General features: G+C 72.2%; 46 protein-coding genes, 1 pseudogene and 1 riboswitch (2 of these 48 cut by a window edge). Of the genes and pseudogenes, 35 read left to right on the top strand and 12 right to left on the bottom strand.

What is annotated here, in order from left to right; genetic code table 11:
• Positions 1-583: the 5' portion of an NlpC/P60 family protein gene (locus ACH4TL_RS24745; RefSeq protein ID WP_398319408.1), read on the bottom strand. Its footprint begins 467 nt before the window's first position; 583 of the gene's 1050 nt are visible here — the first part of the coding sequence; its start codon is at positions 581-583; its stop codon lies beyond the left edge, outside the window.
• Positions 584-832: 249 nt separating this feature from the next.
• Between ACH4TL_RS24745 and ACH4TL_RS24740 the strand changes: the two genes are divergently transcribed.
• Both ACH4TL_RS24740 and ACH4TL_RS24735 read left to right on the top strand, forming a co-directional pair.
• Entirely contained in the window at positions 833-1186 is a 354-nt protein-coding gene (locus ACH4TL_RS24740) for a hypothetical protein (RefSeq protein WP_398319411.1), read from the top strand.
• Positions 1187-1341: 155 nt separating this feature from the next.
• A complete protein-coding gene (locus tag ACH4TL_RS24735; protein ID WP_398319414.1) occupies positions 1342-2067 on the top strand; it encodes a L,D-transpeptidase family protein in 726 nt (241 codons plus the stop codon).
• Between the two features lie 55 nt (positions 2068-2122).
• On the opposite strand, the gene ACH4TL_RS24730 is transcribed toward ACH4TL_RS24735, so the two are convergent.
• On the bottom strand, positions 2123-3313 hold the full coding sequence (locus tag ACH4TL_RS24730) for an NlpC/P60 family protein (protein WP_398319417.1): 1191 nt from the start codon (positions 3311-3313) through the stop codon (positions 2123-2125).
• Between the two features lie 7 nt (positions 3314-3320).
• Positions 3321-3514, bottom strand: a riboswitch (cyclic di-AMP (ydaO/yuaA leader).
• Between the two features lie 168 nt (positions 3515-3682).
• On the opposite strand from ACH4TL_RS24730, the gene pcrA reads away from it, so the two are divergent.
• Positions 3683-6205, top strand: a complete 2523-nt coding sequence (gene pcrA, locus ACH4TL_RS24725; RefSeq protein WP_398319420.1) for a DNA helicase PcrA — start codon at positions 3683-3685, stop codon at positions 6203-6205.
• Positions 6206-6237: 32 nt separating this feature from the next.
• Here pcrA and ACH4TL_RS24720 read toward each other — a convergent pair whose 3' ends face one another.
• Both ACH4TL_RS24720 and ACH4TL_RS24715 read right to left on the bottom strand, forming a co-directional pair.
• Positions 6238-7911 (bottom strand): M23 family metallopeptidase, encoded by a 1674-nt coding sequence (locus tag ACH4TL_RS24720; RefSeq protein ID WP_398319423.1) that lies wholly within the window; start codon positions 7909-7911, stop codon positions 6238-6240.
• A gap of 184 nt (positions 7912-8095) precedes the next feature.
• Entirely contained in the window at positions 8096-8842 is a 747-nt protein-coding gene (locus ACH4TL_RS24715; RefSeq protein WP_398319720.1) for an esterase/lipase family protein, read from the bottom strand.
• Between the two features lie 344 nt (positions 8843-9186).
• On the opposite strand from ACH4TL_RS24715, the gene ACH4TL_RS24710 reads away from it, so the two are divergent.
• Positions 9187-9597: a cobalamin B12-binding domain-containing protein gene (locus ACH4TL_RS24710; RefSeq protein ID WP_398319426.1), complete on the top strand. Its 411-nt coding sequence runs from the start codon at positions 9187-9189 to the stop codon at positions 9595-9597.
• Positions 9598-10051: 454 nt separating this feature from the next.
• Here the strand turns inward: ACH4TL_RS24710 and ACH4TL_RS24705 are convergent, their stop codons facing one another.
• Both ACH4TL_RS24705 and ACH4TL_RS24700 read right to left on the bottom strand, forming a co-directional pair.
• Entirely contained in the window at positions 10052-11701 is a 1650-nt protein-coding gene (locus ACH4TL_RS24705) for a DUF5691 domain-containing protein (protein WP_398319429.1), read from the bottom strand.
• The gene (locus ACH4TL_RS24700) at positions 11698-13314 is read right to left on the bottom strand and encodes an SWIM zinc finger family protein (RefSeq protein WP_398319432.1); all 1617 of its coding nucleotides are present in this window, start codon (positions 13312-13314) and stop codon (positions 11698-11700) included. Before ACH4TL_RS24700 ends, ACH4TL_RS24705 begins: the two co-directional genes overlap by 4 nt.
• A gap of 148 nt (positions 13315-13462) precedes the next feature.
• Between ACH4TL_RS24700 and ACH4TL_RS24695 the strand changes: the two genes are divergently transcribed.
• The 8 genes from ACH4TL_RS24695 (at position 13463) to ACH4TL_RS24660 (ending at position 25315) form a co-directional block, all read left to right on the top strand.
• Positions 13463-14596 (top strand): AAA family ATPase, encoded by a 1134-nt coding sequence (locus ACH4TL_RS24695; RefSeq protein WP_398319723.1) that lies wholly within the window; start codon positions 13463-13465, stop codon positions 14594-14596.
• A 20-nt stretch (positions 14597-14616) separates the two neighbouring features.
• Positions 14617-17040, top strand: a complete 2424-nt coding sequence (locus tag ACH4TL_RS24690) for a DUF5682 family protein (RefSeq protein ID WP_398319726.1) — start codon at positions 14617-14619, stop codon at positions 17038-17040.
• Positions 17037-18242 (top strand): VWA domain-containing protein, encoded by a 1206-nt coding sequence (locus ACH4TL_RS24685; RefSeq protein ID WP_398319435.1) that lies wholly within the window; start codon positions 17037-17039, stop codon positions 18240-18242. Before ACH4TL_RS24690 ends, ACH4TL_RS24685 begins: the two co-directional genes overlap by 4 nt.
• Positions 18243-18407: 165 nt before the next feature.
• Positions 18408-19295, top strand: coding sequence for a hypothetical protein (locus ACH4TL_RS24680; protein WP_398319438.1), 888 nt, complete (start codon positions 18408-18410; stop codon positions 19293-19295).
• Between the two features lie 99 nt (positions 19296-19394).
• Positions 19395-20888: a hypothetical protein gene (locus ACH4TL_RS24675; RefSeq protein ID WP_398425334.1), complete on the top strand. Its 1494-nt coding sequence runs from the start codon at positions 19395-19397 to the stop codon at positions 20886-20888.
• 332 nt (positions 20889-21220) lie between these two features.
• On the top strand, positions 21221-22393 hold the full coding sequence (gene sucC / locus ACH4TL_RS24670; protein ID WP_398319444.1) for an ADP-forming succinate--CoA ligase subunit beta: 1173 nt from the start codon (positions 21221-21223) through the stop codon (positions 22391-22393).
• A gap of 21 nt (positions 22394-22414) precedes the next feature.
• Positions 22415-23299: a succinate--CoA ligase subunit alpha gene (sucD, locus tag ACH4TL_RS24665; RefSeq protein WP_398319447.1), complete on the top strand. Its 885-nt coding sequence runs from the start codon at positions 22415-22417 to the stop codon at positions 23297-23299.
• A gap of 216 nt (positions 23300-23515) precedes the next feature.
• On the top strand, positions 23516-25315 hold the full coding sequence (locus tag ACH4TL_RS24660; RefSeq protein WP_398319450.1) for a DUF6350 family protein: 1800 nt from the start codon (positions 23516-23518) through the stop codon (positions 25313-25315).
• 114 nt (positions 25316-25429) lie between these two features.
• Here ACH4TL_RS24660 and ACH4TL_RS24655 read toward each other — a convergent pair whose 3' ends face one another.
• Positions 25430-26359 (bottom strand): hypothetical protein, encoded by a 930-nt coding sequence (locus ACH4TL_RS24655; protein WP_398319453.1) that lies wholly within the window; start codon positions 26357-26359, stop codon positions 25430-25432.
• Between the two features lie 353 nt (positions 26360-26712).
• Between ACH4TL_RS24655 and purN the strand changes: the two genes are divergently transcribed.
• From purN to ACH4TL_RS24580, 15 genes are all read left to right on the top strand, one after another.
• The gene (gene purN, locus ACH4TL_RS24650; RefSeq protein WP_398319456.1) at positions 26713-27360 is read left to right on the top strand and encodes a phosphoribosylglycinamide formyltransferase; all 648 of its coding nucleotides are present in this window, start codon (positions 26713-26715) and stop codon (positions 27358-27360) included.
• The gene (gene purH / locus ACH4TL_RS24645; RefSeq protein WP_398319459.1) at positions 27357-28946 is read left to right on the top strand and encodes a bifunctional phosphoribosylaminoimidazolecarboxamide formyltransferase/IMP cyclohydrolase; all 1590 of its coding nucleotides are present in this window, start codon (positions 27357-27359) and stop codon (positions 28944-28946) included. The genes purN and purH overlap by 4 nt, the downstream gene beginning before the upstream one ends.
• Before the next feature lie 124 nt (positions 28947-29070).
• A complete protein-coding gene (locus ACH4TL_RS24640; protein WP_398319462.1) occupies positions 29071-29958 on the top strand; it encodes a bifunctional methylenetetrahydrofolate dehydrogenase/methenyltetrahydrofolate cyclohydrolase in 888 nt (295 codons plus the stop codon).
• On the top strand, positions 29948-30505 hold the full coding sequence (locus tag ACH4TL_RS24635; RefSeq protein ID WP_398319465.1) for a DUF3017 domain-containing protein: 558 nt from the start codon (positions 29948-29950) through the stop codon (positions 30503-30505). Before ACH4TL_RS24640 ends, ACH4TL_RS24635 begins: the two co-directional genes overlap by 11 nt.
• A 424-nt stretch (positions 30506-30929) precedes the next feature.
• A complete protein-coding gene (locus ACH4TL_RS24630; protein ID WP_398319468.1) occupies positions 30930-32129 on the top strand; it encodes a helix-turn-helix domain-containing protein in 1200 nt (399 codons plus the stop codon).
• A gap of 238 nt (positions 32130-32367) precedes the next feature.
• Positions 32368-33357 carry a malate dehydrogenase gene (locus ACH4TL_RS24625; protein ID WP_398319472.1) on the top strand — a complete coding sequence of 330 codons (990 nt, stop codon included), beginning with the start codon at positions 32368-32370 and terminating at the stop codon, positions 33355-33357.
• Positions 33358-33528: 171 nt separating this feature from the next.
• The gene (locus ACH4TL_RS24620) at positions 33529-35241 is read left to right on the top strand and encodes a hypothetical protein (protein WP_398319475.1); all 1713 of its coding nucleotides are present in this window, start codon (positions 33529-33531) and stop codon (positions 35239-35241) included.
• The gene (locus tag ACH4TL_RS24615; protein ID WP_398319478.1) at positions 35228-35647 is read left to right on the top strand and encodes a hypothetical protein; all 420 of its coding nucleotides are present in this window, start codon (positions 35228-35230) and stop codon (positions 35645-35647) included. Before ACH4TL_RS24620 ends, ACH4TL_RS24615 begins: the two co-directional genes overlap by 14 nt.
• Position 35648: 1 nt before the next feature.
• A complete protein-coding gene (locus tag ACH4TL_RS24610) occupies positions 35649-36440 on the top strand; it encodes a hypothetical protein (RefSeq protein ID WP_398319481.1) in 792 nt (263 codons plus the stop codon).
• 93 nt (positions 36441-36533) lie between these two features.
• Positions 36534-37490, top strand: coding sequence for a serine/arginine repetitive matrix protein 2 (locus tag ACH4TL_RS24605; RefSeq protein ID WP_398319484.1), 957 nt, complete (start codon positions 36534-36536; stop codon positions 37488-37490).
• Between the two features lie 171 nt (positions 37491-37661).
• Positions 37662-39164, top strand: a complete 1503-nt coding sequence (locus ACH4TL_RS24600; RefSeq protein WP_398319487.1) for an aldehyde dehydrogenase family protein — start codon at positions 37662-37664, stop codon at positions 39162-39164.
• 202 nt (positions 39165-39366) lie between these two features.
• Positions 39367-40953 carry a GMC family oxidoreductase gene (locus ACH4TL_RS24595; protein WP_398319490.1) on the top strand — a complete coding sequence of 529 codons (1587 nt, stop codon included), beginning with the start codon at positions 39367-39369 and terminating at the stop codon, positions 40951-40953.
• Positions 40953-42053 carry a glycine betaine/L-proline ABC transporter ATP-binding protein gene (locus tag ACH4TL_RS24590; RefSeq protein WP_398319493.1) on the top strand — a complete coding sequence of 367 codons (1101 nt, stop codon included), beginning with the start codon at positions 40953-40955 and terminating at the stop codon, positions 42051-42053. Before ACH4TL_RS24595 ends, ACH4TL_RS24590 begins: the two co-directional genes overlap by 1 nt.
• Before the next feature lie 49 nt (positions 42054-42102).
• A complete protein-coding gene (locus tag ACH4TL_RS24585; protein WP_398319496.1) occupies positions 42103-44124 on the top strand; it encodes an ABC transporter permease in 2022 nt (673 codons plus the stop codon).
• 1 nt (position 44125) lies between these two features.
• On the top strand, positions 44126-45115 hold the full coding sequence (locus ACH4TL_RS24580; RefSeq protein WP_398319499.1) for an ABC transporter substrate-binding protein: 990 nt from the start codon (positions 44126-44128) through the stop codon (positions 45113-45115).
• 64 nt (positions 45116-45179) lie between these two features.
• On the opposite strand, the gene ACH4TL_RS24575 is transcribed toward ACH4TL_RS24580, so the two are convergent.
• Both ACH4TL_RS24575 and ACH4TL_RS24570 read right to left on the bottom strand, forming a co-directional pair.
• Positions 45180-45962, bottom strand: a complete 783-nt coding sequence (locus ACH4TL_RS24575) for an isocitrate lyase/phosphoenolpyruvate mutase family protein (protein ID WP_398319502.1) — start codon at positions 45960-45962, stop codon at positions 45180-45182.
• Positions 45963-46019: 57 nt separating this feature from the next.
• Entirely contained in the window at positions 46020-46457 is a 438-nt protein-coding gene (locus ACH4TL_RS24570) for a carboxymuconolactone decarboxylase family protein (RefSeq protein ID WP_398319505.1), read from the bottom strand.
• Between the two features lie 47 nt (positions 46458-46504).
• Here ACH4TL_RS24570 and ACH4TL_RS24565 point away from each other — a divergent pair, with 47 nt between their 5' ends.
• The 3 genes from ACH4TL_RS24565 (at position 46505) to ACH4TL_RS24555 (ending at position 49621) form a co-directional block, all read left to right on the top strand.
• Entirely contained in the window at positions 46505-47950 is a 1446-nt protein-coding gene (locus ACH4TL_RS24565; protein ID WP_398319508.1) for a PLP-dependent aminotransferase family protein, read from the top strand.
• A 99-nt stretch (positions 47951-48049) separates the two neighbouring features.
• Positions 48050-48400 (top strand): hypothetical protein, encoded by a 351-nt coding sequence (locus ACH4TL_RS24560; protein ID WP_398319511.1) that lies wholly within the window; start codon positions 48050-48052, stop codon positions 48398-48400.
• A gap of 15 nt (positions 48401-48415) precedes the next feature.
• The gene (locus ACH4TL_RS24555; RefSeq protein WP_398319515.1) at positions 48416-49621 is read left to right on the top strand and encodes a glutathionylspermidine synthase family protein; all 1206 of its coding nucleotides are present in this window, start codon (positions 48416-48418) and stop codon (positions 49619-49621) included.
• 44 nt (positions 49622-49665) lie between these two features.
• Here the strand turns inward: ACH4TL_RS24555 and rocD are convergent, their stop codons facing one another.
• Complete coding sequence (rocD, locus tag ACH4TL_RS24550) at positions 49666-50892, bottom strand: ornithine--oxo-acid transaminase (RefSeq protein WP_398319518.1); 1227 nt, start codon at positions 50890-50892, stop codon at positions 49666-49668.
• A gap of 498 nt (positions 50893-51390) precedes the next feature.
• Positions 51391-51948, bottom strand: a pseudogene (locus tag ACH4TL_RS24545) (RNA polymerase sigma factor); the annotation flags it as partial.
• Positions 51949-52138: 190 nt separating this feature from the next.
• On the opposite strand from ACH4TL_RS24545, the gene trpS reads away from it, so the two are divergent.
• The 3 genes from trpS (at position 52139) to ACH4TL_RS24530 (ending at position 55092) form a co-directional block, all read left to right on the top strand.
• The gene (gene trpS, locus ACH4TL_RS24540) at positions 52139-53152 is read left to right on the top strand and encodes a tryptophan--tRNA ligase (RefSeq protein ID WP_398319521.1); all 1014 of its coding nucleotides are present in this window, start codon (positions 52139-52141) and stop codon (positions 53150-53152) included.
• Positions 53153-53365: 213 nt separating this feature from the next.
• Positions 53366-53977: a 2'-5' RNA ligase family protein gene (locus tag ACH4TL_RS24535; protein WP_398319524.1), complete on the top strand. Its 612-nt coding sequence runs from the start codon at positions 53366-53368 to the stop codon at positions 53975-53977.
• Between the two features lie 140 nt (positions 53978-54117).
• Positions 54118-55092, top strand: coding sequence for a YihY/virulence factor BrkB family protein (locus ACH4TL_RS24530; RefSeq protein WP_398319527.1), 975 nt, complete (start codon positions 54118-54120; stop codon positions 55090-55092).
• Position 55093: 1 nt separating this feature from the next.
• Here ACH4TL_RS24530 and ACH4TL_RS24525 read toward each other — a convergent pair whose 3' ends face one another.
• Positions 55094-56440, bottom strand: coding sequence for a D-alanyl-D-alanine carboxypeptidase family protein (locus ACH4TL_RS24525; RefSeq protein ID WP_398319530.1), 1347 nt, complete (start codon positions 56438-56440; stop codon positions 55094-55096).
• Positions 56441-56450: 10 nt separating this feature from the next.
• Here ACH4TL_RS24525 and ACH4TL_RS24520 point away from each other — a divergent pair, with 10 nt between their 5' ends.
• Both ACH4TL_RS24520 and ACH4TL_RS24515 read left to right on the top strand, forming a co-directional pair.
• Positions 56451-56702, top strand: coding sequence for an SCO4848 family membrane protein (locus ACH4TL_RS24520; protein WP_055547269.1), 252 nt, complete (start codon positions 56451-56453; stop codon positions 56700-56702).
• Positions 56703-56762: 60 nt separating this feature from the next.
• Positions 56763-56905, top strand: the start of a protein-coding gene (locus ACH4TL_RS24515) for a metallophosphoesterase (RefSeq protein ID WP_398319533.1). 1138 nt of this gene lie beyond the right edge of the window; only the first 143 of its 1281 coding nucleotides appear in the window; the start codon lies at positions 56763-56765; the stop codon falls past the right edge of the window.

Genomic DNA, 56905 nt, shown 5'->3' with positions numbered 1-56905 from the left:
GCTTCTCCTGGACGGCCTGTTTATGGCGCGCCGCGGCCGCCTGCGCGGCGCGCAGCGCACGGAGCCGGTCGGCCGCCTCGCCCCGGACGCGGCGCAGCGACCGCTCCTCGCGGGTGATGCGCGCGATCGTCACGGCCTGGCGGTCGCCCGCGCGGTCGGCGAGCGCGGCGCGCTGGAGGTACTGGGCGGGGGAGGAGGACAGGGCCAGCTGAAGCGTGGGGGCGACGGTGCCGGAGCGGTACTGGGCGGTGGCGAACGCGCCGAGGGCGTTGCGCGCCGTGTTGAGGCGGGCGGTGCGGCGGCTCGCCTCGTCGCGTAACCGGTGGAGCGACCGCTGCGCCGTGGCGGCTGCGGCCCGGGCGCCGTCGTACTTCTCGGTGGCCTCCTCCGCCTCCCGCTGGTACGCGTCGACCTTCGCCTTCACCTGGGCGGGCGTCAGACGGGGCTCGGCGTGCCCGATGCCCGGGAGGGCGGTCGCTGAGGCGGCGCCCGCGAGGGCGAGGGTCGCGGCGGTGCGGATGGTGGTGCTGGTGAGCGACGGGCGGTGCCGCTGCTTCGGCTTCGTGGGGGGCTGCGGCGCCACTGCGGCGTCTCACCTTCCGTTTCGGTGCGGGGACAGATGCGGGTCGTGCGTTCTGGAGGGGAAGCTAGGCGGGGCCGCGGCGCGGCGCGCTGAGATGACCGGAGCTGGACGGTTTCGTCTCACCGGTGGCGCCTGCTGATCGCGGGGGCGGCGTGGGGTGGGCGGGATCGGGGCGGCTGTGACCGATGTGCTGATCGGGGCGCACCCGGGTGACTGGCGGTGATATGTGCGGCGCTAGTCTCCGATGCCATGGACGTACTCATCAATGTGTTCGTCGGCCTGCACATCGTCGGCATCGCCGCCCTGCTGGGAGGCTTCCTCTCCCAGCTCACGGCGGTACGCGGGGACGGCGCGCGGATGACGCCGGGGATGCTGCACGGAGCGCTGACCATGCTGGTCACGGGCGCCGCACTGGTCGGGCTGAACCAGGCGGACGATCAGACCGTCAACACGGTCAAGATCGGCGTCAAGCTGGCGCTGCTGGTCGTGATCCTGGGCCTGGTGTATGTGAAGCGGGACGAGGAGAAGGTGGAGCCCGCGGTGTTCGGCGCGGTCGGCGCGCTGACCACGGTGAACATCTTCATCGCCGTGCTCTGGACCTGATCCGGGACCTGATCCCGGATCTCCCTCTGCCCCGTTCCGGTGGGCCAACCCGGGGGCGCGAAGGGGCGGAATGGGGGAAATCGCACCTGTAAGCGCAACCCGACGCACTCTTCGACTGTCTTACCCGAGAAGGGCAAGCCCGGAGGGAGCGCGCAATGGGGGTAACGGCAGGGTTCGGGGCGTGGCGGGCATGGCGCCGCCGCACGGCGGTCGCCTTGGGTGTGGCGGGCATGGTGGTGCCGCTGTCGGTCGCGTTCGGTGCGGCACCGGCGCAGGCGGCGACCTCGTGCACGGCGAGCACCGGTCCGTATCAGAAGCAGGTCGAGAAGTTCCTCGGCCGTCCCGTCGACGGTCGGCAGTCCTCGGGGGACTGCCGCGCGACGCAGAGATTCCAGATCAACCACGGCATAAGCCCGACGATCGGCTACGCGGGCCCCGTCACCTGGGGCATCATGAAGCTGATCAACGCGCAGAAGGCGGCGGGGCACAACCCCAACGCGGCGCGCAAGTGCCCCACCAACAAGGGCCGCATCGCCTGCGTCGACCTCACCCGGCAGCTCAGCTGGGTGCAGGACGGTTCGCGGCTGGTGTTCGGGCCGGTGCCGGTGCGCAGCGGGCGGGACAAGTACGAGACCCGCACCGGGCTGAAGAAGATCTACTGGCGGGACATCGACCACTGGTCGACGATCTACGACGTGGCCATGCCGTACAGCCAGTTCTTCGACGGCGGGCAGGCGTTCCACTCCATCGCGGGAAGCGTATGGTCGCCGCCCGGCTCCCACGGCTGCGTCAACATGCGGTCCGGTGACGCGAAGAAGTACTGGAGCCTGTTGCGGAACGGCGACGACGTGTACGTGTACGGGCGTAAGCCGGGCACGTGATGGGGGAGCGGCGGCGGCTGCCCGCGTATCGGGCAGCCGCCACCGCTCACCGCGGCTAGGCGGGCCGCACGCTCCCGTAGATCGGCATCTCGGTGATCGGCGCCTTCTTCACCACGTCCCCCGGCTTCGGCGCGTGGATCATCATCCCGTTGCCGATGTAGAGGCCGACGTGGCTGATGTCGTCGTAGAAGAAGACGAGGTCGCCGGGCTTGAGGTCGGAGGTCGAGACGCGCGTACCGGCCTTCACCTGGTCCCATGTGGTGCGCGGCAGCGCGACACCGGCGGCCTTCCAGGCGGCCTGGGTGAGCCCTGAGCAGTCATAGGAGTTGGGGCCGGTGGCGCCCCACACGTACGGCTTGCCCAGCTGGGACTCCGCGAAGTCGATCGCCTTGGCGGCCTTGGTGCTGCTCGTGGAGGTGGACGAGCCGGAGCTGCTTTCGGAGCTGCTTCCGGAACCGGAAGAGGAGTTTCCGCTCGACTGCTGCTCCTGTTCCTGCTGCTTCTGCCGGGCCGCCGCCTCCCGCTGCTTCTCGGCCAGCTCGGCCGCCTTGCGCCGCGCCTCCTCGGCCTTCTTCTTCTCGATCGCCGCCAGCCGCGCCTTCTCCTTGGCGGTCAGGTTCGCCAGCAGCCGGCGGGCCTGCGCGAGCTTGTCCTGGACGGACTTCTTCTTGGTCTTCAGCTCCCGCTGGGTCTCGTTCAGCGACTCCAGGCTCTTGGCCGCCTCGCCGCGCTCCTTGGCGACCTTCGCCGCCTGCGTCTGGAAGTCGTCGACGGCCTTCTTCTGAGAACCGGCCATCCGGTTCATCAGATGGGACTGGTCGAAGAGGTCCTGCGGATCGTTGGAGAACAGCAGGGTCGCGGCGCTCGAGGTCACGCCGCCGTCGCGATACTGGGCCGCGGCGTAGGTGCCGAGCGTGCGGCGGGCCTCGTTCAGCTTCTCGGTGTTCTCGGCGACATCGTCCAGCAGCCGGTTGACCTTGGTGCGCTGCTGCGCGGCGCGCTCCTTGGCGGCGTTGTAGTGCTGGGTGGCGGATTCCGCCTGGTGGTAGAGGGTGTCCACCTTCTCCTTTACCGCCTCGATCGACTGCGTGGTGCCGGGCTTCGGGTCGCCCGGGGCGGCGTTCGCGGTCTGGGAGAGGAGGGTGACGGAGGCGAGGGCGGCGGTGGTGAATCCGACGGCGGTGCGGCGCCCGGTGGACGAGGCGGCGGTGGGTATTCGGGTCCGCGGCTTGCGGTGCGACGCCAAGGGAGGCGACTCCTTCCGTGGACCGCCTACCGGGTTAGCTGTCGGGTTCGGGCGGTTCGGAAGGTTGCCCTACGGCCTCTGCGGACGGACGGCGCGTCGTGACGTCGTACCTGCCGCTCGGGCCGATTCACCCCGGTGTTGCGTTCTGGGTCCCCGGCTCCGGGCGCCTTGCGACGTGGCCGGACTCGGCGGAGGCCGCCCGGGCCGACGCGGTTCGCCGACGGGTCTGCGGGCTGCCTGAGGGAGGACGGTAGCCAACTCGTGGGGCTCCTGTGAAGGCTGGTGGTCGTTTTGCCCGAAACCGTTTCGTGACATCCATGCGCAGTCCATGCGTAGGCTGTCAGTGGGGCCGCCTAAACTCGGTGAGCGATGAGCAGCCTCTTTGACGACAGCTTCCTGGCGGATCTCGGGGCCCCTGACGAGGAGCCCCCGCCGCCCGAGGATTCCGCACACCCGGGCCCGGCGGGCGGTTCAGGCGGCGAGGACGTGCCGCACCACCTCTTCAGCGAGTGGGGTCTCCCCGGGGCCGCCAGGCCCGAGGGGAACTTTGACGCACCGGTGCCGACCGGCGGCCCCAGAGAGGCGTACTACCGGGACGGTGCGGCCCGCCCCGTCCTCGACCCGGCGGCGCTGCTGGAGGGGCTGAACGAGCAGCAGCGGGCCGCCGTGGAGCACACCGGCTCGCCGCTGCTGATCGTCGCGGGGGCCGGGTCCGGCAAGACCCGGGTGCTCACCCACCGCATCGCCTATCTGCTCGGCACCCGCCATGTGCACCCCGGTCAGATCCTCGCCATCACCTTCACCAACAAGGCGGCGGGGGAGATGAAGGAGCGGGTCGAGGAGCTGGTCGGCCCGCGGGCGAACGCCATGTGGGTGATGACCTTCCACAGCGCGTGCGTCCGCATCCTGCGCCGCGAGTCGAAGAAGCTGGGCTTCACCTCATCGTTCTCGATCTACGACGCCGCCGACTCGAAGCGGCTGATGGCGCTGGTGTGCCGGGATCTCGACCTCGACCCGAAGAAGTTCCCGCCGAAGTCGTTCAGCGCCAAGATCTCCAACCTGAAGAACGAGCTGATCGACGAGGAGACCTTCGCCGGTCAGGCGGCGGACGGGTTCGAGAAGACGCTCGCCGAGGCGTACGCGATGTACCAGTCGAGGCTGCGCGAGGCCAACGCCCTCGACTTCGACGACATCATCATGACCACGGTCAATCTGCTCCAGGCGTTCCCGGACGTCGCCGAGCACTACCGCCGCCGCTTCCGGCACGTCCTGGTCGACGAGTACCAGGACACCAACCACGCTCAGTACACGCTGGTGCGCGAGCTGGTGGGCCCGGGCACGGACGAGGTGCCGGCCGGGGAGCTGTGCGTCGTGGGCGACGCCGACCAGTCGATCTACGCGTTCCGGGGTGCCACGATCCGTAACATCCTCCAGTTCGAGGAGGACTATCCGGACGCGCGCACGATCCTGCTGGAGCAGAACTACCGCTCCACCCAGACCATCCTGAGCGCCGCCAACGCCGTCATCGAGCGCAACGAGAACCGCCGCCCGAAGAACCTGTGGACCGAGGCGGGCACGGGCGCCACCATCACCGGCTACGTCGCCGACACCGAGCACGACGAGGCCCAGTTCGTCGCCGACGAGATCGACCGGCTGACGGACGCCGGGGACGCCCGGGCCGGGGACGTCGCGGTCTTCTACCGCACCAACGCCCAGTCCCGTGTCTTCGAAGAGATCTTCATCCGGGTCGGGCTGCCGTACAAGGTCGTCGGCGGAGTCCGCTTCTACGAGCGCAAGGAGGTCCGCGACGTCCTCGCGTACCTGCGCGTGCTGGCCAACCCCGAGGACGCCGTACCGCTGCGCCGCATCATGAACGTGCCCAAGCGCGGCATCGGTGACCGCGCCGAAGCGATGATCGACGCGCTCGCGTCGCGCGAGAAGATCACCTTCCCGCAGGCGCTGCGCCGCGTAGACGAGGCGTACGGCATGGCGGCCCGCTCGGCGAACGCGGTCAAGCGGTTCAACGCGCTCATGGAGGAGCTGCGCACCATCGTGGAGTCGGGCGCGGGCCCGGCGACCGTCCTGGAGGCCGTGCTGGAGCGCACCGGCTATCTCGCCGAGCTCCAGGCGTCCACCGATCCGCAGGACGAGACGCGCATCGAGAACCTCCAGGAGCTGGCCTCCGTGGCCCTGGAGTTCGAGCAGGACCGGGGCGAGGAGAACCCCGGCACGCTCGCGGACTTCCTGGAGCAGGTCGCGCTCGTCGCCGACTCCGACCAGATTCCGGATGAGGACGAGGAAGGGGCCGGGGTCATCACCCTGATGACGCTGCACACGGCCAAGGGGCTGGAGTTCCCGGTGGTCTTCCTCAGCGGCATGGAGGACGGGGTCTTCCCGCACATGCGCGCGCTCGGCCAGACCAAGGAACTGGAGGAGGAGCGCCGGCTGGCGTACGTCGGGATCACGCGCGCCCGCGAGCGGCTGTATCTGTCGCGGTCGACGATGCGCAGCGCCTGGGGCACGCCCTCGTACAACCCGCCGTCGCGCTTCCTGGAGGAGATCCCCGACCAGTACGTGCAGTGGCGGCGTACCGGGCCCGCGACCCCGTCGGCGTCGATGGGCGCCATGACGGGCTCGGGGGGCGGGCTGTCGTCGTCGCGTTCACGCTCCGGGGCTGCCGCGTCCTCCGCGTCCGGTTTCGCGACGCGGCGGGCGAAGGACCGCCCGGTGGTCTCGCTGGCCATCGGGGACCGGGTGACGCACGACTCGTTCGGGCTCGGCACCGTGGTGGCGGTGAAGGGCACCGGGGACAACGCGGAGGCGACGATCGACTTCGGCGGCGAGAAGCCGAAGCGGCTTCTGCTGCGGTACGCGCCGGTCGAAAAGCTCTGACCTGGTTGTCGTGTGGGTGAGGTGAGGGCCGGTCAGTTGGGGTCGAGGCCGTGGCTGCGCAGCCACGGCTGCGGGTCCACGGCCGCCCCGCCGCCCGGGTGCACCTCGAAGTGCAGATGCGGGCCGGTGGAGTTGCCGGAGTTCCCCGAGTAGGCCATGACGTCCCCGGCCTTGACCGTCCCGGAGCGGATCTTGGTGCTGCTGAGGTGGCAGTACCAGGTCTCCGTACCGTCGGGAGCGGTCAATATGACCATGTTGCCGAAGGCGTCGTTCCACTGCGTCCGCACGGTGCCGTCGGTCGCGGCCATGACGGGCGTGCCCTCGCTGACCGGGAAGTCGATCCCGCTGTGCAGCGACATCCAGTTGAGGCCCGCCTGACCGAACGTGGCGCTCAGCCCGTGCTGCTTCACCGGAAGCACGAACTTCGGCCGCATCGCCTCCTTGCGCGCCGCCTCGGCGGCCTTGCGCTTCTTCTCGGCCTCCTGGCGCTCCTTGAGGTCGATCCGCTCCTGGGTACGGCTGGCGCGCTCCCGGAAGTCGTTGACGCCGTCGTCGACCCCGGCGAGCCGGGTGTCCATCTCGCTGTTGGCGACGGATGCCTTGACGGGCTGCACGTCGGGGGCCGCCTGCGTGGTCGTGTCGTCCTTCTTGTCGTTGGACATGCCGCTCACGGAGGCGGCGGCCACGGCGGTCACGCCGAGCGCGCAGACGGAGGGGACGGCGACGGTGAGGAGGGCGGAACGCTTGGGGCGGGCGGGCGCGCTACGGCGGCGGGCGCGGCCGCCGGAGCGGCCGACGGCGGCGGTGGCGGCGACGGGGGCGGGCGGCGGCGTGATGTCGGCGACGGGCTCGGACTCGGGACTGGGTTCCGGCTCGGGTACGGACTCGAAGACGGCGGTCTGGTCGAAGGCCGCGGTCCCGTCGTCGTACGGAAGGCCCTCGTGCTGTGACTCGTCGTACGGCGACTCGTACTGCGCCTCGTCGTACTGCTGCGCCTCGTCGACCGTCGCGTAGGCGGAGGTGTCCCAGAACTGGGTCTGCCCGGTGTCGACCCCGGAGGTGTCGTACGCGGCCTGCTGACTGATGACCTCGTACTGCCCCGAGACGTCGTACGCACCGGTGTCGAAGTGGCCCGTATCGACCTGTCCGGTATCGAACTGCCCGGTGGTGTCGTAGTTGTCGTACGTCTCGTATGTGTCATACGTCTCGTACGAGCCCGTGTCCCACTGCTGCTGCTCGTGCTGCTGCTGGTGGTCCCACTGCTGCTGCTGGGAGTGCGTCTGGGTGTCCCAGGAGCCCGTGTCCCAGGCACCCGCGTCCCACTGGCCGCCGGTTTCGTCCTGCCGCTGGGAGGGAACGTCGGTAGGGAGTTGATAGCCCGAGGCGGCCCACATCGCGGTGGTGTCGTAGGCGCCGGTGTCGTACGTGGCGCCACCGCCCCACTGGGTCGCGTCGTACTGGCCGCTGTGCCCGCCGTGCGGGTCGCCCTGGCCGCCGTCCCCGTAGCTGCCCGGGAGGGAGCCGAAGAGGGGGTCGGCCTCACCGTAGGCGGCCCCGAGGTCGTCGAAGCTGCCGGTGGAGTAGCCGTCGTACCCGGCGTAACCGTGCGCTGTGTCCTGCTGCTGGCCGTAGACCTCGTCATGGGAATACGAGGCGTCGGGAGCAGGGACGGCCGGGGTTGCCCCCGACGGGTGACGGTCGTTCACCACCAACTTCTCTTTCGCCTCGGCTGCAGGAGAATTAGCGGCGACTGTACCCGGCGGTACGCGGGAGCGACAATCTTCAGCAAGTTTTGGGCAGCACGGGAAAGGGCATTTGGACCTCTTTCGGTTGACTGTGCGCCCGGTCTTGGCCCGCCGTTCGACGGTTGTTCGTCAATTTTCGGCCGTATCAGGCGACCGAGAACGCGCCCGAAGTGTCCGTCCGCGCCGCATTGGCGGCGTCCAGGGCCTCCCGGATCCCCGCGGCGACGGCCGAGTGGACCGGTAGAGCGAGATGTCCCACACCGCTGACCCGGATGTTGCGAAAGATCAGATCTGGATGGTCTATGCGGGCGACTTCCGCCGGGATCATCAACTGATCCACATCACTCCAGAAAGAAACGAAACGCGTACGGCATTCGGGGGCAGGCTGCCTCAACTCCGTTATCACCTCGGAGTCCGGGCGCATCTGACGCACGAGCGGATGTGCGGACAACAAGGGCGCGATGCGGGTGCCGGAGTGCGGGGTGCCCAGCGTGACCAGGGAGTGCACCCGCACGTCGCCGCCCAGTCGCTGCACGTAGTAGCGCGCGATCAGTCCGCCGAGGCTGTGCCCCACGATGTCCACCTGACGGTGGCCGGTGCGCGCGAGGACGTCCTCGACATGGCGCGCGAGCAGTGCGGCGGCGGTGCGGAGGTCGCAGGTCAGGGGGGAGTAGTTGAGGGCCTCGACATGCTGCCTTCCGTGCCGGAGGAGGGAACGGCGCAGCAGTACGAAGACGGAACGGTTGTCGATGAAGCCGTGGAGCAGCAGCACGGGGCGTTGCCCCTGGAGGTCGGGCGGCGGCGCGGCGGGCGGGCGCTCCTGCCGGAGGCCGGTGGGGTAGAGGAGGAGATGCCCGGCGAGGATCGCCAGATCCAGCGCCAACGCCCGCATCCGGCTGCTCTGCTTGAGGCCCACGGCGACCGCCCCCTTGTGCGCGTGCGTTGCGGGCAGCCGTGGCCATGACCGGGTCCGTGGCTGTGGCGTAACGGACCGCGCCGTCGCACCGCGACGCCATGCCCATGCCATGCCGCCGTCCATACGGCTGCCGGGCGGCACTACGCGGTGCGACGGTCCCCGCTGCGGCTCCCCTTGGTGGTCGACCCGAGGTCGAACGTGTCCCGGGTGTGATTTCCCCCTCGCTGCGCTTCACGAAACTGCCGGGTAGGGGATGCTTGCGGGAAGCTGGGGATAACGTTCGTTCACGCGGATGCGCGCGCTAGGGCTTGGAGGCTGCGATGGGTGTGACCGGTCCGATCCGTGTGGTGGTGGCCAAACCGGGCCTCGACGGCCACGACCGCGGCGCGAAGGTCATCGCGCGGGCGCTGCGCGATGCGGGCATGGAGGTCATCTACACCGGCCTCCACCAGACCCCCGAGCAGATCGTCGACACCGCGATCCAGGAGGACGCCGACGCGATCGGCCTCTCGATCCTCTCCGGTGCCCATATGACCCTCTTCGCCAAGGTGCTGGAGCTGCTGCGGGAGCGCGAGGCGGAGGACATCAAGGTCTTCGGCGGCGGCATCATCCCCGAGGCGGACATCCCCCCGCTGAAGGAACAAGGCGTAGCCGAGATCTTCACCCCCGGCGCGACGACGACGTCGATCGTCGACTGGGTCCGCCAAAACGTCCGCCACGTCCCCGCCTAGCCCACGAAGCCTTCCGGAGCATGCCCCGCGTCTGGTCGACCCCCGGCCGGGTTCCGGGGCCGAGCCCGGCAGCCCGCCCCAGGAGCAGGACTAGGAGCCGGGGCTGTGCCCTGTCCCCTCGCCCCCGGCGGACGCATGCCGGGGCCCGGGGCCGAGTCCGCTCCGCCGGTGTTGCCGCCCGCGGCGCAGGGCCACCCGATCCCTGCGGTCGGTCGGCCCGCATGCCGAGTCTCCGTGCCCGCCTGCCATGGCCGGGGTTGCGGGTCCCCGGACGGGTTCCGGGCGGCCCGGCGGGTCCGCCACCGGGCGTCGGGGGCGACGCCCACAGCCCTCGCCACCCGGCGGACGTATGCCGGGGTCCGGGGCGGAGCCCCGGTTTCGGGAAGGGGCGGGGTAGGGGAATCAGCCGCCGCCAGCCCCCCGGGCGGACGCGTGCCGGGGCCGGGGCGGGGAATCAGCCCTCCGCCAGCTCCCTCCGGATCGCCGCCCGCAGCCTCAACGTCCCCACCAACCGCTGAAACGCCTCCGACCAGTACCCCCCGGCCCCCGGCGCCGCACCCTCCGGCTCGTCCGGCAGCGCCGTCAGCACCTCCAGGCGGTCCGCCTGGGCCGGGTCGAGGCAGCGCTCGGCCAGGCCCATGATCCCGCTGAAGCTCCACGGGTAGCTGCCCGCGTCCCGCGCGATGTCCAGCGCGTCCACGACCGCCCCGCCCAGTGGCTCGGCCCACGGCACCGCGCACACCCCCAGCAGCCGGAACGCATCGGACAGCCCATGGGACGCGATGAAGTCGGCGACCCACTGCGCCCGTTCCTCTGCCGGGAGGGCGGACAGCAGCTTCGCGGGGTCCCGCCAAGCCGCCGCCGCGGGCTCACCCGCGGCGGTGGGCGGCGCGCCGGGGGAGCCGAGGAGCGCGCGGGACCACTCCGCGCTCCGCTGCCGCACGGCCGCCCGGCACCAGGCGGCGTGCAGGTCCCCCTTCCAGCCGTCCGCGACCGGCAGGGTCACGATCCGGTCCGCGTCCAGCCCCCCGAACCACTCGGACCAGCAGGCCAGCGGCGTGGCCTCCACCAGCTGGCTGAGCCACCACGACCGCTCGCCGCGGCCGGACGGCGGCTTGGGCACGACGCCGTCGCGCTGCATCCCGCTGTCGCACTGCGTGGGCGCCTCGATGGTGATCTGTCCGGTGGCCGGGGACAGGGAGACGCAGGCGGCGGACCGCTCCGCCATCCGTGCCGCGTACGCGGAGTGGGGGAGCGCGGCCAGCAGTTCGGCGGCCGTCGCCCGGACGTTGCGACTGCGGTCGGACAGCGCCTGCTCGAGGAAGGGCTCGTCGGAGGGCGCGAGATCGTCGCGGAGCGAGTCCAGGAACATCAGCCGGTCCTCGGCGCGCTCGGTGGACCAGGTGCCGTTGAGCAGGGCCAGCCCGGCGGCCGGATCGCGATGACGGGTCCTGGCCAGCAGCGAGACCCGTTCGGCGAACAGCCCCTCCTCCCACTGCCGCCGCATGTCGCCCGCGTCGGCATCGCTCGCGGCGCCGCCGTCGCCCGCCTCCGACGCGGGCGCCGTGCCCCGCCCGGGCGGCCCGCCCCGCAGGGCGAACCTCCAGTCCGGGTTGAGCCGGGCGAGCCACAGCGCCCGGGGCCCGCCGAGGGTGAGCGCCTCGGGCCGCAGATCGGTACGGGCGCGGGCCGCGTCGAGCAGTGTCGGCAGCAGCGCGTCGGGCGCGCGGTAGCCGTACTGGTTGGCGAGGGCGAGCCACTGGGGCAACAGCTCGGCCAGGTCGGGCGCGGAACGCGGCCCGCTGCGCCCGGGGGCCGAGCGGTCGGCGAGCAGCACCGCCAGCCGATCGCGGGCGGCGGGCGGGAGCGCCGGGCGCGGGTCTTCGGGCGCGGGCGCCGGACCCGGCCGGGCGGCGGCGGGGCGCAGCCCGGCCCGCCGCCGGACGGTGCTGAGCGCGGCGGCGTCCAGCAGGGCGGACGGCGCGTCCTGACCGGGGCGCACGGCGGCGGGCGGGGTGCGGCGCTCGGTGCCGAGCAGGGCGGCGGCGACGAGGCCGTCCCACGACACGGATGCGGGTGCGGGTGCGGTGCTGGTCCTGGTCAACGCGTGCCTCCGTACGGAGTCGGGCCGATGCCCATGGCGAGCGGGACGGGTTCCGGATCCCAGGTGGTGAGGGGCGTCATGCCGCGGGGTCCGCACTCGCCGAAGACGGTGACGGGGCGGCCGCCCGATATCGCCGCGAGCTGCCACAGGTTCGTACGGCCGAGGCATCTCGGGTCGACGGGAAGCGCGGTCCCGGACGCCTCGTCCGCCAGCTGCCATCCGTCGTCGCCGTTGCCCGGGATGGGCGTGACGCCGGAGAGCACGACGGGCCAGCCCTCCAGCCAGGGATCGTCGCTCAGCGCCGCGCCATAGGCGGCGAGCGCCGCGCCGATGCCACCCCCCTCGGGCACCCCGGCCCCCGCCCCGGCACTTCCAGTGCCTGTGGTGTCCACGGCCGCGGAGGCCATGGGGGCCGCCGGGGGCCAGCCGGGCGGGAGTGGGGGTGTGGCGGGCGGATAGCGCGTGCCCAGGGCGGCTCGGAGCGGGCGCGCGCCCGGGTAGTAGGTGAGGTCCGCATCGAGCACCAGCCCGGGCGGCAGGGTCAGCTCGGGGGCCCGGCCCGCCGCGCCGAAGGACAGCAGCAATGCCATCCGGCCGGTGGCCCGGCCGCGGAGCCAGATCCGCCGGGTGGTGAGCTTGCCGTCGCTGCTGTCGTCGCGGCCGAGCACGAGCCACTGGTCCCGGACCGGCCGCCCCTGCGCGAGCAGTTCGGCCACCGGCGTCGTGACGCCGACCCGCGAGCGCGTGGTGGCGGCCAGCTCCTCCGGCAGGCTGTCGAGGTGGAGGAAGCCTTGGTTGAGGAGGTGCGCCAGGGCGCATTCCTCCAGCAGGCGCTCCGGCCAGCCGGGGCCGGAGGACGGGATCGCGCCCAGCTCCCGCACCCGCGCCTCCAGGCCGGGGGCCTGGGCGTCGACCATGCGGGCGGCCGTCTCGTCCCACGCCCCGTATCCGGCCTGGTCGGCCGTGGCCACGCCGTCGCGCAGCAGGTCCGCCAGCCGCTGCTCCAGCTCGGTGGCGCCCGCCGCGATGCGCTGGGCGCGCCGCTCGGCGCGGCGGCGGGCGGCACCCGGATCGGCGGTACTGCCCCCGCCGCCCGTCCCGCCCGTACCGTCCGCGCTGCCCGACCCGTCCGCGCCACCCGACCCGTCCGCGCCACCCGGCCCGTCCGCACCGCCCGGCCCGCCACCCCGGCCGTCGCCGGACCCCGCGCCGCCGCCCCCGTGCGCGGCCGCCGCCGCGCTCCGCGCGCGGGCGCGCCGCTCGGCGAGCCACTGCTCGGCCCACTCGGGCGGCTCGCCGCCCTCCGGCACCCCCGCCCCGCCCGAGCCCCACAGAAGCAGCAGCCCGAGCGCGTGCTTGCACGGGAACTTCCGGCTCGGGCAGCTGCACCGGTAGGCAGGACCGTGCAGATCGACGACCGTGCGGTACGGCGCGCTGCCGCTGCCCGCGCACAGCCCCCAGACCGCCCGGCCCTGCGCCCCCGCGCTCGCCCCCGTACCCGTGCCGGACCACGAGGCGGCCCCCGCGAGCTTGCCGCCCGCCTTGCGTGACGCGGCGTCAGGAGCCAGGGCCAGCACCTGTTCCGCCGTCCAGCGTTCCCCCTGCGGATTCATGTCTGCGACCGTACGGGCACCCACTGACAATCGCCCTGACCTGCGGGTTCGTTGACACCGGGCTGGTTGTCAGTGGCGTGGTGCACAGTGAATTGCGCGTCCGGGAGCGGAACGAGCAACGAGTCGTGGGGGAGCTGTGACCGTCACTGTGTCCGGAACCAATTCACCTGAGATCACCAAGGGCGGCGGGCCCACCGAGGCCCCCGCGGTCCTCCGTCCGCACGCCGAGGACGCGTTCGCCGACGAGCTGAGCGCCCTGGCCGCCGCCGACGACCGTCCGCGCCCGGCCCGCTGGCGGCTGTCGCCGTGGGCCGTCGCCACGTATCTGCTCGGCGGCACCCTGCCGGACGGCACCGTGATCACGCCCAAGTACGTGGGGCCGCGCCGGATCGTCGAGGTCGCCGTCAGCACGCTCGCCACTGACCGCGCCCTGCTGCTGCTCGGCGTCCCCGGCACGGCCAAGACCTGGGTCTCGGAGCATCTGGCGGCCGCGGTCAGCGGCGATTCGACGCTGCTGGTCCAGGGCACGGCCGGGACGCCCGAGGAGGCCATCCGCTACGGCTGGGACTACGCCAGGCTCCTCGCCCACGGCCCGAGCCGGGACGCGCTCGTCCCGAGCCCGGTGATGCGGGCGATGGCGGACGGCATGACCGCGCGCGTGGAGGAGCTGACGCGTATCCCGGCCGATGTGCAGGACACCTTGATCACCGTCCTGTCCGAGAAGACCCTGCCGATTCCTGAGCTGGGGGAGGAGGTCCAGGCGGTCGGCGGCTTCAACCTCATCGCCACCGCCAACGACCGCGACCGCGGCGTCAACGAGCTGTCGAGCGCGCTGCGCCGCCGCTTCAACACGGTGGTGCTGCCGCTGCCCGCGACCCCGGAGGACGAGGTCGACATCGTCTCCCGCCGCGTCGCCCAGATCGGCCGTTCGCTGGACCTCCCCGAGGCCCCGGAGGGCGTGGACGAGATCCGCCGCGTCGTCACGGTCTTCCGCGAACTGCGCGAGGGGGTGACCGGCGACGGCCGTACGAAGCTCAAGTCGCCCTCCGGCACCCTGTCGACGGCGGAGGCCATTTCCGTGGTGACGAACGGGCTGGCGCTCGCCGCCCACTTCGGCGACGGCGTGCTGAGGGCCGGTGACGTGGCGGCGGGCATCCTGGGCGCGGTGGTCCGCGACCCGGCCGCCGACCGCGTGATCTGGCAGGAGTACCTGGAGTCGGTCGTCCGCGAGCGCGACGGGTGGAAGGACTTCTACCGCGCATGCCGAGAGGTGAGCGCGTGAGGGCTCCGGAGGCGGCACCGATGGCCGCGGGCGGGGGTGGTGCCGAGAGCTCGGCGCTCGCCGGGATCGTCGGAGAGGCGGGAACTGCCGGGGTTGCCGGGACAGAACCAGTGGCGTGGCCGTTGGTGTTGGGGGTGCGGCATCACGGGCCTGGGTCGGCGCGGGCCGTGCGGACGGCGCTCGACGAGTGCGAGCCCGTCGTCGTGCTCATCGAGGGGCCGCCCGAGGCGGACGCGCTGGTGCACCTTGCCGCCGACGAGGGCATGCGCCCGCCCGTCGCGCTGCTCGCGCACGTGGCGAACGACCCGGGGCGCGCCGGGTTCTGGCCGTTCGCGGGGTTCTCGCCGGAATGGGCGGCCATCCAGTGGGCGCTGGCCCGCGACGTGCCCGTGCGGTTCATCGACCTCCCGGCCGCGAACTCCCTGGCCATGGCGGGGAAGGGCGACGCGGCCGGACCGGCCGAGCGGGCGCGGGTGGATCCGCTCGCCGTCCTCGCCGAGGCGGCCGGGTACGAGGACCCGGAGCGCTGGTGGGAGGACGCCGTCGAGCACCGCAGCGTCGGCGGGACGGCGGCGTTCGCCGCCGTCGGCGAGGCCATGGGGGAGCTGCGGGCCGCGTACGGGCAGGGCGGGCACGAGGACGACGCCGTCCGGGAGGCCCATATGCGGCTGCGGATGCACGCGGCGCGGCGGGAGTTCGGGGAGGCGGTGGCCGTGGTGTGCGGCGCCTGGCACGTCCCGGCGCTGGCCGTCCGCCCCACCGTGACCGCCGACCGGAAGCTGCTGAGGGGGCTGCCGAAGGTCAAGGCCGAGATCAGCTGGGTGCCCTGGACGCACCGTCGGCTGGCCCGGCACAGCGGCTACGGGGCGGGGATCGCCTCGCCCGGCTGGTACAGCCATCTCTTCCACGCACCGGACCGCCCCCTGGAGCGCTGGCTGACCAAGGTCGCCAGGCTGCTCAGGGACGAGGACTTCGCGGTGTCGTCCGCGCATGTCATCGAGGCCGTACGGCTCGCCGGAACCCTCGCCGCCCTGCGCGGCCGCCCGCTCGCCGGGCTCGCGGAGACGATGGACGCGGTGCGGGCCGTCATGTGCGAGGGCTCGGACGTGCCGATCGCGCTGGTGCAGGACCGGCTCGTGGTGGGGGACGTGCTGGGCGAGGTGCCCGCGTCGGCCCCCGCAGTACCGCTCCAGCAGGATGTGCGGCGCGCCCAGCGCTCGCTGCGGCTGGCGCTCGAGGCCGGGGAGCGGGAGCTGGACCTCGACCTGCGCAAGGACATGGACGCGGCGCGCAGCCGTCTGCTGCACCGGCTGCGGCTGCTGGGGATCGACTGGGGCACCCCGGCGGCCTCGCGCGGCAGCACCGGCACGTTCCGCGAGAGCTGGCGGCTGCGCTGGGAGCCGGAGCTGTCGGTGCGGGTCGCGGAGGCGGGGGTGTGGGGCACCACCGTGCTGTCCGCGGCCACCGCCAAGGCCGAGTCCGAGGCGCTGGGCGCCACGGCGCTCGCCGAGGTCACCGAGCTGGCCGAGCGCTGTCTGCTCGCGGCGCTCCCCGACGCCCTCCCCGTGGTGATGCGCGCGCTCGCCGACCGCGCCGCGCTCGACGCCGACGTCGGCCATCTCGCGCAGGCGCTGCCCGCCCTGGTGCGTTCGGTGCGGTACGGGGACGTACGTGGTACCGATACCGCTGCGCTCGGCGAGGTCGCCGTGGGCCTGGCCGAGCGGATCCTGGTCGGGCTGCCGCCCGCCTGCGTGGCGCTCGACGCGGACGGTGCGGCCGACATGCTCCGCCATCTTGAGGCCGTGCACCGGGCGATCGGTCTCCTGCCGGAGTCCGCGCCGTCCGGGCGGTCGGCCGATGAGTCGTTGCGGGCGCGCTGGGCGGCCGTGCTGCGGGCCATCGCCGGGCGGGACGCCACCCCCGCCACCCCGGGGCTGCTCCGCGGCCGGGCCGCGCGCCTGCTGCTGGACGACGGTCGGCTCGCCGAGGACGAGGCGGCGCGGCTGATGCGGTTCGCGCTTTCGCCCGGCACCGCACCCCCCGAAGCGGCCTCCTGGATCGAGGGGTTCATCGGCGGTGGCGCGGGCGGCGGCATGCTGCTCGTCCACGACGAACGGCTGCTCGGCCTCGTCGACGGCTGGCTCACCTCCGTACCCGCCGAGGCGTTCACTGACGTCCTGCCGCTGCTGCGGCGCACTTTCTCCGCGTATGACACGGGCGTCCGCCGCACCCTGGGCGAGCTGGTCCGGCGCGGCCCCGGGCCCGCGGCAGGGGAGCCGGGCGCGGTAGGCGGCCAGGGCGCGGCCCCCGAGGCCCCCGCGGCGCCCGGATTCGGCCCCGGAATCGACGCGGACCGTGCGGACGCCGTCGTACCGACGGTGCGGCTGCTGCTCGGCCTGGACCCCACCCCTGACCACGACGACACCGCGGAGGCGGCCCGATGACGGACACCACCATGGACGCGGGCGACGAGCGGCTGCGCCGCTGGCGGCTGGTGCTCGGCGGCGCGGGCGGCGACGGCACGGGACGCCCCCTCAGCGGCACCGACGCCGCGATGGACCGCACGCTCGAAGCGCTCTACGGCTCCGGGGGCGGGGACGGCCCCGGAGCTGCGAGCGGTGGCGGACCGGCGGGCGGGGGTGGCCCGCGGTCGGCCGGGCTCGGCGGCTCCGCGCCCCAAGTGGCCCGCTGGCTCGGTGACATCCGTACGTACTTCCCCACCTCCGTCGTCCAGGTCATGCAGCGCGACGCCATCGACCGGCTCGGCCTGTCGGCGCTGCTGCTGGAGCGCGAGATGCTGGAGGCCGTGGAGGCGGACGTACATCTCGTGGGCACCCTGCTCTCGCTCAACAGGGCGATGCCGGAGACCACCAGGGCCACGGCGCGCGCCGTGGTCCGCAAGGTCGTCGGGGAGCTGGAGAAACGGCTCGCGACCCGCACCCGCGCGACCCTCACCGGCGCGCTCGACCGCTCCGCCCGGATCAGCCGCCCCCGCCACCGGGACATCGACTGGGACCGCACCATCCGCGCGAACCTCAAGCACTACCTCCCCGAGCACCGCACGGTGGTCCCCGAGCGGCTGGTCGGTTACGGGCGCGCGGCGCGTGGGGTGAAGAAGGACGTCATCCTGTGCATCGACCAGTCGGGGTCGATGGCCGCGTCCGTCGTGTACGCGTCCGTCTTCGGCGCCGTGCTCGCCTCGATGCGGTCGCTCGCCACCCGGCTCGTCGTGTTCGACACCGCCGTCGTGGACCTGACCGACGAGCTGGACGATCCGGTGGACGTGCTGTTCGGTACCCGGCTCGGCGGCGGCACCGACATCAACCGGGCGCTCGCGTACTGCCAGTCGCAGATCACCCGCCCCGCGGACACCGTCGTCGTGCTGATCAGCGACCTCTACGAGGGCGGCATACGCGACGAGATGCTGGGGCGGATCGCCGCCATGAAGGCGTCCGGGGTGCAGTTCGTGGCGCTGCTCGCGCTGTCCGACGAGGGGGCGCCGAGTTACGACCGGGAGCACGCGGCGGCCCTCGCCGCGCTCGGCGCACCGGCCTTCGCCTGCACCCCCGATCTCTTCCCGGAGGTGATGGCGGCGGCGATCGAGCGGCGTCAACTACCTATACCGGACATGGCGATGCATCAGTGACCATCACTGGCCAGGGGCTTGCGCGGCCCCCTGTGGGTCGTGCAAGGATCACTCCCGTCGCCAGGACGTGAATATGACCGTCCGGTTGGCGCCTCGCCTGCTGTCCGTATCAGCCGTACCAGGGAAGGCCCCCTTTTGTCTGCCGCGTTCGCTCTGCCTGCCGCTGTGCGCCTGCCGCGCACCGTGGCCGCGCGGCGGGCGCTGCTGGCGACGCTGTTCCTCGGGGGTTTCCTGGCGCTCGCGTTCCTCTTCGGTGGCAGCGCCCAGGCGGCCGAACGCGGCGAGCTGGCCGGAGCGGTGACGGGCCACCAGGCCCGGGCACCGCACCTGGTCGACTCGACGCGAGCCACCGCGAAGCCGGACACGAAGGCCGCCCCGGCGGCAAAGGCGGCCACGGCAGCCAAGAAGGCACCGGCCAAGGCGGTCAAGGCCGCCGACACCGTGGCCCGCCGGGCGGCGCACACCGCCACCGACACGGTCCGCAAGACCGTGGAACCGGTGCGCGAGCCGGTCGAGCGGCAGGCGCGACAGGTCACCGATCCGGTCGATGACCTGGTCAAGAAGGCCACGGGCGCGGACCTTCCGGTCCGGCTTTCCGAGGTCGGCGACGCCGGTGTCGGCGCCCTGGGCGAGGCCCCGGGTGCGCACGCTGCCGCGCCGGGCAACGGCCCGGCCGCGGACGACGCCGGTACGAACCCCGTACCGCACCCGGCCCGGCCCGCCGCGGCCCCGCTGGGGCCGGACACGGCGGCCCCGGCCGCCGCCACGCCCCGTACCGCCGACTCCCCCGACCACGGTGATGGCACCGTCGTCCGGGCGGCCGACGGCACGGGCCAGGGCGACGGCGCCCCGGCGCCGCTGCCCCCGCGGTCCCCCTTCGGGACCGTCACCCAGTGCACCGGCGACAGCGGCGCTCCCCGTGGCGGGAACACCCACGCCGCGCTGCCGCCGTCCGGCGACGCGCACTTCGGGCTGGAGCCCGGCGCGGTCCGCGCGGACAGCTCCGCTCCGACGCGCGAGCGGTACAACGAAGTCCTCGAATTCCCCGGCTAGGGCAGACCTCCCCCCGTCTGTACAAGACCTGCCGCGCGGGGGCGGGTCAGGTCTGCCCGTTCGCCATCCCCCTCTTGAATTCGAAGGACTTCCTCCACCATGCGCAACAACGTTCGCCGTTCCATCCTCGTCGCCGCTGCCGCCACCGGGATCTGGGCCCTCGGCTCCGCCGCCGCCAGCGCCGCCGAGACCCCGAGCGTCCCCTCCACCGACAGCGTGGCCAGCACCGTGGACGGCGTCACCAACAAGGTCACCGACACGACCGACAAGGTCACGGACACCACCGGCAAGGTCACCGACACCGTTGACGGTGCGACCGGCGACGCGGCCGACACGTCCAAGGTGAACGACACCGTGAAGAAGACGGTGAACGGCGTGACCGGCACCGCCGAGGACACCGTCGACGGTGCCGCCAAGGGCCAGCTGCCGGACGTCTCCAAGACCACCCGTGACGTGACCGGTGTGGCCGGTGACGCGCTCGGCGGCGTGACCCGTGACGCCGCCAAGCCGGGCAAGGTCGTCAAGAAGGCGCACCACGCCGTGAAGTCCGTCCAGAAGGCCACCCACGTCGACCTGCCCACCGGCGAGGTCCCCGGCGTCGTTCCGCACCTGCCGGGCCTCGGCTCGCTGCCGGTCAACGGCTCCTCGCTGCCCGACGCCTCCCCGGTGCCGACCGTCAAGGGCGCCCCGGCCGAGCTGCCCGCCCAGCTCCCGGCCACCCCGAAGCTGCCCGCCGCCCCCGGTGCCGCCGACAACCTGCTCGCCTCCCTCTCCGGCGCGGGCGTCCGCCCCGAGGAGCTTGCGGGTAAGGCCAAGGGCACCCTGGGCGTGGTCAAGCCGGTCGTGAACGGCGTCGCCGACGACGTGCTGCCGCCCGTCGTGCACCACGTCGTGGTCAAGGTCGTCCCGGTCGCGCAGGGCACCGTGGGCGACGCGGGCGTGCTGGCCGGTGACGCCGCGGGCAAGACCGTTCCGTACGTCGGCTACGTGGTCGGCAGCGCCCAGGGCTACGCGCTGGGCACCGCCAGCAACGTGGTTCCGTTCGCGCAGGGCACCGTCGAGGACGCCGTGCCGTTCGTGCAGAACACCGTCGTGAACGCCGTGCCGGTCGCCCAGAACACGGTCGACAACACGGTTCCGTTCGCCACCGGCCTGGCCACCAGCGCGGTTCCGTTCGCGGTGGAGCTGGGTGGCTCCGTGGCCACGAACGCGCAGGGCACCGCGGTGGACACCGTGGCCCGGGTGCAGAGCCTGCTCCCGGTGGCCCCGGTCGACCTGACCGACGCCGCCAACATCCCGGCCCTCCCGGTCCTGCCGCAGGTCCCGGCCCAGCTGCCGACCGACCTGCCCACCGTCCCGGCCGACCTCCCGCAGGTCCCGGCGCAGCTGCCCACCGACCTGCCGCAGGTCCCGGCCCAGCTGCCGACCGACCTGCCGAACGTCCCGGCCGACCTCCCGCAGGTCCCGGCGCAGCTGCCCACCGACCTGCCGCAGGTCCCGGCGAACCTGCCCACCGACCTGCCGAACGTCCCGGCGCAGCTGCCGACCGACCTGCCCACCAACCTGCCGGTTGGCACCCTCCCGGCCGTCTGATGACGCAGACCGCATGACCGCCGCGTACGGCGGCGCAGATTCCGCCGTACGCAGCCGCTTCACCTGAAAGCGGGCAGCCCTCGTTGGGGAGGGGGCTGCCCGCTTTCGTTGCTGGATAGGTGTGTACGGTCGCGATCTGTGACCGTTATCACCGCTCCAGTGTGATCTGCGATTTAGGGGCACACGTCTCGTGGTTATAGCCTGCGAGACGGACATGCCGCGTACCCGGCGCACGTGTGCCGCCCTCGTTACAGATCGCGTCCTCACGCTCCGCCCGCGGCACGCCCGCGCAGATAACGACCGCGATATCCATGGAAAAGGGACGGACGCGCGTGGACCTGTTCGAGTACCAGGCGAGGGACCTCTTCGCCAAGCACGGTGTACCGGTGCTGGCCGGTGAAGTCATCGACACGCCTGAGGCGGCGCGCGAGGTGGCCGAGCGACTGGGCGGCCGCGCGGTCGTCAAGGCGCAGGTCAAGGTCGGTGGCCGCGGCAAGGCGGGCGGCGTCAAGCTGGCCGCCGACCCGGCGGACGCCGTGGAGAAGGCGACCCAGATCCTGGGTATGGACATCAAGGGCCACACGGTCCACAAGGTGATGCTGGCCCAGACGGCGGACATCAAGGAGGAGTACTACGTCTCCTTCCTGCTGGACCGCACCAACCGCACCTTCCTCGCCATGGCCTCCGTCGAGGGTGGCGTGGAGATCGAGGTCGTCGCGGAGCAGAACCCCGACGCGCTCGCCAAGATCCCGGTGGACGCCATCGAGGGCGTGACCGCCGAGAAGGCCGCCGAGATCGTCGCCGCCGCGAAGTTCCCGGCCGAGATCGCGGACCAGGTCACCGAGATCCTCCAGAAGCTGTGGACCGTCTTCATCAACGAGGACGCCCTGCTCGTCGAGGTCAACCCGCTGGTCAAGACCGAGGACGGCCGGGTCATCGCGCTGGACGGCAAGGTGTCCCTGGACGCCAACGCCGAGTTCCGCCAGCCGGACCACGCGGCGCTCGAGGACAAGGCCGCGGCCAACCCCCTCGAGGCGGCCGCCAAGGCCAAGGGCCTCAACTACGTCAAGCTCGACGGCGAGGTCGGCATCATCGGCAACGGCGCGGGTCTGGTCATGTCGACCCTCGACGTCGTCGCGTACGCCGGTGAGAACCACGGCAACGTGAAGCCCGCCAACTTCCTCGACATCGGTGGCGGCGCCTCCGCCGAGGTGATGGCCAACGGTCTCGAGATCATCCTCGGCGACCCGGACGTCAAGTCCGTCTTCGTCAACGTCTTCGGCGGGATCACCGCGTGCGACGCCGTCGCGAACGGCATCGTGCAGGCCCTGGAGCTGCTGAAGTCCAAGGGCGAGGACGTCAGCAAGCCGCTGGTCGTGCGCCTCGACGGCAACAACGCGGAGCTGGGTCGCAAGATCCTCACCGACGCCAACCACCCGCTCGTTCAGCAGGTGGACACCATGGACGGCGCGGCCGAGCGTGCCGCCGAGCTGGCTGCGAAGTAAGGGACGAGGTCACCAGAAACCATGGCTATCTTCCTCACCAAGGAAAGCAAGGTCATCGTCCAGGGGATGACCGGGTCCGAGGGTCAGAAGCACACCCGTCGGATGCTCGCCTCGGGCACCAACATCGTCGGTGGCGTGAACCCGCGCAAGGCCGGCACCACCGTTGACTTCGACGGCACCGAGGTTCCGGTGTTCGGTTCGGTCAAGGAGGCCATCGAGGCCACCGGCGCCGACGTCACGGTCATCTTCGTCCCGGAGAAGTTCACCAAGAGCGCGGTCATCGAGGCGATCGACGCCGAGATCCCGCTCGCCGTGGTGATCACCGAGGGCATCGCCGTCCACGACTCCGCCAACTTCTGGGCCTACGCCGGTCAGAAGGGCAACAAGACCCGCATCATCGGCCCGAACTGCCCGGGTCTGATCACGCCGGGTCAGTCGAACGCGGGCATCATCCCGGCCGACATCACCAAGCCCGGCCGGATCGGTCTGGTGTCGAAGTCCGGCACCCTGACCTACCAGATGATGTACGAGCTGCGGGACATCGGCTTCTCGTCCTGCGTCGGCATCGGCGGTGACCCGGTCATCGGCACCACCCACATCGACGCGCTGGCCGCCTTCGAGGCCGACCCCGACACCGACCTGATCGTGATGATCGGCGAGATCGGCGGCGACGCCGAGGAGCGGGCCGCGGACTTCATCAAGGCCAACGTCACCAAGCCGGTCGTCGGCTACGTGGCGGGCTTCACCGCGCCCGAGGGCAAGACCATGGGCCACGCCGGTGCGATCGTGTCCGGTTCCTCCGGCACCGCCCAGGCGAAGAAGGAGGCCCTGGAGGCCGCTGGCGTGAAGGTCGGCAAGACCCCGACCGAGACCGCCGGTCTGGCGCGGGCCGCGCTGGCCGGCTGACGCCACCGTACGCACGCGGGCGCGGGCCCGTACCCCCGAACGGGTGGTACGGGCCCGCGCCTTTTACGTCCCCGGGAACGTTTCCGGGGCGCTCCCGGGCTGCTCCCCGGGCCGTACAGCACCGGCACCGCAAAAGGTACATAAGCCCATTACGTCCGACACGCGGCCAATCTCTTGATGTACGGATGAAACGACTGTTATTGGCAGCATGAGCCCGTGACCCAAACGACCGATCGCAGTCCATCGGTGTCCGCACGCGGCAGCGCCGCGCTCCAGCACCCCTCCGTCGCCAGGGAAGCGTTCCTCGGCGGCGTGGTGGCCGCGGGGCTCGGGCTGGGCACGCTCGCCGTCGTCGTCCTGCTGCTGTGGATCACCTCATCGTCCCCCGACAGCAACCCCGACGGGGCGCTGCACATCGCCGCCGACCTGTGGCTCCTCGGGCACGGCGCCGACCTCGTACGGAGCGAGACGCTGGCCGGGCATCCGGCGCCCGTCGGGCTGAGCCCGCTGCTCATCAGCGTGCTGCCCTGCTGTCTCCTCTACCGCGCCGCGCAGCACGCGGTCTACCAGGGCCAGGCGGAGGAGCTCGACGGGCAGTGGGTGCCCGAGGACTCCGTCGTCGACCCGCGCATCGCCTTCGGCTGGGTGACGGGCGGCTATCTACTCGTCGGCACAGCGGCCACGCTGTACGCCACGGCCGGGCCGCTGCACGTCGACCCGCTCAGCGCGGCGCTGCATCTGCCACTCGTCGCCGCGGCCGTCGCCACCCTCGGCGCCTGGGTGGCCGACGGCCGGTTCCCGGCCCGGCTGCCCGCGCGGGCGCAGGCCGCACTGGGCCGTATCCCCGGCGCCGCGCCGTTCGCGGCGGGCGTCGTGAGGTGCGCGTCGTGGCTGCGCGGAAGCTGGTGCCGACGCCGCCGGCTGCTCGCCGCGTGCCGCGCCGGGGCCAGCGGGCTCCTGGTGCTGCTCGGCAGCGGCACCCTGCTCACGGCGGCCTCGATGCTGAGCCACACCGGATCAGTACAGCTGGCGTTCCTCCAGCTCAGCAACGTATGGCAGGGCCGCTTCGCGGTGCTCCTGATCAGCCTGGCGCTGCTGCCGAACGCCATCGTGTGGGGCGCTGCGTACGGCATCGGCGCCGGATTCGCGGCCGGGGGCGGCAGCCTGGTCGCCCCGCTCGGCGTCACCTCCTACCCCCAGCTGCCGCACTTCCCCCTGGTCTCGGCGCTGCCGGCGGAGGGCCCGCACTGGCCGGTGAACTGGCTGATCGGGGCCCTGGCGGGGGCGTCGGTGGCCTGGCTGACGGCGGTCGCGGCGGCCCGGCGGCCCGGTAAGGGCGCGCCCCGCCCGGCCTGGGGCTGGGGCGAGACCGCGGTGCTGGCGGCGCTCGCCGCGCTCGGCTGCTCGGCGGCTATGGCGCTGCTGGCGGCCCTGTCGGGCGGGCCGCTGGGCGTGGGCGTTCTCGCCGACCTCGGCCCCGACTGGTGGCGCACCGGCACGGCCACGCTCGCCTGGACCGGGTCGATCGCGGTGCCCGGCGCGCTGGTGGTGCGCTGGGTGCGGCTGTACGTCCCCTCGCGGGCGACCTGGGCGGAGTGGAAGGCGGCCCGCGCGGCGAAGGCGCGGGTCCGGGCGGAGACGCGGGCGAAGCAGCGGGCGGCGCACGAGGAGGCGCTGGCCCGGGTGGCGCTGGAGCCGAGGCTGGAACCGGAGGCCGAGCCGATCGACCTGCGGAAGGCCATGGCCGAGCCCTGGTGGCAGTGGCTGAAGCCGAGCCCGCGGAAGGGCGGCAAGCGACCCGGCGGCAAGCGGAAGCGCGAACCGGAGCGCGCCCAGGACCCGGCGACGAGCCCGGGCCTGGCCTCCGGGGTCGGCACCGGCATGGGCGCGGGCACCATGGCCGACCTCATGGGCGGCATGGTGGGCGCGACCGGCCCGATGGGCGTGGTGGGCTCGGTCGACCCGGTGACCCCGCCCCCGCACCGGAAGCCCGATCCCCCGGAGAAGACTCCGTAGGCCGGGCGGCGGGAGCCGCCGTACGAGCCGGGGCGCCGCACCCAGACCGGGGCGGCGCCCCGCGGCGCGTTCCGAGGACCGGTGCCAGACCGGCCGGTGCCAGCCGGACCGGTGCTATTCGCCGGTGCTGAGCAGGGGCCGCAGCTCCTTGGGCAGCTGGGTTTCGCAGGCGTGCCGGGAGGTCTGGGTGAGGGCGTCGTCCACGCAGGTGTAGTAGTCCTTGTAGACGAGCTGGAAGCTGAACGTCGCCGCCACGATGGCGAGCGCGAGCCCGCCCGTCACCAGGCCGCTGATCGCCGCCGTCGACTGCGGCTTCGACGAGCCGGAGCCGGGCGCGGGCAGCCGGGCCGGAGTGGCGCCCGGCGGCGGGGGCGGGGCGTTGAGGGGCGCGTTCGCGGTGCCGTTCGGCGCGGTGGACGTGGCCGTGGCCGTACGGCGCGGCTTGGCCCGGAGCGAGCTGACGCCCCAGTACAGGGCGAGCGCGCCGAGCAGCAGCGCGATCTGCGCCAGGCTGAACAGGGCGAAGAAGAACGCCCACATGCCCGCCAGCAGCGCGTACCGCGCGCGCCGCTGGGCCGGGTCGGTGGGGTCCCAGCCGCGCGGTCCGGCCGGGCCGCTGCCCTGGCCGCCGGGCCCGGGCTGGCGGGTGCCGCCGGGGCCGGTGCCGAAGCCGCCGCTCTGGCGGCCTGGCTGGCGGCTGCTCCACTGGCTGCCCCAGGCCGGGGGCTGCTGCGGCTGGTCACCCTGGGCGCCGGAGCCGCCGTCGCCGTGTGAGCCGCCGCCCTGCGAGCCGCTGCTGGAGGAGCCGTCGCTGCCGTCGCCGCCGTCCTCTGGCCGGTGCCGGGGCTGCCAGGGCTGGTCGGGCCTGCCCTCGGGCGGCGGCGCGAACGGATTGTCCTCGCGCCGGTCCTCGCCGTCGTGCCCCCCGGGACCGCGCTGGTCCCCGGACGAGGCGGAGGAGGACGAGGGGGACGAGGAGGAGGACGACGGTGACTGCTGCTCGCGCAGCAGCGGCGTCGTACGCGACGTGCGGGCGCGCCTCATGGCCGCCCCCCGGTGGCGCTGGGGGTCGGCGTGAGGCGATGAGCCGCGCGGCGGCGTCGGTCCGGCATCTGGAGTGTGTCTTCCCCTTGTGTCGTCGTCCTGCACACCCGGTCCGGGTACGGCTCCTGCCGCACGGTTCGGCGGGGCGGGCGCGACGGTCGTTCCCACGGCATCAGTTGGATTCGCAGTCCAGACGCTACCTCCCGTGCCCGCCCCCGTCCCCCGGGGGCCGCTTCGTGTGCCGGTATCGTTGCTGACGGTCGGCGGCTTCGTAGAGTTCCCCGGAATTCAACGGGCCATGACCTTGTACGACCACACAAACGGCAGCACCGCCCGCGAGAAAGATCCCCGCCGTGGCCTCCCCGCCCCTCCCCGCCCGCCCCGGGTCCCCTGCCCGCCTCGTCGTTCTCGTCTCCGGCTCCGGTACGAACCTCCAGGCGCTCCTCGACGCCATCGCCGACGGCGGCGCCGCGGCCTACGGCGCCCAGGTCGTGGCCGTCGGCGCCGACCGCGGCGACATCGCCGGTCTGGAGCGCGCCGAGCGCGCCGGCATCCCCACCTTCGTGTGCCGCGTCAAGGACTACGCGAGCCGCGCCGAGTGGGACGCGGCGCTGGCGGACCGTACGGCCGCGTACGCGCCGGACCTGGTGGTCTCGGCGGGGTTCATGAAGATCCTGGGCAAGGAGTTCCTGGCCCGCTTCGGCGGCCGGTGTGTCAACACCCACCCGGCCCTGCTGCCCAGCTTTCCCGGCGCCCACGGGGTGCGCGACGCGCTCGCGTACGGCGTGAAGGCGACCGGATGCACCGTCCACTTCGTCGACGACGGGGTCGACACCGGCCCGATCATCGCCCAGGGCGTGGTCGAGGTCCGGGACGAGGACGACGAGTCCGCTCTGCACGAGCGGATCAAGGAAGTCGAGCGCTCGCTGCTCGTCGAGGTCGTGGGGCGTCTGGCCCGTCACGGCTATCGCATTGAGGGACGAAAGGTAAGGATCCCGTGACCGCCGAAGGTACCAAGCGGCCCATCCGCCGCGCGCTGGTCAGCGTGTACGACAAGACGGGTCTGGAGGAGCTGGCCCAAGGGCTGCACGCGGCGGGTGTCCAGCTCGTCTCGACCGGCTCGACGGCCGCGAAGATCGCCGCGGCGGGCGTTCTGGTGACGAAGGTCGAGGAGCTGACCGGCTTCCCGGAGTGTCTGGACGGCCGCGTCAAGACCCTGCACCCGCGCGTCCACGCGGGCATCCTCGCCGACCAGCGGCTCGAGGCGCACCGCGCCCAGCTCGCCGAGCTGGGCGTCGAGCCGTTCGAGCTGGTCGTCGTCAACCTCTACCCGTTCCGCGAGACGGTCGCCTCGGGCGCCTCGCCCGACGAGTGCGTCGAGCAGATCGACATCGGCGGCCCGTCCATGGTCCGCGCCGCCGCCAAGAACCACCCGTCCGTGGCGGTCGTCGTCAACCCGGCCGCCTACGGCGACGTCCTCAAGGCCGCCGCCGACGGCGGGTTCGACCTGGAGCGGCGCAAGCGGCTGGCCGCCGAGGCGTTCCAGCACACCGCGGCGTACGACGTGGCGGTGGCCAACTGGTTCGCCGATGCCCGCGGCGGAGCCGCTGATGGACACAGTGCGGCGGCCGACGAGGGCGACTGGCCGGACTTCACCGGCGCGACCTTCACCCGGCAGCAGGTCCTGCGTTACGGCGAGAACCCGCACCAGCCCGCCGCGCTCTACAGCGACGGCAGCGGCACGGGCCTCGCGCACGCGGAGCAGCTGCACGGCAAGGAGATGTCGTACAACAACTACGTCGACACCGAGGCCGCCCGCCGGGCCGCGTACGACCACACCGACCCGTGCGTCGCGATCATCAAGCACGCCAACCCCTGCGGGATCGCGACCGGCGCGGACGTCGCCGAGGCGCACCGCAAGGCGCACGCGTGCGACTCGCTGTCGGCCTTCGGCGGCGTGATCGCCGTCAACCGTCCGGTGTCGGTCGCCATGGCGGAGCAGGTCGCAGAGATCTTCACCGAGGTCATCGTGGCCCCCGCGTACGAGGACGGCGCGGTCGAGGCGCTGGCCCGCAAGAAGAACATCCGCGTGCTGCGCTGCGCCGATGCCCCCGCGGCGGTCACCGAGCAGCGCCCCATCGAGGGCGGCGTGCTGCTCCAGGCCAAGGACCGGTTCCAGGCCGAGGGCGACGACCCGGCCCACTGGACCCTGGCCAGCGGGGAGGCGCTGGACGCCGACGGCCTCGCCGAGCTGGCCTTCGCCTGGCGCGCCTGCCGCGCGGTCAAGTCCAACGCGATCCTGCTCGCCAAGGACAACGCCACGGTCGGCGTCGGCATGGGCCAGGTCAACCGCGTCGACTCGGCGAAGCTGGCCGTGGCCCGCGCCGGCGAGGAGCGGGCGACCGGTTCGTACGCCGCCTCCGACGCCTTCTTCCCGTTCCCGGACGGCTTCGAGGTGCTGGCCGAGGCGGGCGTCAAGGCCGTGGTGCAGCCGGGTGGCTCGGTCCGCGACGAGCAGGTGGTCGAGGCGGCCCGCAAGGCGGGCGTGACCATGTACTTCACCGGTACGCGGCACTTCTTCCACTGAGCCGCCCCGCGCGACACAACGCAACCGCCAGGCCGCACCCCGCTCAGGGGTGCGGCCTGGCCCCTCCGAGGGTCCGAGGGGCCCTGGGTGGAACCGATGTCCCCGCATCCGGGAGGATGAAGCCATGACCGCCCAGATTCTCGATGGCAAGGCAACCGCCGCCGCGATCAAGTCCGATCTCGTCAGCCGCGTGGAGGCGCTGAAGGCCAAGGGCGTCCATCCCGGCCTCGGAACCCTGCTCGTCGGCGAAGACCCGGGCAGCAAGTGGTACGTCGCGGGCAAGCACCGCGACTGCGCCCAGGTGGGCATCGCGTCCATCCGCCGCGACCTGCCCGACACCGCCACCCAGGAGGAGATCGAGGCGGCGGTCCGCGAGCTGAACGAGGACCCGGCCTGCACGGGCTACATCGTCCAGCTGCCGCTGCCCAAGGGCATCGACACCAACCGGGTGCTGGAGCTGATCGACCCGGCCAAGGACGCCGACGGGCTGCACCCGATGAGCCTCGGCAAGCTGGTGCTCAACGAGACCGCGCCGCTGCCGTGCACCCCGCAGGGCATCATCCAGCTGCTGCGCCACCACGGCGTGGAGATCAACGGCGCGCATGTGGTGGTCGTCGGCCGCGGCATCACCGTGGGCCGTTCGATCGGGCTGCTGCTCACCCGCCGCTCCGAGAACGCGACGGTCACGCTGTGCCACACCGGCACCCGCGACCTGTCCGCGCAGCTGCGCCAGGCCGACATCATCGTGGCGGCCGCCGGGGTGCGGCACCTGGTCAAGGCCGAGGACGTCAAGCCGGGCGCGGCGGTGCTCGACGTGGGCGTCAGCCGAGACGAGGAGGGCAAGATCGCCGGGGATGTGCACCCCGATGTGGCCGAGGTCGCGGCCTGGATCTCGCCGAACCCGGGCGGTGTCGGCCCGATGACGCGCGCCCAGCTGCTGGTCAACGTCGTGGAGGCGGCCGAGCGGGACGCGAAGGCGGCCGCCGACGGCGGTGCCGGTCATGACGGCTGAGGCGAGCGAGGAGCCGCCCGCGGCCGATCAGGCGGCTCAGCAGACGCAGTCGGCGCAGACGGCTCAGGCAGCGGCTGAAGAGCCCGAGGCCAAGGAGCCCGCAGGCGCCAAGGCATCGGCGGGCAAGCCGACGGTCGCGGAGCTGCCCGGGCTGCTGCTCCGCAAGTCCCGTCGCTTCCCGCTGATCACCCGGGACACCGCCCGTCCGCAGGGCGGCGGCCGGGCCGCGCCCGGCAGCGCCCCGGCGACCGCCCGGCAGTGGCCGTTCCTGGCGGTGGTGGGCGGCGTCGCGCTGGGGCTGCTGATCGTCGCGCTGGACGGGTTCCGGCTGGGCACGGCGCTGATCGGGCTGTCCCTGCTGGCCGGTGCGGCGCTGCGGTGGGCGCTGCCGGAGGTGGGGATGCTGGCCGTACGGTCGCGCTTCACCGACCTGGTGACGTACGGCGGGCTCGGCGCGGTGATCGTGCTGCTGTCGCTGATGGTTCAGCCGAACCCCTGGATCAAGCTCCCGTTCCTTCAGGACGTGGTGCACTTCACGGTCCGCTAGTCCGCGCCCTCCGCGCGGTCCGCCAACCGAACGGCGGCCCGTCCTCACCCCCCGCGGGAGGACGGGCCGCCGTTGGCTTGTTCGCGCCCTTCGCGGTTCGGGCGGCGGTCCGCCCTCTCCCCCGAAGAAGGACGGACCGCCTGATGAACAGGGTTGTGTGTCAGCTGTGCGGGATCAATGGACGTTGGGGGCCTGTGGCTCGGAAGTGACAGTTCCGCGACGAGGTATCGGCCGCGCAACGACGAGCGAGGGCGTGGGGAGTGCGCTCCCCGGTCCGAAATGCTCCGATGCGCCCCCACGGGGAGAACTGACATCCTGGGGCAAGGCATCTCTTTGGGTAGTCAGATCGACGCCCGGGAGGCCGCACGGGGGCCGGACCAAGCGGAACCACACCAGGTACGTACGGGGGGACAGGGGGAGGCACATGCCTCGTTGGAGGGACCTGCCGGAGGAACTCGACCCGCAGGTGCGGGAGTTCACCGGGCAGTTACGCGGACTCGTCGACCGCAGCGGTATGAGCGTCGTGGCCATCGCCGACCGCACGGGCTACAGCAAGACCTCCTGGGAGCGTTACCTCGGCGGCAGACTCCTGCCGCCGCAGGGCGCGGTGGAGGCGCTGGCCGAGGCGACGGGCGCGGACGCGGGTCACCTCGGCACCCTGTGGGAGCTGGCGGAGCGGGCGTGGAGCCGCGCCGAAGCGCGACACGACGTCACGATGGAGGCGATCCGGGTCGATCGGGCGCGGGCCGCGCTGGAGGAGTTCGCGCCGCCGCCGGTTGAGAAGAAGAGCGGACGCAAACTGTCGAAGTCCCGCCCGGCCGCCCCCGCCTCCACCTCCGCCTTCCCGACCACCCAGAGCACGCCGCACACGGAGAGCGCCCAGAGCGTCCCAAGCACCCAGAAAATGCCGGGCGTCGAGGTACCAGAACCCGAACACCCGCTGGTGGAGCCCGTTCCGAAGACGTCGTCGCGCGCGTGGCCCACGTTGCCCGTACCGGACGCGACGCCCGCACCGCCCGTGTCGTCCGCGCCTCCCGCACCGCCCATGACATCCGCACTGCCCGTGGTCGACCAGCCGGGCCCGCCGCGCCCCGCCGGGCGGCCCCGGCGCCGTATCGCGCTGTTCGCCGCGGGCGTGGTCGGCACGCTGCTGATCGTGGCCGGTGCCGTGCTGGTGATCGGCCAGGGCGACGACGGCGGGAAGCGGGCCCAGCAGCCGGTCAAGGCCCCCGCCACCACCGCGTCCCGGCTCCCGGCCGGGGTGAAGTGCTCAGGGAACGGCTGCGCGGGCAAGGACCCGGAGGCCATGGGCTGCGGCGGCAAGTACGCCAGGACGACTGCGAACGCGATGGTGGGGACGGCGTACGTCGAGGTCCGTTACAGCAAGGTCTGCGGCGCCGCCTGGGCCCGCATCGCCCAGGCCACCCCCGGCGATTCGGTGCGGGTCGACGCCCCCGCCAAGGGCGGCGGGGCAGCCCGTACCGAGCGCGGCACGGTCGACGCGGACGGCGACGCGTACACCCGGATGGTCACGGCGGACGCCGCCACGCGGACCAGCGCGTGCGCGACCCTCACCGGCGGGCAGCGCGGCTGTACGGGTGAATTTTCAGGCCGGGGGGAATGACCCCGGGGAATCGGGGCATGCGCACGCCGAACCCCCCCCCCACGGGTGCGACACCGGGCGGCCGTCTGTACTCCCCCTCCTGGCAGACGGCCGCCGGTGTGTGTCCGATTGAGCGGCGACGGTGTCCGGTGAGAAGCGACACAGAGACCCGGGGCTGCGGGCGCCTGGGCGTCGGATAGCCTGACGCCGGTATCTCGACACCAAGAGATCTCGGACAAACACAGCGCAGGAGACCGCCATGACCCGCACTCCCGTCAATGTCACCGTCACCGGCGCGGCAGGCCAGATCGGCTACGCGCTGCTCTTCCGCATCGCCTCCGGCCAGCTCCTCGGCCCGGACGTGCCGGTGAAACTGCGCCTTCTGGAGATCCCCCAGGGGCTGAAGGCGGCCGAGGGCACCGCGATGGAGCTGGACGACTGCGCGTTCCCGCTGCTCCGTGGCGTGGACATCTCCGACGACCCGAACGTCGCCTTCGACGGCGCCAACGTCGCGCTGCTGGTCGGCGCCCGCCCCCGCACCAAGGGCATGGAGCGCGGCGACCTGCTGGAGGCCAACGGCGGCATCTTCAAGCCGCAGGGCAAGGCCATCAACGACCACGCGGCGGACGACATCAAGGTCCTGGTCGTGGGCAACCCGGCGAACACCAACGCGCTGATCGCCCAGGCCGCCGCCCCGGACGTACCGGGCGAGCGCTTCACCGCGATGACGCGCCTGGACCACAACCGCGCGCTGTCGCAGCTCGCCCAGAAGACCGGCGTGCAGGTCGGCGAGATCAAGAAGCTCACGATCTGGGGCAACCACTCCGCCACCCAGTACCCGGACGTCTTCCACGCCGAGGTCGCGGGCAAGAACGCCGCCGAGGTCGTCAACGACGAGCAGTGGCTGGCCGACACCTTCATCCCGACCGTCGCCAAGCGCGGCGCCGCGATCATCGAGGCCCGGGGCGCGTCCTCGGCCGCCTCGGCCGCCAACGCCGCCATCGACCACGTCCACACCTGGGTCAACGGCACCGCGGCGGGCGACTGGACCTCCATGGGCATCCCGTCGGACGGCTCGTACGGCGTCCCGGAGGGCCTGATCTCGTCGTTCCCGGTCACCACCAAGGACGGCAAGTACGAGATCGTCCAGGGCCTGGAGATCAACGACTTCTCCCGCACCCGCATCGACGCGTCGGTGAAGGAGCTGGAGGAGGAGCGCGAGGCCGTGCGCGGTCTCGGCCTCATCTGACGCACCCCGCCGCGGACTTCACCCGCGGTCTTTCCCGTGGCCTTTTCACGGACTTCCGAAGGGTCACCCTCCGTTATTCACCCCGGAGGGTGACCCTTCGGCTATTCCCTGTTCTTGCGCCCCGCCTTCTCCTACCGTAAGAGGGGTTGACGCCGGCCTCGGGGGGAGAGCATGGGCTCAGGCAGTCGCAGTGATCACGCAGCCAGCGAGGCCACCAGGCTGCTGTGCGCGGGCGCATATCTGGACGATGACTTCAGGGACGCGGTCGTGGACGAGTTATTGGTCCACGAGGAGCGTGTCGTGGCGCCGTCGCTGGGCGTCGACGCGTCCCGGGTGCTGGCCCACGCGCTGCGCGCCCGCCGCGTGGAGGCGGGCTGGATCCTGCTGTTGATCGCGCTCTGGATGCTCCACGCCCTGCTGGCCAAGGGCTTCTTCGTCATCTTCCTGCTGGCCTGCGGGCTGTTATTGCTGGCCACGTGGGCCAGGGGCGGCGCCTCGGGCCCGTTCGGCGCCGACTATCCGGGCTCCGACGGAATCCCGCCGGCCCGGCGGCGGTTGGCCGCGGTCCTGCGGGTGTTCGGAGTGCTGCTGCTGATGGCCTATGTGGCCTCCGCGCTGGAGCTGGTCTTCGCGGACAACCCGCAGCCGAGCGCGCTGGAGGAGAGCACCGGGCTGTCGGGGCTGGCGACCGGGTCGGGCGCCGGGGCCGCCTGGGCGGCGCTGCTGATCCCCACCGCGATGGCCGCGGCGGTCGCCCTGCACCGCGAGCATGTGGCCCGGGTGCTGTCCACCGACCTCGATCCCCGGGCCTTCGCCGATCCGGCCGACGACCCCGCGGAGCGCTCCGGCAGCGCCCGCTTCCGGCGGGTGCGGGAGCTGATCCGCCGCGAGCAGCACGCGCCGGTGATCCTCTACCACGATCAGCACCCCTTTCTCGGGGCGGGCACCGCGCACGCCACCTGGACGCTCGCGGTCGAGCTGCGGCCGCGCGAGGGCCGTACGGCGGTGCCGCTCGACAACCGGGTGATCCTGGAGCGGATCCGGCCGTTGGTGGAAAACCTGCGCACCCCCTCCGCCCGGACGCCCGCCCGGAATGCCGCGGTGCCACGGCAATCGGTCGAGGTGCGGGACCGGCTGCGCGGTCTGGAGCTGGACGAGTGCGTGTTCGTGAAGGCCACTGGGCTGCGCAGCCGCTCCCTCGCGCCGCACGACGAGGCGCACTTCGAGCGGGAGCGCGCCGAGGCGGTCGAGGAGGGCGGCGAGGTCCGGCGGCACTTCCTGCGCATCCGGGTCGGCGCCTGGCAGGAGGAGGTCGTCACCACCGTCTTCGTCCGGGTGCACACCCAGGGCGGCATGCTGATGGTGGAGTTCGCCCCCCATGTGCTGCGCCCGATCCGCCCGGACTTCCGCGCGATCGACCGGCTCACCGACTCCCACCGCCGCGGCGGGCTGCCCGGCAAGGTGCTGTGGGCGCTGGCCCGGATCCCCACGACCGCGGGCCGGGCGCTGATCCACGGCTTCCGGATGATCGCCTTCTTTGTGCGGATATACACGGGCGCCTACGCCGCGGCCATCCCGGACGGGCCCTGGAAGTCGGTGCGCGAGCTGGGCAGCGACGGCACCGCCTCGCTCTTCCAGGAGATGGACGTCAGCCGCTATCTGAAGAGCGTCGAGGACCGGGTGGCCAACGGGGTGCGGCAGGCGCTGGACGAAGCCGGATGGGAGACCGGCGAGTTCGAGCAAAAGATCATCAACGTGAGCGGTGGCGGCATCTTCATCGAGTCCGCACAGGACAGCGCCATCACCGTCGGCGACAACAACACGGTCAGCAACACCAGAGGCACCAGTGTCAGCGGAGGGGGAGGCGGTCATGGCGACGGCTGAGAGGGATGAGGACAGCGGCGCGGGCACGGCCGGAGGCCACGGCGGGCGGCGGTTCGGGAACATCCGCATCGGCAATGTGCGCGGCGGTGTCGTCGGCATCGGCGACAACAGCCACATCGTGAACGGGCCGCAGGAGGGCACCGGCTGCGACCCGGCGTACGAGGAGCTGCTGCACGCCGTCCAGCAGCTCTCCGCCGATCTGGAGCGGCTGGTGGCCACCCCCGAGGTGAGCGCCCTGTCGGACGAACTGTCCGGCGCCCAGGACGAGATCCAGCGCACCGGCCGCGCCGGGGCGGGCCGCCTCGCCCGGCTCCGGGTGCTGTTGCAGGACGCCGGGGCCGGTATCGGCATGCTGGCGTCGGGTGTCGCCGTCGGCCAGGCGGTCGGCGCACTGCTGGGCGGCTGAGATGAGCGCGCCGAGCGGCGAGCGCGGCCCCCACTGGGACGAGGCCGCGCAGCGCTGGGTGGGGGAGGGTGCCGAGCCGCCCGCCCCGGGCAGACGGCCGCCCAGCCCGCATCGGGGGCCGGTGCTGCTGGTGGTGCTGGCCGTCGTGCTCATCGGCGGCATCGGCGTCGGCACCTGGCATCTGCTGTCGGGCAGTGGCGACGACACGGCGAAGGAGGGCGGCGGCCCGAGCGCGACAGCGTCCGACTGGGCCAGCGGCTCGCCCTCGCCGTCCGAGACCGTGCCGTCGTCGGGGCAGCCGTCCGCGTCGTCGTCGGGTTCGGTCGCCGCGGGCAGCGGGGCACCTGCGGGCTATCAACGCACCGCGGACCCGGAGGGGTTCACGCTGGACGTCCCGTCGGGCTGGCAGCGCGTCAAGCGCGATACGGGGGTCTTCTACGAGTCGTCCGACGCGAGCCGGCTGATCCAGGTCTTCGCCCTGACCAGCCCACAGGTCACCCCGTACGAGGCGCTGAAGCAGGCCGAGACCAGTCTCAAGAAGAACCCCGGCTACAAGCGGTACGGGCTGAAGCGGCTCGGCTCTGGCGACGACGCGGACGCGGAGCTGGAGTACGGCTACCGCAGCGAGAAGTACGGTCCGCGCCGCGTCGTCGACCGTGCCTTCACCGGACCGGACGGAGTGCAGTACGCCGTGCTGGTGGCGGGCCCGTCCGATGAGTGGCCGCACCAAGTGGAGCAACAGCGGGTCGCGTTGAACGCCTTCTGCCCCACCGCGTACTGCCCGGCCGGCTGAGCGTGGCCGAGATTCGCATAGTGGGTACCCATATATCGGCTAACACGGTTAACTCTTCTTATTGGTAGAAGAATGTGGATAAGGGGGGCGGGCATGACTGACGGGGGCTCGGAGGAGCAGCGCAGGCCCGAGGAGCAGCGGAGCCCGGAGGAATTGTGGGGTCCGGAGGAGCGGTGGGGGCCGGGGGACACCCGGCAGTGGGAGCCCGGCGAAGGGCCGGCGGCTCAGCCGGGCGCCGGACCCGGCGCCGGAGCGGGTCCCGCCCCGGGCGCCGAGACGCGGCGGGTGGTGCAGGCGGTCGCGGTCACGGTGTTCCTGACCGCCGGGATCGCGTTCTCCGGCTGGGTGGCGTTCGGCGGTGACGGCACGACCGGGAAGCAGGCGGGCCCGCTGCCCTGGGACCGGGCGACCCCCGCGCCCTCGGCGACCGCGGACGCCACCGCGCCCGGCGATGTCTATCCCGCGCCCGAGACCGGTGCGCCCACCGGTCTGCCGTCGGTGCGGCCGAGCGCCTCGCCGTCCGGGCTGCCCTCGGCGTATCCGTCCGGGTCGCCGTATGCGTCCGCCTCGGCTGCCCCGCCCCTGACGGGCTCCGCGCCGCCAGCGGGCTTCACCACCGCACGGGATCCGGAGGGCTTCGACATCGCCGTCCCCGACGGATGGCGGCGGACGGTGGAGGGGCCGAGCGTCTTCTACACCTCGCCCGACGACGACACCAAGATCCAGGTCTTCGAGCTGCACGGCCCCGAGGCCACCCCGTACGAGTCGGCGCAGGAGGCCGAGCGGCTGGCGTCGCGGAACACCGACTACGAGCAGGTCACGCTCGCCCAGCTCGGCGCGGCCGCCATGGACCCCGCCCAGCTGGAGTACACGTACCAGAGCAAGAAGTCCGGCGCCCGCCGGATACTCGACCGCCGCTTCGCCGCGCAGAACGGCACGATGTACGCGGTGCTGATCATCGGCCCCGCCGGTGACCGGGCGGAGGAGCAGTCGCTCCATGACACGGTGCTGGAGACCTTCTGCGCCACCGCCTACTGCACCGCCTCGTAGACCCTGCGCAGGTCCGCGCCCCGACCCTGCGCAGGTCCGCGCCCTCTGCCGCGCGTGAGCCGTGCCACTTTCAAGGAAAAATTGCGCATACGTTTGGCGCAACCGGTAAGGGGTCCCTGTTGCTGGCGTGGCCAGCGGAAACGCTCGCAATACCGGAAGGCAGAGGTAGACGTGTCGGCAGTCGAGACCATTCATGTGGACGGGGTGTGGCAGGCGGCCGCATCCGACGCGCAGCGGGAGGTTCTCGACCCCGCGGATGCCAAGACGCTCGCGGTCGTGGCCGAGGGCGGCGCCGAGGACACCGACGCGGCCATCGCCGCCGCGCGCCGCGCCTTCGACAGCGGCCCCTGGCCGCACACCCCGGTCGCCGAGCGGGCGGCGCTGCTGCGGCGCGTCGCCGATCTGCTCCAGCGCGACCGCGAGGAGATCGCGCTGCTGGAGAGCCGGGACACCGGCAAGACCCTGGAGGAGGGCCGGGTCGACGTCGACGACGTGACCAACGCCTTCCGCTACTTCGCCGACCTGGTCACGGGCGAGTCCGCCGGGCGTGTGGTCGACGCGGGCAGCCCCGACGTCCACAGCGTCGTGGTGCACGAGCCGGTCGGCGTCTGCGCGATGATCACGCCCTGGAACTATCCGCTGCTCCAGGCCAGCTGGAAGGTGGCCCCGGCGCTCGCGGCGGGCAACACCTTCGTCATCAAGCCCAGCGAAGTGACCCCGCTGTCCACCGTCCACCTGGTGAAGCTGCTGGTCGAGGCGGGCCTGCCGAACGGTGTGGCCAACCTGGTGACCGGCGCGGGCGACCCGGTCGGAGCCCGGCTGTCCGAGCACCCGGATGTGGACCTGGTGTCCTTCACCGGCGGCCTGATCAGCGGCACCAAGGTGGCCCAGGCCGCCGCGCCGAGCGTGAAGAAGGTCGCCCTGGAGCTGGGCGGCAAGAACCCGAACGTCGTGTTCGCCGACGCCTGCGCCACCGACGAGGGCTTCGACACTGCCGTCGACCAGGCCCTCAACGCCGCCTTCATCCACAGCGGCCAGGTCTGCTCGGCCGGTGCCCGGCTGATCATCGAGGAGTCGGTGCGCGAGCGGTTCGTCGCCGAGCTGGTCCGCCGCGCCGAGAAGATCAAGCTGGGCCGCGGCACCGAAGAGGGCGTCGAGTGCGGCCCGCTCGTCTCCGCCCAGCAGCTCGCCAAGACCCAGGCGTATGTGGCGTCCGCCCTGGAGGAGGGCGCCGTGCTGCGCTGCGGCGGCAAGCAGCCCGAGCCGTCCGAGGTCCGCCCCGCGACCGGCTACTTCTATCTGCCGACCGTGCTCGACCAGTGCCACCGCGAGATGCGGGTCGTCCGGGAAGAAACGTTCGGCCCGATCCTTTCGGTCGAGACGTTCAGCACCGAAGATGAGGCCGTGACCCTCGCCAACGACACGGAATACGGCCTGGCTGGTGCCGTCTGGTCGTCCGACACCGCGCGCGCCCGCCGGGTCGCGGCGCGGCTGCGCCACGGCACCGTGTGGATCAACGACTTCCACCCCTACCTCCCGCAGGCCGAATGGGGCGGCTTCGGCAAGTCCGGCGTCGGGCGTGAGCTGGGCCCGGCGGGCCTGGACGAGTACCGCGAGACCAAGCATGTCTACGAGAACCTGCGGCCCAGCCCGGTGCGCTGGTTCGGCGGCTGACGCCCCACCGCCGGCCCCCGCCCGGGGCGGCACGGCCGGGCCCGGACCTCCCGCCGGGCCCGGGCCCTGTCGTGTCCGGTGACGGTGCCCGGCGTCCCTCCCCCGTCCGTAACCCCCCATCCCCTCTCCTGGGACGGCCCCCGGCCCGCACCCGTGCGGGCCGCCCCGGAAGACCGGCAGACCGCGAGGAGAAACACCCACCATGCCCGTACCTGACGCATACGATTACGTCGTCATCGGCGGAGGCACCGCAGGATCGGTGATCGCCTCCCGGCTCACGGAGGATCCGGACGTCAGCGTCGCCGTCATCGAGGGCGGCCCGTCCGACATCGACCGCCCCGATGTCCTCACCCTGCGCCGCTGGCTGGGTCTGCTCGGCGGCGATCTGGACTACGACTACCCCACCGTCGAGCAGCCGCGCGGCAACTCGCACATCCGGCACAGCCGCGCCCGGGTGCTCGGTGGGTGCTCCTCGCACAACACCCTGATCTCCTTCAAACCGCTGCCGGGCGACTGGGACGAGTGGGCCGAGGCGGGCGCCGAGGGCTGGGACGCCGCCGCGATGGACCCGTACTTCCACAAGCTGCGGAACAACATCGTGGCGGTCGACGAGAAGGACCGGAACGCGATAGCCCGGGACTTCGTGGAGGCCGCCCAGGCCGCCGCGGACGTGCCGCGGGTCGAGGGCTTCAACAAGAAGCCGTTCCACGAGGGCGTCGGCTTCTTCGACCTCTCGTACCACCCGGAGAACAACAAGCGCTCCTCGGCGTCGGTCGCCTATCTGCACCCCTTCCTGGACCGGAAGAACCTCCACATCATGCTGGAGACCTGGGCGTACAAGCTGGAGCTCGACGACAGCGGCCGGGCCACCGGCGTCCACGTCCGCACCAAGGACGGCGAGGAGATCCTGATCGAGGCGCGGACCGAGGTCCTGGTCTGCGCGGGCGCGGTGGACACCCCGCGGCTGCTGATGCACTCCGGCATAGGCCCCAAGGCCGACCTGGAGGCGCTCGGCATACCCGTGAAGGTCGACCTGCCGGGCGTGGGGGAGAACCTGCTCGACCACCCCGAGTCGGTGATCGTGTGGGAGACCGACGGCCCGATCCCGGACAACTCCGCGATGGACTCGGACGCCGGGCTGTTCGTGCGCCGCGACCCCGAATCCCAGGGGCCGGATCTGATGTTCCACTTCTACCAGATCCCGTTCACCGACAACCCGGAGCGGCTGGGCTACGAGAAGCCCGAGCACGGCGTGTCGATGACCCCCAACATCCCCAAGCCGCGCAGCCGCGGCCGCCTGTATCTCACGAGCGCCGACCCCGAGGTCAAGCCCGCCCTCGACTTCCGCTACTTCACGGACGAGGACGACTACGACGGCCGCACCCTGGTCGACGGCATCCGGCTCGCCCGCGAGATCGCCAAGACCGAGCCGCTGGCCGGCTGGCTCAAGCGCGAGGTCTGCCCGGGCCCGGAGATCACCTCGGACGAGGAGATCAGCGAGTACGCCCGTAAGGTCGCGCACACCGTCTACCACCCCGCGGGCACCTGCAAGATGGGCGCCGCGAACGACGAACTCGCCGTGGTCGGCCCCGATCTGCGGATCCGCGGCCTGTCCGGCATCCGGATCGCCGACGCGTCGGTCTTCCCGACCATGCCGGCCGTGAACCCCATGATCGGAGTGCTGATGGTTGGCGAGAAGTGCGCGGACCTGCTGGTCGGCGAGCGTGATCAGGTCCGTTACCGATCGCGCGAACGAGCCGCCCAGCTCGCTCCGGGAGGTGAGGCGTGATGGCGACGACCCTGACGCCCGAGACGCCCGACACCCCCAAGACCTCTGAGACCGGCGACCGCACCCCGGTGTTCTCGGTGCGCGACATGTGGAAGGTGTTCGGCCCGAAGGCCGACCGCGTTCCCGGTTCGCCCGACGCCGAGCTGCCCGCGGCGGAGCTGCGCGCCCGCACCGGCTGCACGGCCGCCGTCCGGGACGTCTCCTTCGACGTCGAGCCCGGCGAAGTGTTCGTGGTGATGGGCCTGTCCGGCTCCGGCAAGTCCACCCTGGTGCGCTGCCTCACCCGGCTCATCGAGCCCACCTCCGGGACGCTGAAGATCGACGGTGAGGACGTCATGGCCATGGACAAGGCCCGGCTGCGCGATCTGCGCCGCCACCGCGCCGCCATGGTCTTCCAGCACTTCGGGCTGCTGCCGCACCGCTCCGTCCTCGACAACATCGCCTACGGCCTGGAGATACAGGGCGTCGGCAAGGCCGAGCGCCGCGCCAAGGCCGCCGAGATGGTGGAGAAGGTCGGCCTCACCGGTCTGGAGCGCCGCCGTCCCGGCCAGCTCTCCGGTGGTCAGCAGCAGCGTGTGGGCCTGGCCCGGGCGCTCGCCGTCGACCCCGAGGTGCTGCTGTTCGACGAGCCGTTCAGCGCGCTCGACCCGCTGATCCGCCGCGACATGCAGGAGGAGGTCATCCGGCTGCACCACGACGAGGGCCGGACGATGGTGTTCATCACCCATGACCTCAGCGAGGCGCTGCGGCTCGGCGACCGCATCATGCTGATGCGCGACGGCGAAATCGTGCAGCTGGGCACCCCCGAGGAGATCGTCGGCTCCCCGGCCGACGAGTACGTACGGGACTTCGTCCGCGACGTGCCGCGCGAGCAGGTGCTGACCGTGCGCCGCGCGATGCGCCCCGCGACGGCCGACGAGAAGGACGACGGGCCCGCGCTGACCCCGGGCACCACCGTCGCCGACGCGATCGAGGCCGTGGCCCGTTCCGGCGGCCCCGCGCGCGTCGTCGACGGCGGCCGCTGCCTGGGCGTCGTGGACCACGCCTGCCTGCTCGACATCGTCGCGGGCCTGGACGGGAAGGAGGCGGCAGCGGCATGAGCAATACGCCTCCGAACCCCTTCTCGTGGGGCGGCACCGGGAGGCGCGTGTGAGCGTCACGACCACCCGCCCCACCACCGATCCCGACACCGGACCGTCCGCGGGCACGAACGCCGCGGACGAGCAGCGCCCGTCGCGCCTGCGCGCGGCCGTGAGCAGCCCGGTCGTCCGCAAGCTCGCGGTGCTCGCGGTGATCGCCGCCGTGCTCATACCGCTCGCCCACGCCAAGTGGGCCGGTGCCGGCTGGCCGCAGGCGCTGACCGTCGATGTGTCAGGACCGCTGAAAAAGTCCAGCGACTGGATCCTCGACAACCGCGACAGCCACTGGATCTTCCTCTACTTCTTCGGCTACATCAGCCAGGCCATCATCACCGGCGTCCGCGTCGTCTACATCGCCCTGCTCGCCCTCGGCTGGGCCGGTGTCACCGCCGGGCTGACCCTGGTCGCCTGGCGGGTGGCCGGGGTGCGGGTCGCGGTGACGACCTTCGTGTCCCTCGCCGTCTGCGGAGTGCTGGGCATGTGGGTGCCGACGATGCAGACGCTCGCGCTGATGGCCGTCGCCGTCACCGCCTCCGTCGTCATCGGCGGACTGCTGGGCCTGGCCGGCGGCCTCTCGGAACTGGCGTTCCGGGTGCTGCGGCCGGTGCTCGACACCATGCAGGTGCTGCCCGCGTTCGCGTATCTGCTGCCGGTCGTGATGATCTTCGGTAACGGCGTGCCCGGCGCGGTGCTGGCTACCGTGATCTACGCGGCTCCGCCGATGGCCCGGCTCACCGCCCTCGGCCTGCGCGGCGCGGACGCCGGGGTGCTGGAGGCCGTGGCCTCGCTCGGCGCGACCTGGCGCCAGCGGCTGCTGTCCGCCCGGTTCCCGCTGGCCCGCAAGGAACTGCTGCTGGGCATCAACCAGACGATCATGATGGCGCTGTCCATGGCCGTGATCGCCTCCGTGATCGGCGGCGGCGGTCTCGGTGACCGCGTCTACCAGGCGCTGTCCAGCGTCGACGTCGGCAAGGCGCTCGCCGCGGGACTCCCGATCGTGCTTCTCGCCGTCGTGATGGACCGCACCATCGGGGTGGCGGGTGAACGGCTCGGCGCGCCCCCGGCCGAGGGCGGCTCCCGGCTGCTGCGCGGCTGGCCCGCGTGGGCGGGCGTCGCGGTGATCACCGCGGTGATCACCGTCGCCGGACGGCTGTCCGGCTCCCAGACCTGGCCGGGCGGCTGGACCGTCGCCATTGAGGGGCCCGTCAACCAGTTCAAGGAATGGATCGTCGACCATTTCTACACCGGGGTTCCGGTCGTCGGCGGCACCGCCGAATGGGCCGCGAACTACCTCAAGTGGGTCCTCGACCCGCTGCGCGAGGGGCTCCAGGGCGTCCCGTGGTACGGGATCCTGCTGATCGTCGCGGCGCTGGCCTGGCTGATCGGCACCTGGGCCACCGCGCTGACCGCCACCGCCGCCATGGCCGTGATCGGTGTGCTCGGCGTGTGGAAGGAGTCCATGGACACCCTGTCCCAGGTGCTGGCGGCCGTCGTCGTCACGCTGGTGCTCGGTTTCGCGATCGGCATCTGGGCCGCGCGCAGCGCCCGGTTGGAGCGGATGCTGCGACCGGTGCTGGACGTGTGCCAGACCATGCCGCAGTTCGTGTACCTGATCCCCGTGGTCGCGCTGTTCGACGTCGGCCGTGCCCCCGCGGCGGCCGCGGCCATCGTCTACGCGCTGCCCGCCGTCATCCGCATCACCACCCAGGGCATCCGGAACGTCGACCCGGCCGCGCTGGAGTCGGCGCGCTCGCTCGGCGCCACCCAGGGGCAGCAGTTGCGCCAGGTCCAGCTTCCGCTGGCCCGCCCGGCGCTGCTGCTCGCCGTCAACCAGGGCGTGGTGCTGGTGCTGGCCGTGGTCGTCATCGGCGGTCTGGTCGGTTCGGGTGCGCTCGGCTACGACGTGCTGTTCGGCCTGGCACAGGGAGACCTGGCGACCGGTCTGGTGGCGGGCGCCGCCATCGTCTGCCTGGGGCTGATGCTCGACCGGGTGACGCAGCCGACCGCACGCCGCGAGAAGAAGGGGGCCTGAGATGGCTACGGCCCGTAACCCGCGCCGTCGGCAGCTGCTGATGGCCGCCACCGGGGTCACGGCCCTGCTCACCGCGACCGGCTGCGGCGCGGCGGACATGTCCAAGCAGTCCTCGCCGTACGCCAATGTGGGCGGAGCGAAGAGCGTGACCCTCTCCGTCCAGTCCTGGGTCGGCGCACAGGCCAACGTGGCCGTCGCCCAGTATCTGCTGGAGCACGAGATGGGTTACCACGTCGACACCGTCCAGGTGGACGAGATCCCGGCGTGGGACGCGCTCAGCCAGGGCCGGGTGGACGCGATCCTGGAGGACTGGGGCCACCCTGAGCAGGAACAGCGGTACGTCAAGGACAAGAAGACGATCACGTCGGGCGGCGGCCTCGGCGTCACCGGCCACATCGGCTGGTGGGTGCCGAAGTACTTCGCCGACAAGCATCCGGACGTCCTGAACTGGAAGAACCTCAACAAGTACGCGAAGACCTTCAAGACCGCGGAGAGCGGTGGGAAGGGCCAGCTGCTGGACGGCTCCCCGTCCTATGTCACCAATGACAAGGCGCTGGTGAACAATCTGAAGCTGAACTACTCGATTGTCTTCGCGGGTTCGGAATCCGCCCAGATCACCCAGCTCAAGCAGTTCGCCAAGCAGAAGAAGCCCTTCCTGACGTACTGGTACGAGCCGCAGTGGCTGTTCAACCAGGTGCCGATGGAAGAGGTGAAGCTGCCCAAGTACACGGACAAGTGTGCCGCCAAGGGCGAGAAGAACCCCGACTCCATCGACTGCGCCTACCCGACCACCCCGCTCCAGAAGTACCTCAACGCGGACTTCGCGAAGCAGGGCGGCAAGGCCGCCGCCTTCCTGAAGAAGTTCCACTGGACCAAGAAGGACCAGAACCAGGTGTCCGAGCTGATCGCCTCGGACGGGATGTCGGCGCAGGACGCGGCCAAGAAGTGGGTCGAGGCGCACCCGGAGGTGTGGAAGAAGTGGCTGCCCTAGCCCCGACCTTTGCCGCGATCACACGCTGAAGGTTCCACCCCGGCCGGGCCCCGCCCGTCCCCGCTCACGCGGGCGACGGAGCGGGGCCCAGCCGTTGGGCCAGCTCCCGGGCGGCGGCCATCGTCTCGCGGTAGAGCCGGGGGCCGAAGGTGACCCGGGTGGCGCCGAGCCGCCCCAGCTCGGCGGGCGAGGGGCCGTCCGCCGCGAAGGCCGACGCGTTGACCGGAGCGCCGATGGCGGACGCGAGCCGGGGCAGCACCTCCGACGGCGCGAAGATCGGATAGACGCAGTCGACGCCCGCCGCCGCATAGGCCCGCCCGCGCTCGATCGCCGCCTCGGTCGCGCCCTCGACGTCTACGGTCCCGTCGCGGACGAACTCGCCGCGGGCGAAGGTGTCGATCCGGGCGTTGAGCACCAGGGCGTCGCCCGCCTCGGCCCGCACCGCCGCCAGCCGGTCTGCCTGCTCGCCCGGGTCGGCCAGCTGTCTGGTCAGCGAGTCGGAGTCCTCCAGGTTGCAGCCCACCGCCCCGGTCTCCAGCAGCCGCTCGACCAGCTCCTTGGCGTCGAGGCCGTAGCCGCTCTCCAGGTCCGCCGACACCGGCACCTCAACGACCCGGACGATCCGGGCCACCGCGGCGAACATCTCCCCGGCCGGCATCCGGCCGTCCTGGTAGCCCAGCGACGCGGAGATCCCGGCGCTCGGCGTCGCCAGTGCCGGGAAGCCCGCGTCCACGAAGGCGCGGGCCGAACCGGTGTCCCAGGGCCCGGGCAGCACGAGCGGCGCCTCCGCGTCCCGCCCGTGGTGCATCGCCCGGAACGCCCCGGCCTCGGCCGTGGTGCTGGTCATCTGCGCCCCCTAGCGCGTCGTCGGCTGGTAGGAGCCCGGAATCATGCGGGTAGTCACTCAGATCCGGTTCCAAGCGTTGATGGTGAGGATGAGCGCGATGAGCTGGGCCAGCTCATCCTCCTCGAAGTGCTTGGCGGCCCGGTCGTACACCTCGTCCGGGACGAAACCGTCGGTCAGGACGGTGACGGCCTCGGTCAGGGCGAGCGCCGCCTGCTCCTTCTCGGTGTAGACGCCGACCGCCTCCTCCCAGGCGTTGAGCAGATAGATCCGCTCCTCGGTCTCGCCCGCCGCCCGGGCGTCCTTGATGTGCATGTCGATGCAGAACGCGCAGTGGTTGACCTGCGAGGCACGGATCTTGACCAGCTCCGTCAGCGAGGGCTCCAGGCCCTGCCGGGCCGCCGCGTCCAGCTGGATCATGGCCTTGTAGACCGCGGGGGCCGCGTGCGCGAACCGCATCCGGGGACCGGGGCGAGAGGTGCTCTCCGATGTCGTCATGCGGACCACGCTAGAACCTCACCAGCCCAGGAGTATGGTCCATTTCCATGGAGGATTCGTGGGCCACTTCCGGCTCTGGCCTCGGTGCCGATCTGCATCTGGACCTGCCGCGGGGCGGGGCCACCGGGGTGCGGTCCGCGCTGATCCGCTCCCTGCGCGACGCCGTACGCGGCGGCCGTCTCGCCCCCGGCACCCGGCTGCCCTCCTCCCGCACCCTCGCCGCCGATCTCGGCATCGCCCGCAACACGGTGGCCGACGCCTACGGCGAACTCGTGGCCGAGGGCTGGCTCACCGCCCGCCAGGGCTCCGGCACCCGGGTCGCCCAGCGCGTGGTCCCGCCCGAGCCCGCGCCGCCGCGCACCCCACAGGCCGCCGCCGTGGCCGCCACCCGCCCGGCGTACGACCTGCGGGCCGGGTCGCCCGATGTCTCCGCCTTCCCCCGCTCCGCCTGGCTGTCCGCCGCCCGGCGCGCCCTGACCACCGCGCCCAGCGACGCCTTCAACTACGGCCATCCCAGCGGGCGGCCCGAACTGCGCCGGGTCCTGGCCGACTATCTGGCGCGCGCCCGCGGGGTGCGGGCCGCGCCCGAACGGATCGTGATCTGCGCCGGGTTCATCCAGGGGCTCGCCCTGCTCGCCCGGACGCTGGACCGGGACGGCCATCGCGCGCTGGCCGTCGAGTCGTACGGCCTCGACCTCCACTGGAACGTGCTGCGCCGCGGCGGACTGCGCACCGTGCCGCTGCCGATCGACGGGCGGGGCGCCCGCACCGGCGAACTGGACCGCCTCGGCGACGTGCGGGCCGCGCTGCTCACCCCGGCGCACCAGTTCCCCACCGGCGTCGCCCTGGACCCCGACCGGCGGGCCGCCGTGGTCGACTGGGCTTCCCGGACCGAAGGTCTGGTGCTGGAGGACGACTACGACGGCGAATTCCGCTACGACCGCCAGCCGGTGGGCGCGCTCCAGGGGCTGGACCCGGAACGGGTGGTCTATCTGGGCACGGCGAGCAAGAGCCTGGCGCCCGCGCTGCGGCTGGCCTGGATGGTGGTGCCGGACCATCTGCTGGACCGGCTGCTGGCGGTCAAACGGACGGGGGAGTGGGAGTCGGGCGCGCTGGACCAGCTGACGCTCGCGGAGTTCATCTCCTCGGGGTCCTACGACCGCCATGTGCGCGGGATGCGGCTGCGCTACCAGCGGCGCCGCGACCAGCTGGTGGCGGCGCTGGCCGAACGCGCGCCGCGGGTGCGCGTCACGGGCATCGCGGCCGGGCTGCACGCGGTGCTCGAACTGCCGCCGGGCACCGTGCGGTCCGTCCTCCAGGGCGCCGCCTGGCAGGGCCTGGCCATGGAGGGCCTGAACCGCTACCGGTACCGCGAGAAGGACGCGCCGGGAGGCGGCGAATCCGAGCCGGACGAACTGGTCTTCGCCTACGGGGCGCCGCCCGACCACGCCTTCGCGGGCGCCCTGGACGCGCTGTGCCGGGTACTGCCCTGAGCGGCCCGCCTCCCGGCGGCCCGCCTCCCGGCCCCGGCGTTCACTTGTGCGATAACTCCCTCTAGGGTGGGCGGACAAACGAACGGGGGAGCAGAACCGATGGAACGAAAAGGTCCTCGACGGCTGCGGTCGAGCACGGTGATCCTGGGCGGCATGGGCGCACTCGCGGCGGCCCTCACCTCCTGCGGGTCGGAGCCCGACAAGCGCTGTGTCGACCCGGACAGCTACGACATCAGGGGCTACCGCATCGTCGACTCCAGTGCCTGCAACAGCTCTTCGGGCACCACGGGCGGCAAGAAGAAGAGCAGCCGCGGCACCACCAAGCGGGTCGACGGCGACTGGTACTACGACGCCGACGTCGACGGCCGCTGGGCGGACTACGGCACCTTCAGCAAGAGCCAGGCGGCCGACCGCGGCGGCTTCGGCTGCTCGGGATCCGGCGGCGGCTGACCGGACGACGACCCGATGAAGCGTCACACCATCGACCCCCGACCCGACTGGCAGGCCACGGTCGAGGAGCAGGGGGTCATCTACCCGCTGACCCGCTACCCGGACGACTCGCTGCGCCCGTACTGGGACGAGAGCGCCTACTACGCCTTCTCGCTGCCCGAGGTCGAGGCGCTGGAGGAGGTGGTCGAGGAGCTGCACCGGATGTGTCTGGAGGCGGCCGCCCACATCGTCGACGCCGACCGCTTCGCCGACCTCGGCATCGAGGACCCGCGGGTGGCCGAGCTGGTCGCCGAGTCCTGGCACCGGCGGGACGAACAGCCCAGCGTCTACGGCCGGTTCGACCTGCGGTACGACGGAGGCCCGGGCCCGGCGAAGCTGCTGGAGTACAACGCGGACACGCCCACCTCGCTGGTGGAGGCCGCGAGCGCCCAGTGGTTCTGGATGGAGGACCGCTTCCCCGGCGCCGACCAGTGGAACTCGCTGCACGAGCGGCTGGTCGACGCCTGGCGGAACCAGGCCGCCCTGCTGCTGCCGGGCGGGCCCCTGTACTTCGCCCACTCGGCCGGGGACGAGCTGGGCGAGGACCTGATGACCGTCGCCTACCTGCGAGAGACGGCCGAACAGGCGGGGCTGGAGACCGAGGCGATCTCCATGGAGGACATCGGCTGGGAACGGCTCTCCGGCCGCTTCGTGGACAAGCGGCACCGCTTCATCCGCGGCTGCTTCAAGCTCTACCCCTGGGAGTGGCTGGTCACCGACCGGTTCGGTCCCCATGTGCTGGACACGATCGACAACGGCGGCGGCACCGGCTCCACCTTGTGGATCGAGCCCGCCTGGAAGATGCTGCTGTCCAACAAGGCGCTGCTGGCCGTGTTGTGGGAGCTGTACCCCGGCCACCCCAACCTGCTGCCCGCCTACCTCGACGGGCCCCGCGAACTGGCCACCACCACCGGCTACGTGGCCAAGCCGCTGCTCGGCCGGGAGGGCGCGGGCGTCACCGTGCACCAGCCGGGCGCGGAGCCCGTCATCCGGGACGAGGCCTGCTGCTACCAGGAGTTGGCCCCGCTGCCGGACATCGACGGCAACCGGGTGGTCCTCGGTGCGTGGGTGGTCGAGGACGAACCGGCGGGCCTCGGCATCCGGGAGTCGGCCGGACTGATCACGGATGAGTACGCGCGCTTCATTCCGCACGTGATCCCGCTGCCGCACGAGACCCTGTAACACCAGACCCCATAAGCGGCGGCGGAGCGATAAGAGAAATCTGATCATTCCGACAGCACCGCCCTGAGCTGGTCCAGGGCCCAGTCCAGATCCTCCTTGCCGATCACCAGGGGCGGTGCGATCCGGATGGTGGACCCATGGGTGTCCTTGACCAGCACCCCGCGGTCCATCAGCCGCTCGGAGATCTGCCGCCCGGTGCCGCGCGACGGCTCGATGTCCACACCGGCCCACAGCCCACGCCCCCGCACCGCCTCCACCGCCGCGCCGTCCGCCATCCGTGCCAGCTCCCGGTGCAGATGCTCGCCCAGCTCCGCCGCGCGCCCCTGGAACTCCCCGGTCCGCAGCATGGCGATCACCTCCAGCGCGACCGCGCAGGCGAGCGGATTGCCGCCGAACGTCGAGCCGTGCTCACCGGGGTGGTGGACGCCCAGCACCTCGGCGGAGGACACCACCGCCGACACCGGCACCACCCCGCCGCCCAGCGCCTTGCCCAGCACGTAGACATCCGGCACGACGCCCTCGTGCTCACAGGCGAAGGTCTTCCCGGTGCGGCCCAGGCCCGACTGGATCTCATCGGCCATGAACAGCACGCCCCGCGCCCGGGTCAGCTCCCGCACCCCGGCCAGATAGCCGGGCGGCGGCACCAGCACCCCCGCCTCGCCCTGGATGGGCTCCAGCAGGACGGCGACCGTCTCCCCGGCCCCGGCGTCGAGCGCCGCCTCCATCGCCGCCAGATCCCCGTACGGCACGATGTCGAACCCCGGGGTGTACGGGCCGTGGTCCGCGCGGGCCTCCGGATCGGTGGAGAAGCTGATGATCGTGGTCGTGCGGCCGTGGAAGTTGTTGTCCGCGACGATGATCCTCGCCCGCCCGTCGGGCACGCCCTTGACCCGGTAGCCCCATTTGCGGGCGGTCTTGATCGCCGTCTCGATCGCCTCCGCGCCGGTGTTCATGGGCAACACCGTCTCCATGCCGCACAGCGCGGCCAGCTCGGTGCAGAACGCGGCGAACCGGTCGTGGTGGAACGCGCGCGAGGTGAGCGTGACCCGCTCCAGCTGTGCCTTGGCGGCGTCGATCAGCCGCCGGTTGTGGTGCCCGAAGTTGAGCGCGGAATACCCGGCGAGCAGATCCAGATACCGGCGGCCTTCGACGTCGGTCATCCACGCCCCCTCGGCGGAGGCGACGACGACCGGAAGCGGATGGTAGTTGTGCGCGCTGTGGGCCTCGGCGGCCTCGATGGCGCGCTCCGAGGGGCGTTCGGTCGAGTTCAAGACGTTCCTCCGTTCTGGGACATCACCGACGGGCTGGGGACACCATCGAGGGTCTGTGACATCAGCGAGGGTCTTCCGACACCACCCAGGGTGCGGGGTGCGCACCGTGACCGGCGAGCCGAGCGGCGCGCCGGGCAGCGTCAGGGCCGTGGCCGCTGGGACGGGGGCGGGCTGTCGCGTCGCCGCCGGTCCGCCGACCGGCCGAGGGTGCCCGTGGGCCCCTGCCCCGCCTCCAGGCCGGGCAGGTCCCGCCACCACTGCTCCTCATCGATCCGGAGCCGGTTTTCGGGCGCCGCGCGATCCGGCGGGCCCACGATCCGGGCCAGCACCCGCTCGACCAGCGTCTCGCCGCTCACCGACGGCACGCCGGGTGCCAGGGGGCCGTCCGCCGGTGGGTCGGCGGGTGCTGGCTCCTCCAGTGCGCGCCCGAGCGCCCTCAGCTCGCCGGGCAGCCCTTCCCCGTCCATCCCCTATGCCTCCCTGCCGTGATTGCTGTGTCTGTCGTGTCTGCTGTGCCCGCACCGGGGCGTCCGCCTCCAGCAGCAGCTCCAGCCGCCGCAGCGCGCGGCTCAGCCGCGACTTCACCGTGCCGCGCGGCCAGCCCAGGGCTGCCGCGGTCTCCGCCTCGTCCAGATCCAGCAGATAGCGATAGGTGACCACCCATCGCTGCGGCTCGCTCAGCTCGTCCAGCGCGGCCATCAGCCGCGCCCGCCGCTCGTCCGCGAGCGCCACGGCCGCCGGATCCGCGCTCTCCGGTATCGCCGGATCGGCCCCGCGCATCGCGCCTTCCCGGTCCACCGCCGTCTGCTGCCGACGCGCCGAGCGCACCGCGTTCCGCGTCTCATTGGCGACGATCCGCAGCAGCCACGGCCGGAACGCCGCGTCGCCCCGGAAGGTGCCCAGCGCGAGATACGCCTTCACGAAGGCGTCCTGCACCACGTCCTCGGCGTCCGCGCCCGCGCCCATCAGCGCCGCGGTGCGCAGCGCTATCGGTGCGTGGGCGCGCACCAGCTCGGCATACGCCTCGGTCTCCCCGGCCCGCACCCGGGCGATCACGCCCGCGTCCGGCCCGGCCGCGTCCTGCGCTGCGTCCGGTCCCGCGTCCAGCTCTGCCGCGTCCCGTGCTGCTTCCAACCCTGCTTCGTCCTGCGCGACGAGGTCCCCCTCCCGCGCCCCCTCACGAGTCCTCACACCTTTGATACACCGGCGGACCGAGTCCGGTTCCACACCTGAGAGAATGGGTGGCATGGCCCTTGATCGTCCCCGTGCGCTCTCCGGTATCCAGCCCACCGCAGGCTCCTTCCACCTCGGGAACTACCTCGGTGCGATCCGGCAGTACGTCGCGCTGCAGGAGACCCACGACGCGTTCTACACCGTCGTCGACCTGCACGCGATCACCGTTCCGCAGGATCCGGCGGAGCTGCGAGCCAACAGCAGGCTCGCCGCAGCCCAGCTGCTCGCCTCCGGTCTCGACCCGGACCGCTGCACGCTCTTCATCCAGAGCCATGTGCCCGAGCACGCCCAGCTCGGCTGGGTGATGAACTGCCTCACCGGCTTCGGCGAGGCGTCCCGCATGACCCAGTTCAAGGACAAGTCGGCCAAGCAGGGCGCCGACCGGTCGACCGTCGGCCTCTTCACGTACCCGATCCTCCAGGTCGCGGACATCCTGCTCTACCAGGCCAACCACGTGCCCGTCGGCGAGGACCAGCGCCAGCACATCGAGCTGACCCGTGATCTCGCCGACCGTTTCAACGGCCGCTTCGGCGAGACCTTCACCGTCCCCGCCCCGTTCATCGTCAAGGAGACCGGGAAGATCTACGATCTCCAGGACCCGACGATCAAGATGAGCAAGTCGGCCTCCACCCCCAAGGGCATCGTCAACCTCCTCGACGAGCCGAAGGTCTCCGCGAAGAAGATCAAGAGCGCGGTCACCGACCTGGAGACCGAGATCCGCTTCGACGAGGAGAAGAAGCCCGGCGTCAGCAATCTGCTGACCATCTACTCCACCCTCACCGGCAGCTCGATCGCGGATCTGGAGTCCCGGTACGAGGGCAAGGGGTACGGCGCGCTCAAGACCGACCTGGCCGAGGTGCTGGTCGAGTGGGTGACGCCGTTCCGCGAGCGGACCCAGGAATACCTGGCGGACCCGGGGACGTTGGACGGAATCCTGGCCAAGGGGGCGGACAAGGCGCGTGCCGTCGCCGCCGAGACGCTGGCGCTCGCCTACGACAAGGTGGGGTTCCTGCCCGCGGCGCGCTGAGCGTCAGGGGGGCCTCCCCGCGAGCCCCGGGGCGTGCGCGCCCCGGGCGATCGCCGGTGGAGTGTACAGCGGCCCACCGCTGACCAGGGGGTTCTTCGGCCCGTGTGCCGAAGAATCGTGGAATCTAGCCGCGAAGGCGGCACAGCCGCCACACTGGCACCGGTGCAGCGGACTGAAGGCCAGCAGCCCGGGAGGGCCAGGAGGGAGAACGCAGTGGGGACCGTAACGCTCGGCGTTTCGATCGCGGTCCCGGAGCCGTACGGCAGCTTCCTCCAGGAGCAGCGCGCGGGCTTCGGGGACCCGGCCGCTCACGGCATCCCCACGCATGTCACCCTCCTGCCGCCGACCGAGGCCGACGCCGCGGCGCTGCCCGCGGTCGAGGCCCATCTGGCCCAGGTCGCGGCGGAGGGGCGGCCGTTCTCGATGCGGCTTGAGGGGACGGGGACCTTCCGCCCGATCTCGCCCGTCGTCTTCGTCAACATCGTCGAGGGCGCGGAGGAGTGCATGGCGCTCCAGGAGCGGATCCGGGCGCCGCACGGGCCGTGCGCCCGTGAGCTCCTGTTCCCGTACCACCCGCACGTCACCGTCGCGCACGGCATCGGCGAGGAGGCCATGGACCGGGCGTTCGCGGAGCTGAAGGACTTCGAGGCGGCCTGGACGATCAACGGCTTCGCGCTGTACGAGCAGGGGGCGGACGGGGTGTGGCGGCTGGACCGCGAGTACCCCTTCGGCTCCGGCGGTTCGGGCGAACCACCCGAGACGGCCGCCCCCGTGGTGCCCCGTCAGGTCGATCTCACCCGCCCCGCGGCCCCCTCGCCCTGGTAGCCCCGGCCCGCCGTCCGACAGAAGCAAGCGGAAGCGAGCAGAAGCGGTCGGCGGAATGGAGTAGCGGCAGTCGTGGAGTAGCGGAGAAACGGGAACCCGCCGCCGAGGAGTAAAAATCGGCGGAAGGGTAGTTGTTGATCATGGACTGGCTGACCCGGTTGCCGCTCATCGGCCCCGCCCTCACCCGGCTGACGCGTACCCATGCCTGGCGTTCGTACGAACGGCTGGACCGCGTCCACTGGACCCGTCTCGCGGCCGCGATCACCTTCATCAGCTTCCTCGCCTTCTTCCCCCTCGTCACCGTGGGGGCGGCCATCGGCGCCGCGACGCTCACCGAGTCGCAGATGCATCAGCTCCAGCGGAAGGTCGCCCAGCAGATCCCCGGCATCTCCGGTCAGCTCGATCTGAGCAGTCTGATCCAGAACGCCGCGACCATCGGGATCGTCGCGGGCGCCCTGCTGCTGTTCACCGGCATCGGGTGGGTGGGCTCGCTGCGCGAATGCCTGCGCGCCGTCTGGGAGCTGGAGGAGGATCCCGGCAACCCGGTGGTGCGCAAGCTCAAGGACGGCCTGGTGCTCCTCGGCCTGGGCGGCGTCGCCCTCGCCTCGTTCGCGGTCTCGACGCTGGCCGTCACCGTCGTCCACCGGGTGACGCAGCTCCTCCACATCCCCGAGTACGGGGTGGGCGGCTGGCTGCTGTGGATCGCCGCGTTCCTGATCGCCGTCGTGGCCGACTTCCTGCTGCTGTGCTACGTCCTGACCTGGCTGCCCAGGGTCGAGCCGCCGCGCCGGCGGGTCGTGGTCGCCGCGCTCATCGGCGCGATCGGCTTCGAACTGCTGAAGCTGCTGCTGAGCAGCTATCTGCGGGGGGTGGCGGCCAAGAGCATGTACGGGGCGTTCGGCGTGCCCATCGCGCTGCTGCTGTGGATCAACTTCACCGCGAAGCTCACCCTGTACTGCGCCGCCTGGACCGCCACCGGATCGGCCACCGAGGAGACGGGCGAAGAGCCTGAGGAGGAAGGTCCGGAAGAGCAGGAAGGGGAGCCGGAGAAGAGCGGACCGGACACGCTCGGGCCGAGCGGCCGGGACGAAGGCCCCGGCCGCTCGGCGGCGTGACTCAGCCCCGGCGCGGCCAGCGGCGGGTCACCGCGAACGCCACCGCGCCCAGCACGGCCAGCGAACCGACCGCGATCCCGGCCGCCGTCCACATGCCGCCCGAGCCGCCGCCCGAGACGGACGCCTGGGTGTGCTCGTCGCCCTTCTTCGCGCCGTCCGCCGAGGCATGGCTCTGGTTCAGGCCCGCCTGTCCGGGGCGGACGAGGGTGCCGACCGGATTCACGGAGTCCGCCGCGTCGAACCCCCAGTCGAACAGCTTCGCCGTCTCCTTGTAGACCCCGAAGGGCTCCGGCTTCTGCGGGTTCATGACCGTGACGAGCAGGACCCGTTTGCCGCGCTGGGCCACGCCGGTGAAGGTGGAGCCCGCGTTGCTCGTATAGCCGTTCTTGACCCCCGCCAGGCCCTTGTACTGCTTGACGTCGATGCCGGTCAGCAAGCGGTCGGTGTTCTGGATCCCGAAGCTCATGCGGACCTTCTTGCCCTTTTTATCCTTTTTATATTCCCCCGGGAACTGGGCGGTCGCCGTCGAGCAGTACTCCCGGAAGTCCGCCTTCTGGAGCCCGGACCTGGCGAACAGCGTGAGGTCGTACGCGCTGCTGTACTGGCCCTTCTCGTCGTAGCCGTCCGGCGTGACGACATGGGTGTCCAGCGCGTTCAGCTGTTTGGCGTGCGCCTGCATGTCCCGCACGGTCGCCGGGACGCCGCCGTTCATCGCGGACAGGACGTGCACCGCGTCGTTGCCCGAGCGCAGGAAGACGCCAAGCCACAGGTCGTGCACCGTGTAGCTGAGGTTCTCCTTCACCCCGACCAGGCTGCTGCCCGCGCCCATCCCGGCCAGGTCCGACGTCCGCACCGTGTGCTTCTGCGTCTTGGGGAACTTCGGCAGCACGGTGTCCGCGAACAGCATCTTCAGCGTGCTCGCGGGCGGCAGCTGCCAGTGGGCGTTGTGCGAGGCCAGCACGTCGCCCGTCTCGGCGTCCGCGACCATCCAGGACTTACCGCTCAGCTCCGTCGGCAGCGCGGGCGCGCCCTTCTTCGGGTCCACCTGGGTGCCGGGCCGGCCGAGCCGTGCCCCGCCCACCGTGGACATCCGGGCGGGAGGCTTCGCGGCCTCGGCTCCCTGGGCGCCGCCCGGGTCGTCGGCGGCGAGCGCGGGAGAGGTGGACAACAGGGTGGACAGCAACAGGGCTGCGGTGACAGCCAGCGGCGCGGCGGCGCCTCGCGACGTGAAGGTGTTCGAAGAGATCGGCACGTCTGCGAACGTACCCGCAGCCGCCACGGACGGCGAAAGCACCGCCGTCTTATGGGTGGTGGACCCCCGCGTGGAGGCATGCGTTCCGGTGCCCATACTGGAGACCATGAAGCTCAGCCGCCCCGTGTCCTGGTTCCTGCTCGCCTTCGGGGTCTGGAGCTGGGTCATCTGGTTCACCTTTGTCAAAAACTTGTGGAAGGACGCCAGTGGGCTCGCTTTCGACGACGCAGGCGACCCCACCGCGTACTTTTGGGTGCATCTGCTGCTCGCGATCACGTCCTTTCTCCTGGGGACGGCCATCGGGGTGATCGGGTTGCGTGGGTTGCGCGCTCTGCGCCGAAATGACGCCGAAGAGTAGCCATTCAGACAGCTCCACAGCCGAATAACAGCTCCACAGCCGCATAGGGGAGGACCGGGGATGGTCGTGCTCTTCGTCCTGATCGCACTGGCCGTCGTCGGTCTGCTCGTCGGCGTGCACTGGTACGTGTGGCGGCGGCTGATCCGCGACACGACGGCGCCCGGCGGGGCGGCACGCCGTACGGGCACGGTGGCGGCCTTCGC

The organism is Streptomyces sp. NPDC021115, assembly GCF_044333065.1.
Lineage (GTDB): Bacteria > Actinomycetota > Actinomycetes > Streptomycetales > Streptomycetaceae > Streptomyces.
The sequence above is the reverse complement of the archived record's forward strand: the minus strand, read 5'-3'. Positions and strand labels throughout refer to the sequence as shown.

What these genes read in the sequence shown, in the direction of transcription:
- ACH4TL_RS24740 (WP_398319411.1), top strand. Translation starts at nt 833, where the DNA reads ATGGACGTACTCATCAATGTGTTCGTCGGCCTGCACATCGTCGGCATC.
- ACH4TL_RS24735 (WP_398319414.1), top strand. Translation starts at nt 1,342, where the DNA reads ATGGGGGTAACGGCAGGGTTCGGGGCGTGGCGGGCATGGCGCCGCCGC.
- pcrA (WP_398319420.1), top strand. Translation starts at nt 3,683, where the DNA reads ATGAGCAGCCTCTTTGACGACAGCTTCCTGGCGGATCTCGGGGCCCCT.
- ACH4TL_RS24715 (WP_398319720.1), bottom strand. Translation starts at nt 8,842, where the DNA reads ATGCGGGCGTTGGCGCTGGATCTGGCGATCCTCGCCGGGCATCTCCTC.
- ACH4TL_RS24710 (WP_398319426.1), top strand. Translation starts at nt 9,187, where the DNA reads ATGGGTGTGACCGGTCCGATCCGTGTGGTGGTGGCCAAACCGGGCCTC.
- ACH4TL_RS24700 (WP_398319432.1), bottom strand. Translation starts at nt 13,314, where the DNA reads ATGAATCCGCAGGGGGAACGCTGGACGGCGGAACAGGTGCTGGCCCTG.
- ACH4TL_RS24690 (WP_398319726.1), top strand. Translation starts at nt 14,617, where the DNA reads ATGGCCGCGGGCGGGGGTGGTGCCGAGAGCTCGGCGCTCGCCGGGATC.
- ACH4TL_RS24685 (WP_398319435.1), top strand. Translation starts at nt 17,037, where the DNA reads ATGACGGACACCACCATGGACGCGGGCGACGAGCGGCTGCGCCGCTGG.
- ACH4TL_RS24675 (WP_398425334.1), top strand. Translation starts at nt 19,395, where the DNA reads ATGCGCAACAACGTTCGCCGTTCCATCCTCGTCGCCGCTGCCGCCACC.
- sucD (WP_398319447.1), top strand. Translation starts at nt 22,415, where the DNA reads ATGGCTATCTTCCTCACCAAGGAAAGCAAGGTCATCGTCCAGGGGATG.
- ACH4TL_RS24655 (WP_398319453.1), bottom strand. Translation starts at nt 26,359, where the DNA reads ATGAGGCGCGCCCGCACGTCGCGTACGACGCCGCTGCTGCGCGAGCAG.
- ACH4TL_RS24640 (WP_398319462.1), top strand. Translation starts at nt 29,071, where the DNA reads ATGACCGCCCAGATTCTCGATGGCAAGGCAACCGCCGCCGCGATCAAG.
- ACH4TL_RS24635 (WP_398319465.1), top strand. Translation starts at nt 29,948, where the DNA reads ATGACGGCTGAGGCGAGCGAGGAGCCGCCCGCGGCCGATCAGGCGGCT.
- ACH4TL_RS24630 (WP_398319468.1), top strand. Translation starts at nt 30,930, where the DNA reads ATGCCTCGTTGGAGGGACCTGCCGGAGGAACTCGACCCGCAGGTGCGG.
- ACH4TL_RS24625 (WP_398319472.1), top strand. Translation starts at nt 32,368, where the DNA reads ATGACCCGCACTCCCGTCAATGTCACCGTCACCGGCGCGGCAGGCCAG.
- ACH4TL_RS24620 (WP_398319475.1), top strand. Translation starts at nt 33,529, where the DNA reads ATGGGCTCAGGCAGTCGCAGTGATCACGCAGCCAGCGAGGCCACCAGG.
- ACH4TL_RS24615 (WP_398319478.1), top strand. Translation starts at nt 35,228, where the DNA reads ATGGCGACGGCTGAGAGGGATGAGGACAGCGGCGCGGGCACGGCCGGA.
- ACH4TL_RS24610 (WP_398319481.1), top strand. Translation starts at nt 35,649, where the DNA reads ATGAGCGCGCCGAGCGGCGAGCGCGGCCCCCACTGGGACGAGGCCGCG.
- ACH4TL_RS24605 (WP_398319484.1), top strand. Translation starts at nt 36,534, where the DNA reads ATGACTGACGGGGGCTCGGAGGAGCAGCGCAGGCCCGAGGAGCAGCGG.
- ACH4TL_RS24595 (WP_398319490.1), top strand. Translation starts at nt 39,367, where the DNA reads ATGCCCGTACCTGACGCATACGATTACGTCGTCATCGGCGGAGGCACC.
- ACH4TL_RS24590 (WP_398319493.1), top strand. Translation starts at nt 40,953, where the DNA reads ATGGCGACGACCCTGACGCCCGAGACGCCCGACACCCCCAAGACCTCT.
- ACH4TL_RS24580 (WP_398319499.1), top strand. Translation starts at nt 44,126, where the DNA reads ATGGCTACGGCCCGTAACCCGCGCCGTCGGCAGCTGCTGATGGCCGCC.
- ACH4TL_RS24575 (WP_398319502.1), bottom strand. Translation starts at nt 45,962, where the DNA reads ATGACCAGCACCACGGCCGAGGCCGGGGCGTTCCGGGCGATGCACCAC.
- ACH4TL_RS24570 (WP_398319505.1), bottom strand. Translation starts at nt 46,457, where the DNA reads ATGACGACATCGGAGAGCACCTCTCGCCCCGGTCCCCGGATGCGGTTC.
- ACH4TL_RS24565 (WP_398319508.1), top strand. Translation starts at nt 46,505, where the DNA reads ATGGAGGATTCGTGGGCCACTTCCGGCTCTGGCCTCGGTGCCGATCTG.
- ACH4TL_RS24560 (WP_398319511.1), top strand. Translation starts at nt 48,050, where the DNA reads ATGGAACGAAAAGGTCCTCGACGGCTGCGGTCGAGCACGGTGATCCTG.
- ACH4TL_RS24555 (WP_398319515.1), top strand. Translation starts at nt 48,416, where the DNA reads ATGAAGCGTCACACCATCGACCCCCGACCCGACTGGCAGGCCACGGTC.
- trpS (WP_398319521.1), top strand. Translation starts at nt 52,139, where the DNA reads ATGGCCCTTGATCGTCCCCGTGCGCTCTCCGGTATCCAGCCCACCGCA.
- ACH4TL_RS24530 (WP_398319527.1), top strand. Translation starts at nt 54,118, where the DNA reads ATGGACTGGCTGACCCGGTTGCCGCTCATCGGCCCCGCCCTCACCCGG.
- ACH4TL_RS24525 (WP_398319530.1), bottom strand. Translation starts at nt 56,440, where the DNA reads ATGGGCACCGGAACGCATGCCTCCACGCGGGGGTCCACCACCCATAAG.
- ACH4TL_RS24520 (WP_055547269.1), top strand. Translation starts at nt 56,451, where the DNA reads ATGAAGCTCAGCCGCCCCGTGTCCTGGTTCCTGCTCGCCTTCGGGGTC.